This window comes from Pseudomonas sp. AC463 (genome assembly GCF_979253585.1).
In genome coordinates, this window is record NZ_CEEDDZ010000003.1 from 168,523 (window position 1) to 224,259 (window position 55,737).

At 62.4% G+C, this 55,737-nt stretch carries 57 protein-coding genes and 1 tRNA gene (2 of these 58 cut by a window edge); 31 read left to right on the top strand and 27 right to left on the bottom strand.

Translation table 11 applies throughout. From position 1 onward, the window contains the following. The 4 genes in view from AC0IYH_RS04815 to AC0IYH_RS04830 are tightly spaced (at most 10 nt apart) and all read right to left on the bottom strand, a layout consistent with a single transcriptional unit that may run on beyond the window. Nucleotides 1–245, bottom strand: partial view of a carbohydrate ABC transporter permease gene (locus AC0IYH_RS04815; protein ID WP_003174634.1) — the 5' portion only. The gene continues 556 nt to the left of window position 1, outside the view; the window shows 245 of its 801 coding nt (coding positions 1–245); its start codon is at nt 243–245; its stop codon lies off the left edge, out of view. Nucleotides 246–255: 10 nt separating this feature from the next. After that, nucleotides 256–1,122, bottom strand: a complete 867-nt coding sequence (locus AC0IYH_RS04820) for a carbohydrate ABC transporter permease (RefSeq protein ID WP_116629718.1) — start codon at nt 1,120–1,122, stop codon at nt 256–258. After that, nucleotides 1,119–2,216, bottom strand: a complete 1,098-nt coding sequence (locus AC0IYH_RS04825; RefSeq protein WP_116629719.1) for an ABC transporter ATP-binding protein — start codon at nt 2,214–2,216, stop codon at nt 1,119–1,121. The genes AC0IYH_RS04820 and AC0IYH_RS04825 overlap by 4 nt, the downstream gene beginning before the upstream one ends. Further along, nucleotides 2,216–3,310, bottom strand: coding sequence for an ABC transporter ATP-binding protein (locus tag AC0IYH_RS04830; protein ID WP_116629720.1), 1,095 nt, complete (start codon nt 3,308–3,310; stop codon nt 2,216–2,218). The genes AC0IYH_RS04825 and AC0IYH_RS04830 overlap by 1 nt, the downstream gene beginning before the upstream one ends. A 362-nt stretch (nt 3,311–3,672) precedes the next feature. Between AC0IYH_RS04830 and AC0IYH_RS04835 the strand changes: the two genes are divergently transcribed. After that, nucleotides 3,673–5,490: a sigma-54-dependent Fis family transcriptional regulator gene (locus AC0IYH_RS04835; protein WP_471833106.1), complete on the top strand. Its 1,818-nt coding sequence runs from the start codon at nt 3,673–3,675 to the stop codon at nt 5,488–5,490. On the opposite strand, the gene AC0IYH_RS04840 is transcribed toward AC0IYH_RS04835, so the two are convergent. The 3 genes from AC0IYH_RS04840 to AC0IYH_RS04850 form a co-directional block, all read right to left on the bottom strand. Next, nucleotides 5,487–6,419 (bottom strand): FecR family protein, encoded by a 933-nt coding sequence (locus AC0IYH_RS04840; RefSeq protein ID WP_471833107.1) that lies wholly within the window; start codon nt 6,417–6,419, stop codon nt 5,487–5,489. The two genes, AC0IYH_RS04835 and AC0IYH_RS04840, sit on opposite strands and share 4 nt — an antisense overlap. Then, nucleotides 6,416–6,958 carry a sigma-70 family RNA polymerase sigma factor gene (locus tag AC0IYH_RS04845; RefSeq protein WP_116629723.1) on the bottom strand — a complete coding sequence of 181 codons (543 nt, stop codon included), beginning with the start codon at nt 6,956–6,958 and terminating at the stop codon, nt 6,416–6,418. The genes AC0IYH_RS04840 and AC0IYH_RS04845 overlap by 4 nt, the downstream gene beginning before the upstream one ends. Nucleotides 6,959–7,081: 123 nt before the next feature. Continuing rightward, on the bottom strand, nt 7,082–9,199 hold the full coding sequence (locus AC0IYH_RS04850; RefSeq protein ID WP_471833108.1) for a TonB-dependent receptor family protein: 2,118 nt from the start codon (nt 9,197–9,199) through the stop codon (nt 7,082–7,084). 239 nt (nt 9,200–9,438) lie between these two features. On the opposite strand from AC0IYH_RS04850, the gene AC0IYH_RS04855 reads away from it, so the two are divergent. Beyond that, entirely contained in the window at nt 9,439–9,597 is a 159-nt protein-coding gene (locus tag AC0IYH_RS04855) for a hypothetical protein (protein ID WP_163821231.1), read from the top strand. A gap of 5 nt (nt 9,598–9,602) precedes the next feature. Continuing rightward, on the top strand, nt 9,603–10,229 hold the full coding sequence (locus AC0IYH_RS04860) for a helix-turn-helix domain-containing protein (protein WP_099601318.1): 627 nt from the start codon (nt 9,603–9,605) through the stop codon (nt 10,227–10,229). 57 nt (nt 10,230–10,286) lie between these two features. Here the strand turns inward: AC0IYH_RS04860 and AC0IYH_RS04865 are convergent, their stop codons facing one another. The 4 genes from AC0IYH_RS04865 to AC0IYH_RS04880 form a co-directional block, all read right to left on the bottom strand. Then, nucleotides 10,287–10,766 carry a hypothetical protein gene (locus AC0IYH_RS04865; RefSeq protein ID WP_471833109.1) on the bottom strand — a complete coding sequence of 160 codons (480 nt, stop codon included), beginning with the start codon at nt 10,764–10,766 and terminating at the stop codon, nt 10,287–10,289. Nucleotides 10,767–11,119: 353 nt separating this feature from the next. Continuing rightward, nucleotides 11,120–11,416 carry a hypothetical protein gene (locus AC0IYH_RS04870; protein WP_471833110.1) on the bottom strand — a complete coding sequence of 99 codons (297 nt, stop codon included), beginning with the start codon at nt 11,414–11,416 and terminating at the stop codon, nt 11,120–11,122. Nucleotides 11,417–11,494: 78 nt separating this feature from the next. After that, entirely contained in the window at nt 11,495–11,752 is a 258-nt protein-coding gene (locus AC0IYH_RS04875) for a hypothetical protein (protein ID WP_471833111.1), read from the bottom strand. Between the two features lie 135 nt (nt 11,753–11,887). Further along, complete coding sequence (locus AC0IYH_RS04880) at nt 11,888–12,625, bottom strand: hypothetical protein (RefSeq protein WP_116629727.1); 738 nt, start codon at nt 12,623–12,625, stop codon at nt 11,888–11,890. Between the two features lie 554 nt (nt 12,626–13,179). On the opposite strand from AC0IYH_RS04880, the gene AC0IYH_RS04885 reads away from it, so the two are divergent. From AC0IYH_RS04885 to AC0IYH_RS04935, 11 genes are all read left to right on the top strand, one after another. Then, entirely contained in the window at nt 13,180–15,924 is a 2,745-nt protein-coding gene (locus tag AC0IYH_RS04885; RefSeq protein ID WP_471833112.1) for a winged helix-turn-helix domain-containing protein, read from the top strand. A gap of 169 nt (nt 15,925–16,093) precedes the next feature. After that, a complete protein-coding gene (locus AC0IYH_RS04890) occupies nt 16,094–18,187 on the top strand; it encodes a hydantoinase/oxoprolinase family protein (protein WP_471833113.1) in 2,094 nt (697 codons plus the stop codon). After that, a complete protein-coding gene (locus AC0IYH_RS04895; RefSeq protein WP_471833114.1) occupies nt 18,184–19,842 on the top strand; it encodes a hydantoinase B/oxoprolinase family protein in 1,659 nt (552 codons plus the stop codon). Before AC0IYH_RS04890 ends, AC0IYH_RS04895 begins: the two co-directional genes overlap by 4 nt. 28 nt (nt 19,843–19,870) lie before the next feature. Beyond that, nucleotides 19,871–21,256, top strand: a complete 1,386-nt coding sequence (locus AC0IYH_RS04900; RefSeq protein ID WP_471833115.1) for an aminopeptidase P family protein — start codon at nt 19,871–19,873, stop codon at nt 21,254–21,256. Between the two features lie 33 nt (nt 21,257–21,289). Next, nucleotides 21,290–22,180 carry a hypothetical protein gene (locus tag AC0IYH_RS04905; RefSeq protein WP_116629732.1) on the top strand — a complete coding sequence of 297 codons (891 nt, stop codon included), beginning with the start codon at nt 21,290–21,292 and terminating at the stop codon, nt 22,178–22,180. Between the two features lie 23 nt (nt 22,181–22,203). Next, nucleotides 22,204–23,025, top strand: a complete 822-nt coding sequence (locus AC0IYH_RS04910) for an aspartate/glutamate racemase family protein (protein ID WP_471833116.1) — start codon at nt 22,204–22,206, stop codon at nt 23,023–23,025. A gap of 25 nt (nt 23,026–23,050) precedes the next feature. Beyond that, entirely contained in the window at nt 23,051–24,394 is a 1,344-nt protein-coding gene (locus AC0IYH_RS04915; protein WP_471833117.1) for an MFS transporter, read from the top strand. A gap of 129 nt (nt 24,395–24,523) precedes the next feature. Beyond that, entirely contained in the window at nt 24,524–26,455 is a 1,932-nt protein-coding gene (locus AC0IYH_RS04920) for an avidin/streptavidin family protein (RefSeq protein ID WP_471833118.1), read from the top strand. A 66-nt stretch (nt 26,456–26,521) separates the two neighbouring features. Continuing rightward, nucleotides 26,522–27,628, top strand: coding sequence for a catalase family peroxidase (locus tag AC0IYH_RS04925; protein WP_471833119.1), 1,107 nt, complete (start codon nt 26,522–26,524; stop codon nt 27,626–27,628). After that, the gene (locus AC0IYH_RS04930; RefSeq protein ID WP_471833120.1) at nt 27,625–28,194 is read left to right on the top strand and encodes a cytochrome b; all 570 of its coding nucleotides are present in this window, start codon (nt 27,625–27,627) and stop codon (nt 28,192–28,194) included. The genes AC0IYH_RS04925 and AC0IYH_RS04930 overlap by 4 nt, the downstream gene beginning before the upstream one ends. A 225-nt stretch (nt 28,195–28,419) precedes the next feature. After that, complete coding sequence (locus AC0IYH_RS04935) at nt 28,420–29,019, top strand: glycosyltransferase family 25 protein (protein WP_471833121.1); 600 nt, start codon at nt 28,420–28,422, stop codon at nt 29,017–29,019. A gap of 208 nt (nt 29,020–29,227) precedes the next feature. On the opposite strand, the gene AC0IYH_RS04940 is transcribed toward AC0IYH_RS04935, so the two are convergent. Beyond that, nucleotides 29,228–29,318 (bottom strand) — tRNA-Ser (locus tag AC0IYH_RS04940). A gap of 152 nt (nt 29,319–29,470) precedes the next feature. Here AC0IYH_RS04940 and AC0IYH_RS04945 point away from each other — a divergent pair. Beyond that, nucleotides 29,471–30,142, top strand: coding sequence for a Bax inhibitor-1/YccA family protein (locus AC0IYH_RS04945; RefSeq protein WP_003174664.1), 672 nt, complete (start codon nt 29,471–29,473; stop codon nt 30,140–30,142). 62 nt (nt 30,143–30,204) lie between these two features. On the opposite strand, the gene murB is transcribed toward AC0IYH_RS04945, so the two are convergent. From murB to AC0IYH_RS04985, 8 genes are all read right to left on the bottom strand, one after another. Continuing rightward, nucleotides 30,205–31,224: a UDP-N-acetylmuramate dehydrogenase gene (gene murB, locus AC0IYH_RS04950; RefSeq protein WP_471833122.1), complete on the bottom strand. Its 1,020-nt coding sequence runs from the start codon at nt 31,222–31,224 to the stop codon at nt 30,205–30,207. Next, nucleotides 31,221–31,685: a low molecular weight protein-tyrosine-phosphatase gene (locus AC0IYH_RS04955; protein ID WP_471833123.1), complete on the bottom strand. Its 465-nt coding sequence runs from the start codon at nt 31,683–31,685 to the stop codon at nt 31,221–31,223. Before AC0IYH_RS04955 ends, murB begins: the two co-directional genes overlap by 4 nt. Next, nucleotides 31,685–32,449 carry a 3-deoxy-manno-octulosonate cytidylyltransferase gene (gene kdsB, locus AC0IYH_RS04960; protein ID WP_122771706.1) on the bottom strand — a complete coding sequence of 255 codons (765 nt, stop codon included), beginning with the start codon at nt 32,447–32,449 and terminating at the stop codon, nt 31,685–31,687. Before kdsB ends, AC0IYH_RS04955 begins: the two co-directional genes overlap by 1 nt. Beyond that, nucleotides 32,446–32,631, bottom strand: coding sequence for a Trm112 family protein (locus tag AC0IYH_RS04965; protein ID WP_003174668.1), 186 nt, complete (start codon nt 32,629–32,631; stop codon nt 32,446–32,448). Before AC0IYH_RS04965 ends, kdsB begins: the two co-directional genes overlap by 4 nt. Before the next feature lie 23 nt (nt 32,632–32,654). Next, a complete protein-coding gene (lpxK, locus tag AC0IYH_RS04970; RefSeq protein ID WP_471833124.1) occupies nt 32,655–33,665 on the bottom strand; it encodes a tetraacyldisaccharide 4'-kinase in 1,011 nt (336 codons plus the stop codon). After that, nucleotides 33,665–34,093 (bottom strand): ExbD/TolR family protein, encoded by a 429-nt coding sequence (locus AC0IYH_RS04975; RefSeq protein WP_116629742.1) that lies wholly within the window; start codon nt 34,091–34,093, stop codon nt 33,665–33,667. The genes lpxK and AC0IYH_RS04975 overlap by 1 nt, the downstream gene beginning before the upstream one ends. Beyond that, nucleotides 34,090–34,725 carry a MotA/TolQ/ExbB proton channel family protein gene (locus AC0IYH_RS04980; RefSeq protein ID WP_116629743.1) on the bottom strand — a complete coding sequence of 212 codons (636 nt, stop codon included), beginning with the start codon at nt 34,723–34,725 and terminating at the stop codon, nt 34,090–34,092. Before AC0IYH_RS04980 ends, AC0IYH_RS04975 begins: the two co-directional genes overlap by 4 nt. 76 nt (nt 34,726–34,801) lie before the next feature. Continuing rightward, nucleotides 34,802–37,027, bottom strand: coding sequence for a DNA internalization-related competence protein ComEC/Rec2 (locus AC0IYH_RS04985; RefSeq protein ID WP_471833125.1), 2,226 nt, complete (start codon nt 37,025–37,027; stop codon nt 34,802–34,804). A 135-nt stretch (nt 37,028–37,162) separates the two neighbouring features. On the opposite strand from AC0IYH_RS04985, the gene AC0IYH_RS04990 reads away from it, so the two are divergent. After that, nucleotides 37,163–37,678, top strand: a complete 516-nt coding sequence (locus AC0IYH_RS04990; protein WP_116629745.1) for a DUF2062 domain-containing protein — start codon at nt 37,163–37,165, stop codon at nt 37,676–37,678. 3 nt (nt 37,679–37,681) lie between these two features. Here AC0IYH_RS04990 and AC0IYH_RS04995 read toward each other — a convergent pair whose 3' ends face one another. Next, nucleotides 37,682–39,052 (bottom strand): sensor histidine kinase, encoded by a 1,371-nt coding sequence (locus AC0IYH_RS04995; RefSeq protein ID WP_116629746.1) that lies wholly within the window; start codon nt 39,050–39,052, stop codon nt 37,682–37,684. Continuing rightward, nucleotides 39,039–39,767, bottom strand: coding sequence for a response regulator transcription factor (locus AC0IYH_RS05000; protein ID WP_116629747.1), 729 nt, complete (start codon nt 39,765–39,767; stop codon nt 39,039–39,041). Before AC0IYH_RS05000 ends, AC0IYH_RS04995 begins: the two co-directional genes overlap by 14 nt. Nucleotides 39,768–39,973: 206 nt before the next feature. Between AC0IYH_RS05000 and AC0IYH_RS05005 the strand changes: the two genes are divergently transcribed. From AC0IYH_RS05005 to AC0IYH_RS05020, 4 genes are all read left to right on the top strand, one after another. Next, the gene (locus tag AC0IYH_RS05005; RefSeq protein WP_471833126.1) at nt 39,974–42,727 is read left to right on the top strand and encodes a response regulator; all 2,754 of its coding nucleotides are present in this window, start codon (nt 39,974–39,976) and stop codon (nt 42,725–42,727) included. Nucleotides 42,728–42,833: 106 nt separating this feature from the next. Continuing rightward, nucleotides 42,834–43,823: a 2-hydroxyacid dehydrogenase gene (locus tag AC0IYH_RS05010; protein WP_471833127.1), complete on the top strand. Its 990-nt coding sequence runs from the start codon at nt 42,834–42,836 to the stop codon at nt 43,821–43,823. 71 nt (nt 43,824–43,894) lie between these two features. Next, nucleotides 43,895–44,335 carry a hypothetical protein gene (locus AC0IYH_RS05015; RefSeq protein ID WP_471833128.1) on the top strand — a complete coding sequence of 147 codons (441 nt, stop codon included), beginning with the start codon at nt 43,895–43,897 and terminating at the stop codon, nt 44,333–44,335. Next, a complete protein-coding gene (locus AC0IYH_RS05020; RefSeq protein WP_471833129.1) occupies nt 44,332–44,736 on the top strand; it encodes an META domain-containing protein in 405 nt (134 codons plus the stop codon). Before AC0IYH_RS05015 ends, AC0IYH_RS05020 begins: the two co-directional genes overlap by 4 nt. 130 nt (nt 44,737–44,866) lie before the next feature. Here AC0IYH_RS05020 and AC0IYH_RS05025 read toward each other — a convergent pair whose 3' ends face one another. Continuing rightward, nucleotides 44,867–45,328, bottom strand: coding sequence for a TlpA disulfide reductase family protein (locus tag AC0IYH_RS05025; protein WP_116629752.1), 462 nt, complete (start codon nt 45,326–45,328; stop codon nt 44,867–44,869). A gap of 115 nt (nt 45,329–45,443) precedes the next feature. On the opposite strand from AC0IYH_RS05025, the gene arsC reads away from it, so the two are divergent. The 3 genes from arsC to AC0IYH_RS05040 are packed head-to-tail and all read left to right on the top strand — an operon-like array spanning nt 45,444 to nt 46,796. After that, the gene (gene arsC, locus AC0IYH_RS05030; RefSeq protein ID WP_471833130.1) at nt 45,444–45,797 is read left to right on the top strand and encodes an arsenate reductase (glutaredoxin); all 354 of its coding nucleotides are present in this window, start codon (nt 45,444–45,446) and stop codon (nt 45,795–45,797) included. After that, nucleotides 45,794–46,408 carry an NAD(P)H:quinone oxidoreductase gene (wrbA, locus tag AC0IYH_RS05035; RefSeq protein ID WP_116629754.1) on the top strand — a complete coding sequence of 205 codons (615 nt, stop codon included), beginning with the start codon at nt 45,794–45,796 and terminating at the stop codon, nt 46,406–46,408. Before arsC ends, wrbA begins: the two co-directional genes overlap by 4 nt. Next, nucleotides 46,392–46,796, top strand: coding sequence for a DUF2069 domain-containing protein (locus tag AC0IYH_RS05040; protein WP_116629755.1), 405 nt, complete (start codon nt 46,392–46,394; stop codon nt 46,794–46,796). Before wrbA ends, AC0IYH_RS05040 begins: the two co-directional genes overlap by 17 nt. A gap of 78 nt (nt 46,797–46,874) precedes the next feature. Here the strand turns inward: AC0IYH_RS05040 and AC0IYH_RS05045 are convergent, their stop codons facing one another. Next, nucleotides 46,875–47,546 (bottom strand): DNA-3-methyladenine glycosylase I, encoded by a 672-nt coding sequence (locus AC0IYH_RS05045; protein WP_471833131.1) that lies wholly within the window; start codon nt 47,544–47,546, stop codon nt 46,875–46,877. Between the two features lie 67 nt (nt 47,547–47,613). Continuing rightward, a complete protein-coding gene (gene ttcA, locus AC0IYH_RS05050) occupies nt 47,614–48,438 on the bottom strand; it encodes a tRNA 2-thiocytidine(32) synthetase TtcA (protein ID WP_471833132.1) in 825 nt (274 codons plus the stop codon). A gap of 280 nt (nt 48,439–48,718) precedes the next feature. Here ttcA and AC0IYH_RS05055 point away from each other — a divergent pair, with 280 nt between their 5' ends. Further along, entirely contained in the window at nt 48,719–49,321 is a 603-nt protein-coding gene (locus AC0IYH_RS05055; protein ID WP_116629758.1) for a Yip1 family protein, read from the top strand. Between the two features lie 127 nt (nt 49,322–49,448). Continuing rightward, a complete protein-coding gene (locus AC0IYH_RS05060; RefSeq protein ID WP_122772276.1) occupies nt 49,449–49,943 on the top strand; it encodes a SprT family zinc-dependent metalloprotease in 495 nt (164 codons plus the stop codon). A 94-nt stretch (nt 49,944–50,037) separates the two neighbouring features. Here AC0IYH_RS05060 and AC0IYH_RS05065 read toward each other — a convergent pair whose 3' ends face one another. Beyond that, nucleotides 50,038–51,201 carry a CaiB/BaiF CoA transferase family protein gene (locus AC0IYH_RS05065; RefSeq protein ID WP_471833133.1) on the bottom strand — a complete coding sequence of 388 codons (1,164 nt, stop codon included), beginning with the start codon at nt 51,199–51,201 and terminating at the stop codon, nt 50,038–50,040. Nucleotides 51,202–51,358: 157 nt separating this feature from the next. On the opposite strand from AC0IYH_RS05065, the gene tusD reads away from it, so the two are divergent. From tusD to AC0IYH_RS05095, 6 genes are all read left to right on the top strand, one after another. Beyond that, nucleotides 51,359–51,751, top strand: a complete 393-nt coding sequence (gene tusD, locus AC0IYH_RS05070; protein WP_116629760.1) for a sulfurtransferase complex subunit TusD — start codon at nt 51,359–51,361, stop codon at nt 51,749–51,751. A gap of 1 nt (nt 51,752) precedes the next feature. Continuing rightward, nucleotides 51,753–52,103: a sulfurtransferase complex subunit TusC gene (gene tusC, locus AC0IYH_RS05075; RefSeq protein ID WP_122771684.1), complete on the top strand. Its 351-nt coding sequence runs from the start codon at nt 51,753–51,755 to the stop codon at nt 52,101–52,103. Continuing rightward, nucleotides 52,103–52,381, top strand: a complete 279-nt coding sequence (gene tusB, locus AC0IYH_RS05080; protein ID WP_116629762.1) for a sulfurtransferase complex subunit TusB — start codon at nt 52,103–52,105, stop codon at nt 52,379–52,381. The genes tusC and tusB overlap by 1 nt, the downstream gene beginning before the upstream one ends. Beyond that, nucleotides 52,378–52,713, top strand: coding sequence for a TusE/DsrC/DsvC family sulfur relay protein (locus tag AC0IYH_RS05085; protein ID WP_116629763.1), 336 nt, complete (start codon nt 52,378–52,380; stop codon nt 52,711–52,713). The genes tusB and AC0IYH_RS05085 overlap by 4 nt, the downstream gene beginning before the upstream one ends. Then, entirely contained in the window at nt 52,710–53,711 is a 1,002-nt protein-coding gene (locus AC0IYH_RS05090; protein WP_471833134.1) for a glycosyl transferase family protein, read from the top strand. The genes AC0IYH_RS05085 and AC0IYH_RS05090 overlap by 4 nt, the downstream gene beginning before the upstream one ends. An 88-nt stretch (nt 53,712–53,799) precedes the next feature. After that, on the top strand, nt 53,800–54,795 hold the full coding sequence (locus AC0IYH_RS05095; protein WP_471833135.1) for a glutathione S-transferase family protein: 996 nt from the start codon (nt 53,800–53,802) through the stop codon (nt 54,793–54,795). A 115-nt stretch (nt 54,796–54,910) separates the two neighbouring features. On the opposite strand, the gene cysG is transcribed toward AC0IYH_RS05095, so the two are convergent. Then, nucleotides 54,911–55,737, bottom strand: partial view of a siroheme synthase CysG gene (gene cysG, locus AC0IYH_RS05100; RefSeq protein WP_116629766.1) — the 3' portion only. It continues 568 nt past the right edge of the window; the window shows 827 of its 1,395 coding nt (coding positions 569–1,395); its start codon lies off the right edge, out of view; it ends in the stop codon at nt 54,911–54,913.

Below are 55,737 nucleotides of genomic sequence, written 5' to 3' on the forward strand. Positions count from 1 at the left end.
AACGCCACGCTCAGGGAGATCACCGTGTTCAGGCTCACGTAGTACAGCGAGTTGAGGTAACCGGTGTACCAGCTCGGGTCGGTGAAGATCACCTTGTAGTTGGCCAGGGTGAAATCCTGCGGAAACAGCGTCAGCCCGCCGAGGATTTCGGTGTTGCTCTTGAAGGACATGTTCAGCAGCCAGTAGATCGGCACCAGCAGGAACAGAATGTAGATCAGCAGCGGAATAACCTTGCGCTTGCTCATGTTGGCGGCCTCAGCGGTTGGCGTCGGAGTGGGTCATGGCGGTGTAGAACAGCCAGGACACCAACAGGATGATCAGGAAGTACACCAGCGAGAACGCCGCTGCCGGGCCCAGGTCGAATTGGCCTACGGCCATCTGGGTAAGGGTCTGACTGAGGAAGGTGGTGGCGTTACCCGGCCCGCCGCCGGTCAGTACGAAGGGCTCGGTGTAAATCATGAAGCTGTCCATGAAGCGCAGCATCACCGCGATCAGCAGCACGCTCTTCATCTTGGGCAACTGGATATGTCGGAACACCGCCCAGGCCGATGCGCGATCAATCCGCGCAGCCTGGTAGTACACATCCGGAATCGCCCGTAGGCCCGAATAGCACAGCAGCGCTACCAGGGAGGTCCAGTGCCATACATCCATGATCAACACGGTGACCCAGGCGTCTGCGGTATTGGCCGCGTAGTTGTAGCTGATGCCCAGCGCGTTGAGGCTGTAACCGAGCAAACCGATGTCGGCGCGGCCAAAGATCTGCCAGATGGTGCCCACCACGTTCCACGGAATCAGCAGCGGAATCGCCAGCACGATCAGCACCAGCGACGACCAGCGGCCTTTGGTCGGCATGGTCAGGGCGATGGCGATACCCAGCGGGATTTCGATCAGCAGCACACACGCCGAGTAGATGAACTGGCGCAGCAACGAGTCGTGCAGGCGTGGGTCGAGCAGCACCTGCTTGTACCAGTCAGCGCCGACAAAGTAGCGGCTGGACTGGTCGAAAATGTCCTGCACCGAGTAGTTAACGACGGTCATCATCGGGATCACCGCACTGAACGCCACCAGCAGGAACACCGGCAACACCAGCCACCAGGCCTTGTTGTTCTGCACCTTGTTCATGGCTGCACCTCCAGCAGGTAGTCGTCGGCGTAGACCATCAGCCATTGTGCGGGGAAGCTGATGCAGGCCTTGCCCTCGGGCACCGGCTTGTCTTCGGCCAGGCGCACTTTAAGAGTGGCGCCGTCCAGGTTCAGGGTCATGATCTTGTAGGTGCCAAGGTCTTCCAGATGCGTGACATCGGCTTGCAGCGCGTCAGGGTTGTACTCGTCCCACACGTGGATAAATTCCGGGCGGATGCCCACCTGCAATTTCTTGTACTCGGTGTTGGCAATGCGCTGCTGCAACGCCTCCGACAACGGCAGATGGGTGTCGGCAAACCGCACGCCACCGGCCTCGGCCTGCACCTCGATCAAATTCATCCCGGGGCTGCCGATGAAATAGCCGACAAAGGTATGGCTCGGCCGCTCGAACAGGTCGCGCGGTGTGCCGAACTGCACGATCTGCCCGCCGTACATCACCGCGATCTTGTCGGCGAAGGTGGAGGCTTCCAGTTGGTCGTGGGTGACGTAGACCATGGTGATATTGAATTGCTCATGGATCTGCTTGAGCTTGCGCCGCAGCTTCCACTTCAGGTGCGGGTCGATCACCGTCAGCGGCTCGTCGAAGAGGATCGCCGACACGTCATCGCGCACCAGGCCACGGCCCATGGAGACTTTCTGTTTTTCATCGGCGGTGAGGTTGCGCGCCTTTTTGCTCAGCAGGTTTTGCAGGTCAAGCACCTCGGCAATTTCCTGCACCTTGCTGTGAATTTTCGCCTCGGCCATGCCCTGGTTTCGCAGGGGGAAAGCCAGGTTGTCGAACACCGTCATGGTGTCGTACACCACCGGGAACTGGAACACCTGGGCGATGTTGCGTTTTTCCGGGGTGAGGTCGTTGACCACCTTGCTGTCGAACAGCACCTGGCCCTCGGACGGGCTGAGCAGGCCGGAGATGATGTTGAGCAAGGTCGACTTGCCGCAGCCCGACGGCCCGAGCAAGGCGTAGGCACCGCCCTGCTCCCACACGTGGTTCATTTCCCGAATCGCGTAGTCCTCAGGACCACTCGGCGTAGGGCTGTAGCTGTGCGCCAGGTTCTGCAAATGGATCTCGGCCATCAGGCAACCCTCGCGACACGGCGCCCGGGGGCCTGGACCAAACGGCCCTGGCCATCGAACACAAACAGTTTATGGGTGGGGATATACACGCGGATCGGCGCGTCGACGTCGTATTCGTGTACCCCCGGCAAATGCAGCACCAACAGGAAATGTTCGCTGCGCACATGCAGGAAGGTTTCCGAGCCGCTGATTTCGGCAACTTCCACGGTCACCGCCAGTTCCAGGTCGTCGTCGTTGCTGGGCACCAGGCTGATATGGCTGGGGCGCACGCCGAAACGGAACTCGCCTTCGCCGATCGGGCGCAGGTCGACGTTCAGCGGGAAGTGCACGAAGTTGGCAAAACTCACTTCATTGCCGCTGATTCGCCCCGGCATCAGGTTGATCGGCGGTTCGGAAAACAGCTCGGCAGCCAGCACCGTCTGCGGCTGGTGATAGACCTCGGCGGCCTTGCCGCTCTGGATCACCCGGCCTTCGTGGAGGATGGTGGTGGTGCCGCCCAGGGCCAACGCCTCGTTGGGCTCAGTGGTGGCGTAGATGGCGATGGTATGGCGCGCCTTGAACAGCTCGCGCATTTCCTGACGCAGTTCTTCGCGCAGTTTGTAGTCCAGGTTCACCAAAGGCTCGTCGAACAGGATCAACTCCGCATCCTTGACCAGCGCGCGGGCCATGGCCGTGCGTTGCTGCTGGCCACCGGACAGCTCCAGCGGGTGGCGCTGCAGGAACTTCTCGATGCGCAGCATCCTCGCGGTTTCCAGCACCTTGCTCTGGATCACCTCGTTGGACACACCGGCCTGGCGCAACGGCGAGGCGATGTTTTCGAACACGGTCATGGTCGGGTAGTTGATGAACTGCTGATACACCATCGACACGTTGCGCAGCCGCACCGGTTTGTGGGTGACATCCACGCCGTTCATCAGGATGCGCCCGCTGTCGGGCTTGTCCAGGCCGGCCATCAGGCGCATCAGACTGGTCTTGCCGGAGAGGGTGCGGCCGAGCAGCACGTTGAAGGAACCGGCTTCGAATCGCAGGGTGGCATCGTCGATCCAGGTTTGGCCTTCGACGACGCGGGAGACATTTTCCAGGGTCAATGACATGACACGACCTTTTTATTATTGGAATGAATCTGGCCAGTCGACAGAGCGAGTTTCGTGCCAAAAGCGGCAGGTGCTTGATCCACAAGGAAATGGACTACATGCGATGTTCAGGAGTGAACACAAATGAACAAGCCAGGCTGAACAACTGAACACTCAGGGGGTTGACAATGAACAGTGCTGAACAACACTTTATGGTCAATGGAGATCAAATGTGGGAGGGGGCTTGCCCCCGATGGCAGTGGTTCAGGTAATAAATTTGTATCTGACCCACCGCTATCGGGGGCAAGCCCCCTCCCACATTGGAATGATTTCCAGCAGCTAAATAAGCAATACCCAATAACAATAAAAACGCAGGTCACCCCATGGCCGAACCACTGGCTCACGACACCCTTATCCAGGAATCCTGGCGCCGTTGCCGCGCCTTTGGCCTGGACCACCAGAGCACGCCCAGCTTCGACCAACTGCCGGCCGAGGGCATCAGCCAGTTGTTGGAAAGCCAGCATTCGCTGGTGCAGACCACCCATCAGGAAGTGCTGCCCTACTACGAAAACATCCTGAGCAATTCCAACTGCCTGATCATGCTGGCCGACAACCAGGGCCAGGTGCTGACCAGTTGGGGCACCCAGCGTTTTATCGAGCCCAAGCTGGCCCGGGGGTTCAGTGCCGGCGCCAGCTGGATGGAGCGCGCCAGCGGCACCAATGCCATCGGCACCGCGCTGGCCTGCGCCCAGGCGGTGCATATCGAACACGACGAACATTTCCTCAAGGCCAACCGTTTCATGACCGGCTCGGCGGCGCCGATCTTCGATGCCCAGCGCGAGATCATTGCGGTGCTGGATGTGTCCAGCGACAGCTACCTGCCGCCCTCCCACACCCTGGGCATGGTCAAGATGATGAGCCAGACCGTGGAAAACCGGCTGATCCTCAACCTGTTTCGCGGTGAACACTTCCAGCTGACCTTCAACACCGGCCTGAGCAACCTCGACAGCCAGTGGGCCGGCCTGCTGATTTTTGACGACAGCGGCCAAGTGCTCTCGGCCAACCGTCGCGCCGACAACCTGCTGGGCATCAGTTTGTCGCGGGTGATGATCGACAGTCTGTTCAAGGTCTCGCTGTTGGAGTTGCTCAACCAGCCGGAGGGGCTGCCCTTCTCCCTGCAAGCGGCGGGTCGCAACCGGTTCCAGTGCCTGCTCAAACGGCCGAAGCAGATGCCGGTGCAGGCGCGGGTGTTCAGCGAACCAGTCGCGCCGAAGCCGATGGCGATTGGCCTGAAGACCTTGCACTTTGGCGATGTACGCGTGGAAAAAGCCGTGCGCCAGGCCGAGCGCCTGCTGGAGAAGGACATTCCGCTGCTGATCCATGGCGAAACCGGGGTGGGCAAGGAGGTGTTCGTCAAAGCCCTGCACCAGGCCAGTTCGCGCAGCCAGCAGGCGTTTATCGCGGTCAACTGTGCGGCGATTCCTGCGGAGCTGGTGGAATCGGAACTGTTCGGCTACGAAAAAGGTGCGTTCACCGGGGCCAATCAAAAAGGCAGCATCGGCCTGATCCGCAAGGCCGACAAAGGCACGCTGTTTCTCGATGAAATCGGCGATATGCCGCTGCCGACCCAGGCGCGTCTGTTACGCGTATTGCAGGAGCGTTGTGTGCAGCCAGTGGGCAGCAGCGAGTTGTTCGCGGTGGACTTGCGCATCATCTCGGCCACCAACCGTGCGCTGCGCGAGCTGGTGCAGTCCGGGCGTTTTCGCGAGGATCTGTATTACCGCATCGGCGGCCTGACCCTCGAGCTGCCGCCGCTGCGCGAGCGCACCGACAAGCAGGCGCTGTTCCAGCAACTCTGGCAGCAGCACCGCGAGCCGACCCAATGGGCCGGGCTCAGCGCCGAGGTGCTGGCGCTGTTCGAGCAGCACCCGTGGCCGGGCAATTTGCGTCAGGTCAGCAGCGTGTTGCAGGTGGCGCTGGCGATGGCCGAGGAGCAGCCGATCCGCCCGGAGCATCTGCCGGATGATTTTTTTGTGGACTTGAATGTGGCGCCGCCGCTGCCCGCCAGTGACTTCCTGGATGACAGCATTGACTTGAACCAGCGCCTGAAAGCGGCGGGCGGGAATATTTCCCACCTGGCGCGGGAGCTGGGGGTGAGCCGCAATACCCTGTACAAACGCCTGCGCCAGAACGAACCCTAGCGCGGCTTGACCACCACCAGCAGGTCGGTGAAGTACTCCACCTGGATCGGCAGGTTATCCGCCAGGGCCGCGAGCGCCGCCGCCGTGTCATCGAGCTTGAACACACCAGACACTCGCAGGTTCTGCAGGGCCTGGGGGTCGAAACGCACCAGGCCGTGGCGGTAGCTGGCCAGGGTTTGCAGCACCTCGCTCAGGGGTTGGTCGTCGACCTTGAGCAGGCCGCGCGTCCACGCGTCCGGGTCCAAATTGCCCGTGGCCTGCGCCGGGGTGGCGTGGCCGTGATCGAGAATGGAACGCTGGCCGGCCGCGACCTTGACCCCCGCCTCCGCGTCGCCTTTGACGGCCACGCTGGACTCGATCACCGTCACCACGGTGGTGCCGTCGGCCGCACGCTTGACCATATAGCGCGTGCCCAACGCGGTTGCGGTGCCCTGGTCGGTGCGCACCACGAACGGCCGTTGCGCATCCTTGGCCACCTCCACCCACAGCTCGCCCTGCAGCAACTCGATCACACGCTGGTGGCCGTCGAATTTCACGTCCACCGCCGAGTTGCTGTTGAGCTGCAACTGGCTGCCGTCTTCGAGGGCGACTTGGCGGCGTTCGCCGACGCCGGTGCGTTGGTCGGCCATCCATATGGGCAGGTGCTCAAGGCCCAGCCAACCGCACAGCAACACACCGAGCAAGCCCACCACCGGCGCAGTGCGCGAGCGTTGCGGGGCAAAGGCGCGGTTGAGGGCGATGCGGGCCGGTTGTGCGGGCAAGGTATCGAGGCTGCCCCACAGCGAACGCATGCGCTCGATGGCCACGGCGTGGCGCGGGTCGGCCTGGCACCAGGTGTCGAAGGCGCGGCGCTCGGCGTCGCTGACGTCTTCGTCGTGCAGGCGTGTCAGCCAATTCGCAGCTTGCTGGATGATCTGTTCGGAGTTCATGCCAGCGGGTCTGCCGCGTGCAGGCTGTGGTAGCAATGCACCAATGCGCTGGAAATATAGTTTTTGACGCTGCTGGGAGACACGCCCAGGCGCGTGGCGATTTCGCTGTAGGTGAGCCCGTCGAGGCGGCTGAGCAGGAAGGCTTCGCGCGCCTTGGCCGGCAGGCCGGCGAGCATTTCGGCGATGCGCTCCAGGGCTTGCAGGGCCACATGGATCGCGGCCGGGTCGGGCATGCCGGCGTCTTCGCACTGGATCACCAGGGCTTCCATATAGGCTTTTTCAATCCGGCGACGGCGAGCGCCATCGATCAACAAGCGCCCCGCCGTGGTCGCCAGAAATGCCCGGGGCTCCTTGATTTGTTGCGGTTCGGCCAGCATCAACACGCGGATAAACGCGTCGTGGGCCAGGTCGGCGGCATGCTGGGAACACCCGAGTTTTTTGCGCAGCCAGTTGTGCAACCAGCCGTGGTGCTCGCTGTACATCGCCGTAAGGGTCTGCTGACGCACTGAATCGCCCAGCGCGGCCGGAATGTCATGCATGCGCAAAAGTATCTCAAATGGGAAATATTACCAATTGCGCGAACAATGCCAGTAAAACGACGCAGGAGCAAGGGGGTACATGCCCTCTGAAAGTGCCGAGGATCAAATGTGGTGTTTGTACTCTCAGCGCCAGCTCCATGACACGCCGGTGTAGATGCCGCGCCCATCCGCCGGCGTGGAGCGCGCCACGTCCAGGCCTTTATCGTCGTAGCCTGGGGTGACGGTGTTGGCGTAGCGCCGGTTGGTGAGGTTGCGCAAATCGACCCAGGCCTGCCAATCCTGCTTGGGCGCGTCGTAGCCGAAGGTGGCGCCAAGGGTGGTGTAGGACGCGGCGTAGTAGGAGTTGGCGTAATCCACCGCCACCCGCGAGGAATGCTCGGTGTTAAGGCTGGTGTAGAGGCCCGTCGGGTGGCTGTAGCGCAACTGCGCCTGGTAGTAGTGCTTGGGGATGCCTGGCAAGGTGTTGTCGCCGAAACGGTCGTCGTCGCGGTAATGGAAGTCGCTGAAGGTGTAGGCCTGGCGCAGGGCGAGCGCGCCGTTGCGGCCGCCGTCCCACAGCGGGCTGAGCAGGCTCAGTTCCACGCCCTGGTGCACGGTGGGGCTGGCGTTGGACTCGGCGACGATGGCATTGCTGGTCGAGGTCTGCGCCTGGGTTTCCACGGTGAGCAGTTCGTGGCGCACTTCGGAACGGTACAAGGCCAGGTCCCACTGGCCGAGCCAGGCCTCGCCGCGGCCGCCAATTTCCAGGGTGGTGGCGGTCTGGTTTTTCAGGCTCACGCCTTCGCGCTGCAAGCCAGTGGCCGCGCCGCTGCCAGGCCCGAAATACTTTTTGGAACCCCAGATCATCGACCACGCATGCGGGGGCTCGACCGAGCGGCTCAGGTTGCCGTATACCTGCAACTGCGGGTTGAACTCATAACGCAAGCCAACGCGCGGCGCGTAGTCCCAATCGTGCTGGCTGAGCGGCGCCTGGCCTTCGGGGTAGGTGACCTGGGTTTCGCGGCGGGTGTAGATCGCGGCCAGGCCGGTGGTCAGCCACAAGTCCGGCAGCAGTTCCAGGTCGTTGCCGATATGCAGCACGGTGTCCGAACCCAGGTAGCTGTAGTCACGGGTCTTGGTGCCCGGCGCGTAGGTGGCGGTGTTGCCGGCTGGCGTGCGCACGTATTCCGAGGCGCCATTGTTGGGCATCGCCTGGGTGGTGCGCAGGCCAATCGTGGTTTTGCTGTCGTGGCCGAACAGTGTGTCCTGGCGGATGTAATTCAAGGTACTGCTGATGTCGGTGTAGGCCACCTTGAGGCGGTTAGTGCCTTCGCGCAGGTCCATCGGGTAATCGTGATAGGCCAGGCCAACCTCCAGGCGCGAACTGTCGTCCAGCTGCAAGGTGGTCTTGTTGGCGAGCCAGGTGGAACCCGGTTGCAGGCGTTTGGAGTCGCGCGCGGCATTGAGGCTGTTGGCCGCGCGCGGGTCGTGGCTGATTTGCGCGCGGGTGAGTTTGCCGGGGGTGTCGTTGGTGGTCTCGCGGTAACGGAAGTAAAAGCGGGTTTCCAGGTCCGGGTTGAAACGGTAGCCGAAATTGGCCGCGACGCCTTTGCCGGTCGCGGCGCTCTGGCGCTGGTAACCGTCAGACTCCGAGTCGGTGAGGCTGATGTAGTAGTCGGCAGCCCCCAACACCTGGCCCGAACTGATCTCGCGCTGGGCATAACCGCGGCTGCCCGCCTCGTAGCGCAGTTGCAGCTTGGGCGCGTCGTAGCCGGTGTGGGTCACGTAGTTGACCGAACCGCCCAAAGCCAGCGCGCCCTGGTCAAAACCGTTGGCGCCGCGCTGCACTTCAACACGGCTCAGCCACAACGGGTCCTTGAGTTCGTAGGGTGTGCCGCCGGGGCCGGTGAGCGGTAGGCCATCGAACATTTCATACAGTCCCGAGCCATGGGAGCCCGGGCTGCGGTTCAGGCCCGAGCCACGAATCGAGAGTTTCACCCCTTCGTTATTCGCCGCCTTGGCGTACACCCCGGCCTGGTACTTGAACACGTCTTCGTTGCTGCTCACCCGCCCCTGTTGCACGCTGCTCATGTCGATGTAATTGGTGGCGCCGGGCACGCTCTCGAGCTGCGCCTGGGCCACTTCACCAGCGCTGGCCTGGCTGCTGGTGACTTGGACCGGGGCCAACTCCAGCGCCTCGGCGTGTACCAGCGGGCTTAAGGTCAGGGCAGCAAACAGGAATGGAGGGTGTCGCAGCAGCATGGGGTGGGTCCTTCGAATTCGGGGGCGTGCCAGGCCGGCCTGGCACGCGAACAGTGATGGGAAGACAGGCACGGCCGCCGGGTCACTCCTTATTAACGGACCAGACCCTTCCCACGACAGCATCGGACCGAATTCATTTGCTAAGTCCAAAATCGCATGACCACATGCAAACTCAGTATTTAACGAAATAACCAGCACGCATTACTGTGGAGCCACTGAACACCCACGAGAACACCGCCATGCACACATCCGCTACCGTCATCGACTTCACCCTCCACCGCAAACGCCGCCAGGCACGTGCAGCGGCCGAGTTGATGTGGGCGATGTACGCAGCGCGTGCCGGGCTTGCGGTGTTTACCGCCCAAGCCGCGCCGTCCAGCGATACTCGCCGGGCTTAACGCCGATGAATTTCCTGCACGTACTCCCCGAGCCACCCGCGCCGCTGCCCAAACCGACGACCGACGACGACGTGATCAGCTTATGCGTCGCGCACAACCTGCAGCGTCTGCGCAGCAAGCGGCACCTGTCCCTTGACGGCCTGGCGCGCGCCTGCGGCGTGAGCCGGGCGATGCTCGCGCAGATCGAATCCGGGCGCAGCGTGCCGTCGATCAAGGTGCTGTGCAAGATTGCCAAGGGCTTGAAGGTGTCAGTGGCGGCGTTCCTTGAGGATCGCGCGTTTGAAGGCGTGGAGGTGCTGCCGGCGCAGCAGAGCAAACGCCTGGTGAGTGCCGACGGTGCGTTTATCAGCCGTGCATTGTTCCCCTACGACACGGCGCGCCAATCGGAATTCTACGAGATCCGCCTGCGTGCACTCGGCGAGGAAGTCTCGGCAGGCCACGGCCCCGGCATCCAGGAAAACCTGGTGGTGGCCCAAGGCGTGCTGGAAGTCAGCGTCAATGAGGAGCGCTACCTGCTCTCCACCGGAGATTCGATTCTGTTCTACGCCGACCAGCCCCACCGCTATCGCAACCCGGCGGACAGCGAGGCGGTGGCCTTCCTGGTGATCACCTACCCCGAGCGACTGGATTAACCGCGCAAACAAAAACGCCCCGAATCATCGGGGCGTTTTTTATTTGCGCGGGACCTGTCAGCAGGTGCAGCACATCATCGGCATGCCATTGCAGCTCATCATCATGGGCATGGCACAGTCGTTCATCAATTTGTTCATGAGCGTGCAGCAGTTGCCCATCATGGTCATGCTCATGCCTGGCATCGGCATCATTTTGCACACCATGCCGTCAGCCTGCATTGTGCATTCCATCACGCACGCCATCATCGGCATCGGCATGTTCATCTTGGTCATCATGGCCATGGCGTCAGCCGACATGCACATCATCGACATATTGGCGCACTGCATCATCATCGGCATGCCGCAGTTCATCATCATCGCCATCGTTTCGGCGTTAGTCTTGAACTGAGCCATGTCCATGCCAGCTGCAGGCTTCATGGTGCACATCATGGCGTCGCCGGCCATGCTGCATTGCATGGTCGCCATCATCATCGGCATGCCCATCATCGGCATCATGGGCATGGAGGCGTTCATCGGCATCTGCATTGCATTCATCATGTTCGAAACTCCGTAATCGACAGGAAATGGCTAAGTTCTGGCGCCGATTCTAAAGACGCCCAGCGGCGGCGCAAGACGGGGGCAGAGCAGCAGGTTTGGACGTTCGAAGGAAAGCTTAGCCGCTCAAGACAGCGACATTGGATGCGATGATGATGATTTCGGCGCTAGTGCATTATTTCGCGCTGTTTATTTGCGGTAACCGACGCGATGGATATTCGATGCAGGAATGTCGACCAACCGTAAGGAAATAAACGATCTAACGCAGGCGCGGGCAACGCGAATTTTCGTGCTGTACAGCGACCTGGGAAGACAAATACCTCAGTCTTCCCGACAACGTCAGTTGAACTCGGCGCTTAATTGCACTGCACACTGAGGCCCGTTGTGCGGAATTGTGACCAACCGCCTCGGGTCGAGTGAATCACTTGGTTCTGTATCCCAGGATGTGCGACCGCCTGGACGTTCACGTTTTGCCCTTGCGGGCTGTTCTCAGTAAAAAATTTGTAACTGATATGGCAGGTGTGTGGCCGATCATCCGTGTTGGTCGCAAATACATCCAAACCGGATTGGTCTTCGCGAACCTGCCTCGAAAAGTCCGCCAGCGCCATGGTGGAAAACAGTACTGCGAGTGCACCTATCAGTAATTTCTTCATTGGAAACGTCTCCGTTCATTGATCGAAATACTGTGAAAGCCAAACTGCAGCACAGCACACACAACTGTAGCTGGCGGTTTACTCCAGCGCCTGCATGAGTTCTTCCGCCTCTGACCCCGGAGGGAACCTGAATCCGTACATTTCATCGGTGGCCAGAATTTCACGCACCGCCGCAAGCAATTGCGCCTCTGTCGGCGAGTCACGAAGCAGCTTATGGGCGGGCAGCAACAGCTCGGAGGGAACGCCCTGCACGCTCGCAGCATCGATCACTGCGAAGAGGATAAAGCGCAGGCGTATTTCGCGGTCTGTCGGCCACACCGTTTTTCGCTTACCCAAGGTCGGGCCTCATTATTTGCGGAAAAGTCCGAGGCTATTGCGCGCAGGAAGGGTGTTCAAGCGGCGAAACGCATTATCGGCCGTTTCCTACATATGAAAAAGAAACAGCGCACCGACCGCCCGGCAGCGTTACCGCTACTGCACCGGCAGGAAATTCATCAGCAACAAACTTTGCGCGTAATTGAGCCCAATGCGCCGGTAGCGCTCATCCAGCATCTGGGTCAACAGGTCGAGGCGTGCGACGATTTTGCCGAACTCGACGGCAAAACTCAGGTTGCTGCCCTCCTCCGAAATCTCGTTGGAAAACAGCAGCAGCACGCCATTCGCGTCCTGGCGTTTACCGAGCAACCAGGTAGCCTTCTCGATATTGCGCGCGGCATTGCTGACGAATTGCGGGTCGATCGAGTCGGTCATGTAGAACTCGGTACGCCCGCCGTGCGCCGTCACCAGCATGCTGCCGATGGCATAGATAAACGCGCCGACCCGGTCGCCCTTGAACTCCGGGCTCAACGAATAACTCAGGGCGGCCAGGTCGCGACGCTCGCCCAGGGCCGGCAAGGTTCGGCGCTGCTCAATGGCTTGGCGGATCTCGCGCGCAGCCGTCACCGCATCCGGGTAACCCGACTGTCGCCATTGGTTGGGGTTGCGCAGGTAGAGCTTGTTCATCAACAGATACAGGCTTTGCAGGTTGTCGCGCATGCCCAGGGTGGCCATGCGATCGACACTGGTCTGGAAGAATTCATCGGGTTTGCCATTGCTGAACTGCTTGGCGATATCGCGCCCTTGCTGCTGCGTGCAGCCGTTGGCACAGAGCAACAACACGGCGGCCAGCAGCGTACGGCGAAGGTTGAGTAACAGTGACGTGCGATCCATCGGCACCCGGTCTGGTTCTGTTGCCCACGCGGGGAATCGGCGGGGCTGCGACAGAGATAGATTGGAGAAATGAAAAAAAGTGCGATGGGCCAGGCAGATAGTTGTAAGCAACGCCCGCCGGCCAGCGCAAACCGGCCAACCGTCAAGAATCCGTTTCCCGACCTATACTCAACTCAACAGTTGCATGTGTTATTGGCGATCCAGGCCGAATCTACACCCGTAGAACGCTCTGGCTCGGGCCTTTACCCATGACACTACCAGCAGCTGTACAGGAGGTTGGCGGCGATGAAACATCCCATTCGAGCGCAAATGTTGGTGCAAGTGATTTGCCTGCTTTCGGTGGCTCAGCTTTTTTGCTGAGTGGTCAGTGACGGCCTTTGAAGTCAGCTGCGATCGCGGCTCTGGAAGCTTTTGCGCGTCATAAAAAGTCACTGACGTACAGTTTCGGAAAACTCCTGCAAAGGGTGTAGGAAAAGAGCCATAAGCTGCGCTGCATATGGGTGATGAGACTGTGGCGAGCGCCGCAGCGACCTGCTGACAGACACCGCGCCGCCATGGATAAAACATTCCGTTACGCAACCACCCAACGCGCTACGGCGATTGCTGATAAAGCCTCTGAATCCTCAGCCTCGACACACGCCGCCGTGACCCACGACCCTACGTATCACTCACCCCATGCCTGGCGCTGGGTCGGCAAATTGACGCCGCCGCAGACACTGGTGATGTCCCTGCCGCGTCAACGTCTGTTGGCGTCATTGAAAACCCGCATCAAGGGCCCCTTGATGCTGGTGGTCGCACCGCCCGGCTACGGCAAAACCACCCTGCTGATGCAGTGGCGCGAAGAACTGCTGCGCCCCGACCCTGCGGCCATCGTGGCCTGGCTATCGCTGGATGAAGCCGATGCCGAACCCAATCGCTTCCTTGCCTACCTGATCCTGGCGCTTGACCACGCCGGCCTGGACCTTGGCCCGTTACGGCAACTGGCCGAGACCCAGTCGCTGGACCCAGCCCCCCAGCGCACCCTCACCGCCCTGATGAACGCCCTGGCCACGGAAAACCGCCCCATCACCTTGTTGCTGGATGATTTTTGCAGTGCGCCCAACGAGCCACTCGACCAACTGGTGCAAGCGCTTTTGGAACAGGCCGCGCCCTGGCTGCAGTGGGTCGTGGCCAGCCGCACGCGCCCGCGCTGGCCGCTGGCACGCTGGAAGACCATGGGGTGGGTGCATGAAGTGTCGGCGCAGGACCTGACCCTGTGCGTGGACGAAACGCGCGGCATACTCGGCGCTGACCTCTCGGACGACGACCTGCAGCACCTGCATGCAACCACCGAAGGCTGGGTGGTTGCCGTACAGCTGGCGCGGCTGTGGCGAGGCAGCGGCAACGGGTCGCTGCACGACCTTAAGGAGTTCTCTGGTCGCGTCACCGATATGGCCGCGTATCTGACGGAACAAGTGGTGGAGCGGCTACCGGCGGACTGCCAGGCGTTTCTGCTCGATACCGCCTTGCTGGAGCGCTTCGACGCAAGCTTCGCCGACGCGGTGCGAGGGCGCGGGGACACCGCGCAACTGCTGGCCAAACTGGACCACCTGGACGCCCTGTTGGTGCCGCTGGACAGTGGGCGTAAATGGTTTCGTCACCACCGCCTGCTGCGCGACTTTCTGCGGGCACGGATCGACACACAAGACGCCCAGCGCATCCATCGCGCAGCCGCGCAGTGGCTCGCCCAGGAGAAAGATTGGGCACAGGCCGTCAGCCATGCCCTGCGTGCCGGCGACACGCGCCTGGCCACCCGCCTGGTGGTGCGCGCAGGGGGCTGGGAAACCGTGCTCAACCACGGCATCCGCTATTCACAGAGCCTGCTGCGACAATTCGACGAGCCGACCCGGCGCAGTGAGCCGGACCTGTTACTGATGCAAGCGTACCTGCACGCCAAACTCGGCGACCATGCAATGGCTGCCCACATGTTGCAGCTGGCCCAGGGCCTCATCCAGGCCGACAAGCGCCAGGCCCGTGACTTCCATGTCATCCAGACGCTGGCGAACGCCTATGTGGACTGCTTTGACGCGGGCGAGGTGGCGGCCTTCGACCCGGAGCAGCTGCATGGCGACGAGGTGATGGCCTTGGCCACGTTGGAGGCCGTGCAGGCGGTGAAGGCGATATCCCTCGGCGAACCGGCCCAGGCGCTGAACACTATCCGTAGGGCCCTGATCAAAATGCGCTCGATCGACACCCCGCGCGGCGAACATTATTGCCGCGTACATGAGGCGCAAGCGCTGGCCATGAGCGGCAGCATCGAACAAGCGAGCCGAACGGTGGAGGAGTCCCTGGCGATTACCACCCGGCAATTTGGCCGTGAAAGCTCCGCCAAGGCGCTGGTCGGCTGCCTCAAGGCCCAGCATCTGTATTGGCAAGGCGCCTGGGCCGAAACCACGCCTTGGGTGCGCGACGGCTGGGCCTCTATCGAGCAGACCGATGGCTGGCTGGATATCGCCGCGGTCCCCGCCGAGGTGGCCTGGCGCACCGCCCTGCGCAACCAGGGTTTGCAAGCTGCGCTGCGCGAATTGGACCAGGTGGACGGGTTGGCGACCGCACGCAACTGGCCACGCATGAACCAACTGGTCAAAGCCTGGCGCGTGGATCTGCTGCTGCAATGCGGATGGTCGGCTCAAGCACGCCAGGAAGCGGTGCACGCCGACCTTGAACGCGTTGCCGGCAACCACGCCGATTGGCGCAATTACGAGGCAGCAACCCTCGCACTGGCGCGGCTGGAGCTGACCACGGGCAGCTCGGGCGCCGCCTTGAACCGCCTGCAACAGGCCGTCATGGTGCTGGGGGGCAAGGGCTTGAAGCTGTGCACCTGGCGCCTGCAATTGCTTTCGCTGGCGGCGTACAGCAAAGGCCAGCCCGGGTTGGAGCCTCAGGCCATCACCGCGATCCTCACCCAGGTGTCACCCCAGGCCTTGCCCGGCCTGCTGCTGGAAGTGGGCCCAAGCCTGCTGCCCGCCCTTGAGGCTTGCCCGGAGACCTTTCCCGGCCAGGCCGCGCTGCTCACCCGCCTGCGCGGCTGGCGCGCGCATCCAGTGCGGGCGCGTTTGCCGTTCAGCGCCAAGGAAACCCAGATCCTTGCCCTGCTCGCCAACGGCCAGCCGAACAAGACGATCGCCCAGGCGCTGGACATCTCCGAGAACACCGTCAAATTCCATCTCAAGCATGTATTCGCCAAACTGTCGGTGGACAACCGCACCGCCGCCATCAGCGCTGCATTACGCCTTGGCGTGCTTGACCCGCCTGCGTGACCCACCGCGCTACCCATCCGGGTAGCCCTCGCTGCAAAAGCCCACCCACCTACCCTCGCCGCCCGTGGCCCGCCGGGCTCTTCCCCGCCTAGCATCGACCCTACCAGCGAGAGCCCCAGGCTCTCCTGTCTCCCATCACATCATTCGCCTGAGGAGATGCCCCGTGGGTATGGACGGCAAAACTGTACGTGTAGCAACCGATGTCGGCGGCACCTTTACCGATCTGGTCTATTTCGAAAGCAACCCGGCGACCGGCGAGCAGATCATTCGTACCGCCAAGGTGGATACCACCCCGCCCAACTTCGCCCAAGGCGTGCTCAATGTGTTGCGCAAAGCCGAAGTGGACCTCAACGCCGTCGACTTTCTGGCCCACGGCACCACGGTGGTGATCAATGCCCTCACCGAACGGCGCGGCGTAAAGACGGCGCTGATCACCACTCAGGGGTTTCGCGACGTGCTGGAAATTGCCCGCGCCAACCGCCCGGATTACTTCAACCTCAAATGGGTCAAACCCACGCCGTTCGTGCCGCGTTACCTGCGCGGCGAAATCGCCGGGCGCCTGCACACCGATGGCAGCGAGCGCGAGCCGCTGGACCTTGCCTGCCTGCCCGACATGCTCGGCGCCTTTCGCACCGATGGCGTAGAGGCCATCGCCATCTGCCTGCTGCACGCCTATGCCAACCCGGCCCACGAACAGGCCGTGCTCAACGAAGTACGACGGCTGTGGCCCGGGATCTCGGTGGTGGCCTCCCACCAGATCACCCGCGAATGGCGCGAATACGAGCGCTCGAGTACCACCGTGCTGTCGGCGTATGTGCAACCCATCGCGGCGCGTTACCTCGACAACCTCGAAACCGGCCTGCGCGAGGGCGGCTATCAGGCGCCGCTGTACATCATGCAATCCAACTGCGGCGTCGACAGTGTGCGCCATGCCCGCGACACCCCCATCACCATGGTCGAGTCCGGCCCGGCCAGCGGTTTCTGGGCCGCCGCCGAGCTGGGCCGCTTGCTCGACGAACCGAACCTGCTGGCGCTGGACATCGGCGGCACCACCGCCAAGTGCTCGCTGGTGCGTAACGGCCAGGTGTCGATCAAGACCGATTACTGGATTGAACGCGACCGCCTTAACGCCGGCTACCCGATCATGGTGCCGGTGGTGGACCTGGTGGAAATCGGCAACGGCGGCGGCTCGATTGCCTGGGTCGATGAGTTCGACAAGCTGCATGTCGGCCCGCAATCCGCCGGTGCCGTGCCTGGCCCTGCAGCCTATGGCAACGGCGGCAGTCAAATCACCACCACCGACGCCAACCTGGCCCTGGGCCGGATCAACCCACACTACTTCTGCGGCGGTGAGCTGGAGGCGGATATGTCCGCCGTGCACCAGGCCTTTGTCCAGTTGAGCAAACGCTTGAAGCTGCCCATCAACGAGATCGCCCGGGGCATCGTGCGCATCGCCAACGACAATATGGTCAACGCGCTCAAGCTGGTGTCGTTGAGCCGTGGCCACGACCCGCGGGAGCTGACCCTGGTGGCGTTTGGCGGCGGCGGCGCGATGCACGCCGTGGCGCTGGCCCAGGAACTGGGGGTCAAGAAGGTCATCGTGCCGCGTGGCGCCTCGGTGTTTTCCGCCTGGGGCATGACCATGTCCGACCTGCGCCGTGACCTGTTTATCAATCGCTTCGTTGAAACCCAGCGCGACGGCGCAGTGGCGCAGACCCAGGTGTTTGTGCAGGAACTGATGCACAACGCCCGCGCGCAATTTATCGACGACGGGATTACCCCGGAACAGGTCGAGTTGCAGGTGTATTGCAAGCTGCGCTACCAGAACCAGGAACATGCCGTTGAGGTGCCACTGAGCAAAGGCGAATCACTGACCGCGCATTGGCCCGCCATCACCCAGCGCTTTCATGGCCTCTATGAACAGCAATACACCTACCGCCTGCAGGCGCCGCTGGAAATCATCGGCTTCCACCTGGTGGCGGTTGCCCAGATCGGCAAATTGAACCTGCAAGCCCTGCCTGTCACCGGCCGCTTGCTGGCCGACGCACACAAAGGCCAGCGCCCGGTGGACTTCGCCCTGGAAGGCATCCACGACACCGCGATCTACGACTACGCCCGCCTGGAGCCGCACATGCGCTTGCATGGCCCGGCGGTGATCGAGGACGCGGGCTCCACCGTGCTGGTGCATCCCGGCAACCAGGTGCTGGTCGACCGACTCGGCAACCTGCATATCACCCTCGTTGACGAAGGAGCAGGCGCATGAGCCAGCTTGATGTGTTCACCCTGGACATCATCCAGAACTCGTTGCAGGCCATCGCCGATGAAATGTTCACGGCCATGCGCAAAGCCGCCATGAGCCCGATCATTTATGAAGTGCTGGACATGGGCACCGGCATCACCGATGCCCAAGGTGAAATCGCGAGTTCCGGGGCCGGTATTCCGGCGTTCGTCGGTGTGCTCGACAAGGCGGTCAAGCAGGTCCTGATCCAGCACCCGGTGCCCGGCGAGATCGAGGACGGTGATGTGTTTATCACCAACGACCCCCACAGCGGCGGCGTCACGCACCTGAACGATGTGGTGCTGGCCATGCCGGTGTTCGCCGGGGGCCGCCTGGTGGCCTGGACCGCCAACATCGCGCACTGGAACGATGTGAGCGGCAGGGTGCCGGGGTCGTTGTCGACCGAGGCCACGGATATTTTCCAGGAGGGCCTGCGCCTGGCCTCGGTGAAGCTGATCAGCCGCGGGCAGCCGATCCGTTCGGTACTGCAGATTCTGCGCTGCAATACGCGCATGCCGGATTTCATGGAGGGTGACCTGTGGGCCGGCATCGCCGCCGTGCGCGGTGGCGCCACGCGCCTGCAAGCGCTGAGTGCGAAGTATGGTGTGGAAGTGTTTCTCGCGGCCATGCAAGCGTTCATGGACCTGGGCGAAAAAATCTCCTTGAGTGCGCTGCGCAGCTTGCCGCCCGGGGCGCTGCAAAAGGAGGAGCTGCAGGACGACGGCAGTGTGTTCAAAGTCGCCATCCAGATCTCCGCGCGTGAGCTGATCATCGATCTGCGCGACAACCCCGACCAATGCGGCGGCCCTACCAACCTGAGCCGGGACGGCGCGGTGGTCGCGGCGCAAATGGCCTTCAAGGCGTTGACCGCGCCCCAGGGCGTGACCAACGGCGGCACCTTCCGCCCGCTGCGGGTACTGACCCGCCCCGGCTCGTTGTTCGACGCCCAGCCACCCGCCGCCCAAGGCTTCTACTTCGAGAATTTGATCCGCGTACATGACCTGATCCTGCGCTGCCTGGCCGAGCGCTTCCCGTACCGCCTGCCCGCCGGCAACTTCGCCTCGGTGTGCGCCACCATCATCGGCGGCGTGCACCCCGATACCGGGCGCCTGTTCACCCTGGTGGAACCGGAGATCGGCGGCTGGGGCGCCGAGGCCGGGCGCGATGGCAACAACGCGGTGTACTCGGGCCTGCATGGCGAAACCTTCAACTGCCCGGTGGAAGTGTGTGAGGCCCGCTATGGCCTGTATGTCGAACGCCTGGCACTCAACGACGCCCCCGGTGGGCATGGCCAGTTCCGGGGTGGCCGAGGCATCTGCATCGACTATCGCATCCGCGCCGATGGCAGCTTCCTGACCTGCGGCTACACCCGCGCCGTGGCACCGCCCTGGGGCCTGGAGCAAGGCTTCGAAGGCTCACCCAATTACATCGAAGTGGTGCGTGATGACGGCACGCAAGAACGCTACGCGATGGCCAGCAGCATCGCCCTCAACGCGGGCGACCTGGTGCGCGTGCGCACGGGGGCCGGCGGTGGCTTCGGCCCGCCTGCCGATCGCGATCCACAGGCGGTGCTGGACGACCTCAGAAACGGCTATGTCGACGCTCACAGTGCCCGCACGGTCTACGGCCTCACGCTTTGACCCAGGAACCTTCGCAGAGGTAATACCCATGTTCGCACCTACGGTTTACATCCAGCGCCGCCAAGCCCTGCGCGAGCGCTTGAACCACGGCATCGTGTTGCTGATCGGCCATGGCGAAGCGCCGATCAACTTTGCCCTCAACCCCTACCCGTTTCGCCAGGACGCCAGCTTCAGCTACTTCTTTGGCATCAACCGGCCAGGCCTGATCGGCATCATCGACCTGGAAGAAAAGCTCGATACGCTGTTCGTCGAAGACAGCCTTGAAAGCGACGTCATCTGGCTCGGCGAACCCCTGGCAACGGCCGAGTTGGCCAGCGCGTGCGGCTGCCAGCAAGTGCGCTCGATGAGCCGCGTGCAGTCCTTCGTCAATCGCGCCATGCGCTACGGGCGCAGCGTGCACTTCCTGCCGCCCTGCCGCGGCGAAACGGCGCTGACCCTGGCGCAGTTGACGCAACTGCCCTCCGGCAGCCTGGCGGGCAAGGCCTCACGTGCCCTGATCCGCGCAGTGGTGGCCCTGCGCGAAGTCAAGGACGAGCAGGAACTGGCGCAGATCGAAAGCGCCCTGCGGGTGACCGAACAGATGCATCGCCTGGCCATGCGCACCACCCGCCCCGGCGTGGTCGAGCGTGAAGTGGTGGCGCATATGCGCCATGTGCTGGGCCGCGAGGGCGTGCAGGAGGCCTACTGCCCGATCTTCACCCGCCGTGGCGACATCCTGCACCTGTTCGAGCACCACAACCGCCTGGCCGACGGTGACCTGGTGATCAACGATGCCGCCGCCTGCAGCCCCCTGGGCTACGCCAGCGATGTAACCCGCACGCTGCCGGTGGGCGGGCGTTTTCTGCCGCATCAGCGCGAGCTGTATGACGTGCTGCTCGGCGCGCAAGTGCATGGCATACAGCAGAGTCGTACAGGGGTGACCTTTATGGAGGTGCACCAACAGGCCGCGCTGAAACTCGCCGAAGGCATGCAGGCGCTGGGGTTCTTCAACGGCTCGGCGGCCGACATCGTTGAGTCCGGCGCCTACGCACTGGCCTTTCCACACGGCCTCGGCCACCAGTTGGGGCTGGATGTGCATGACATGGATTCCCTCGGCGAAGACCACGTGGGCTATGACGCCAAGGTTTCGCGCAGCCAGCAGTTCGGCCTGTGCCACTTGCGCCTGGGCAAAGCCCTGAAGCGCGGCATGGTGCTCACAGTGGAACCGGGGATCTATTTCATCCCCGCGCTTATCCAGCGCTGGCAAGCGGAAAACCGCCACGCCGGGCTGATCAACTATTCGCGTTTTCGCAACTACGAACACTTTGGCGGCATGCGCATCGAGGATGTCGTCGTGGTGCAAGACCGTGCCGGCAAGGTGTTGGGGCCGGCAATCCCCAAGCAACCCGAGGCGATCGAAAACGCCATGGCGTGATTGCTTATCGCATAACAATAAGAGAGACCCATCATGAAAACACGTCACCTGCTGCGCTTGAGCGCAGGGCTTTGCTTCGCCTGGGCGGTGGCCGCCGCCAGCACCGCACAGGCCGAACAGTTCATTGGTTTCGGCCAGCCGGGCCTGCCGGGCAAGTGGGCGCTGGAGTCGTTTCCGGTGTACAACCGCAATGCCGACGGCAATGTACGGGCCGGCGGCAACACGGTGCTGGCGTACTTCTCCGAAACCGGCTTTACCGACACCACCCGCGACCAGTTGCAGTTCTGGGTCGGTGCAATTCCCGGCTACGCCAGCACCAACGGCGCCAAGGACACAAGCCCCTGGGGCATCGCCTCGCCCAACCTGGGTTTCGCCTATTACTACAACGTGGTCGAGCCCACGACCGACTTCGGCGCGGACGACTTCACCACTTTCTGGGTCAACCCGACGCTGATGGTCGAGTTCCCCAACGGCAATAACGATATCGCCGGCTACGGCGCCTTCGCCAACCGTTATGCGGTGAGTTTCAGCGTCGCCAACTACCTGCGTGTGGGGCGCTTCGCCGCCACCTTCACACCCGCCGGCATTCACTACGCCGCGCGCAACCGCAAGCCTCTCGACCTGGGCACTGAAGACCCGCAGCGCCTGCGCGGCGGCGTCAGCCTGTGGCTGGCCAACGTGGCCGCCGGCTACCTGGCCACCGAAGACCTGTGGCTGGGCGTGCATCACGTCTACCACATCAACAACACCGCTGCGTCGGACTTCGCTGAATCGCGGGTTGGAAAGGTCGGTCCGTCCATGACCTACACCGGGTTTGCCGCACAGGGCCTGTACCTGTCTGCCAACGTGAATTTCGACTACTACCGCAGCGCCAATGTGAAGCGCTCCAACGAGCTGACCATGGCGCTGGTGAAGTTTTTCTAAGCCCATTCTTCGAGGGCGTACCCATGCACACCCACAACCTTGCCGAACTACCCCACGACGTACCGGTCACCGTGCGCTGGCTGAACCCTATCGGCCAGCCGACCTTCGACGCGCCGATAGCCGACTTGCTGCACGGCATCAAGCTGCCGTCGACCCAGATTGAAGTGGTGTCCTTCGACATGAACCCCAGCCCCACCCACCTCGAGTATCGCGCGTACGAAGCCCTCACCTACGAGCGCACCATTCGCATCGCCCGTGACTGCGGGCAACAGGACATCGATGCGCTGGTGATCGGCTGTTTCTACGACCCGGCGCTGGAAGATGCGCGGGAAATTTCCGGCGACACCCTGGTGGTCGCGCCGTGCCAGGCCAGCTTGCAAGTGGTCGCGCAGTTGGCCAACCGCTTCTCGATCATCGTCGGCCGCAGCAAATGGATGGAGCAGATGCACGAGCGCGTGCGCGGCTATGGCGCCGAGCATCGGCTGGCGTCGATGCGCCAGCTGGGCATGGGCGTGGATGAGTTCCAGAAGGACCCGGCCCTCACCCGCCGACGGATCATCGAAGAAGCCATGCGGGCGGTCGAGGAAGACGGCGCCGAGGCCATCGTGCTCGGTTGCACCATCGAATTCGGCTTCTTTGAACAGGTGCAGTGCGAGGTCGGTGTACCGGTGATCGATCCGGTGGTGGCGGCCTTCAAGATGGCGGAGGCCCTGGCGGGCATGAAGCGCCGCTTTGGCTGGGCGCCCAGCCGGGTGGGCAGTTGCGAGCCGCCTCCGGAAGCCGAGATCAAGGCCTTCGGGCTGTTTCAAGGGCCGGTGCCAATCGGCAATCGGGTCAAGGCCTGACCCTAACGCACAGGGATAAACCAGCATGAATGACGCCACCTCGACGCCCGAACCGGGCAGCAATGCGACCACCCTGCCGGTGGGCGATGTGTTCCGCGATGTGCCCTTGACCCGTGAGCATCTGAAAGCCTGCCTCGCGCTGTTTTTTGTGTTTGCCATCGAGGCGTGGGAGATGATGATCATCGTCTACACCGCGCCGCTGATCGCCGAAGACTTGGCCCTGGATGCGCTGGCCATCGGCAACCTGATCAGCGCCATGTTCATCGGCATGCTGCTGGGCTCGCTGGCCTGGGGCAAGATCGCCGAGCGTATCGGCCGTAAAAACGCCATCCTCTGGAGCCTGGGGCTGTATGGGCTGGTGTCGCTGGCCAGCGCGTTTGCCCCCGACTACCTCACCCTGTACGCGCTGCGGCTGGTCTCGGGCGTGGCGGCGGTGGGCATGATGGTGGTGACTTTTGCCCATTACCAGGAGCTGTTGCCGATCCGCCATCGCGGTGCGCTGACGGTGTACCTGGCCTCGGGCTGGCCCATCGGCATGTTGCTCGCGCTGGGGGCCACGGTGTGGCTGCTGCCCCAGGGCTGGCGCGCGATTATCGTGCTCAGTTCACTGGGCAGCCTGTGGGCGCTGGTGGTCGCGCGCTGGGTGCCGGAGTCGCCTTACTGGCTGGCCGGCGTGGGGCGCCAAGCCCAGGCGAAGGCGGTGATCGCGCGCTTGAGTCGAGGTGCGGTCCAGGTGCCGCAAGGCTGTGAGCTGACGGTCGACCAGACCACCCAGGGCCGGCATCGCGACCTGTTTACCGCCAGCCTGATGAAGGTCAGCGCGCTGCAGATCGTCGTCAACTTCACCTTTTCGTGGGGCTACTGGGGCTTGCAGACCTGGCTGCCGACCTTGCTGCAACAACGTGGTTTAAGCCTGCCGCAAAGCTACGGTTTTATCGCGCTGTCGGCGCTGTGCATGATCCCCGGCTACATCACCGCGTCGTACCTGACCCAACGCCTGGGCCGCAAGAAAGTCATCATCGGTTTTATCAGCGCCGCCGTGCTGGCCGGCTACGGGTTTGCCAACGCCCAATCCCTGGAGATGCTGTACCTGAGCAACTTTGCCCTGGCGTTTTTCAACCTCGGTGCCTGGGGCGTATGGGGCGCCTGGATCGGCGAGCTGTACCCCACGCGCTTGCGCACGCTGGGCTATGGCTGGGCGATCTTCGCCCAGCGCGTGGCCAATGTGCTGGCGCCGTCGGTAATCGGCGTGCTGATCGCGTACGGCTCGTCGTTCAACATGACCACCACACTGATCAACGCGTTCATGTTGATTACCGTGTTGCTGGTGGTGTTTATCCCGGAGACCGAGGGCGAGGCGTTGCGTTGATCGACGCCCGGTTGGCGCCGTTTCCGTGCGGCCAGCGGGTAGTCAGCCGACAGCGTTTTTATCCGCGCACCGTTTGAATAAGGCTCCCCGGGCAACCTGGGAGTTCTCACTACAGAAACGGAAGTCATCATGAACACTCCCTCCACAGCCCACGGGCTGGTATTGCCCATGCAGCGCGGGCCCTTTCAGAACAATGGTGCGACGCCATGGTATTCGACCCTCGAACTGGGCACGCCCGCGCAGCCGCTGAAATTTGCCCTCGATACCGGCACCACTATCACCTGGGTCACCTCGACGCTGTGCCCGCCCGCGCAGTGCACTCACTTTGGTAGCGGCCGGTTCGACTACCGGACCTCCAGCAGCTTTGCCTTCACCGATTGCCTGCAACGCCCGTACAGCTTCGGCCCCTGGGGCAGCATGCAGGTGGAAACCGCTGCGGACCTGCTGACCCTCCCCGGCGGCAGCGCGCTGACGATGAAACTGTTTCTGGCGGCCCAGTATGGCGGCGAGCAGTTCAAACAGTTGGACTGGGATGGCGGTTTCGGCCTGCCATGCAGCAGCGCTTATGTCGAAGGCCGCAGCGCGTGCCTGTTCCAGGAACTGATCCGCAGCGGCCAGCTTGACCCGGCCCAGCCTTACGTAGCGTTTGACTGGGACGCCGCCGAGCACCAAGGTACCTGCCAAATGGGCGCCGTCGACGCCACTAAAACCCGTGGCGCCCACGTGTTCCTGCCCTGGTCGCTCTACAGCACAGTGCCTGGGGTGGAATACATCTGGTCAACCCAGCTCAGGTCCTATTCGGTGGGCGGTGAAACCCTGGCCACCGACCTCAGGTTCGCCCTGGACTCCGGCTCGTCACAGTTCAAGGGCGATGATGCGCTCATGCAGCAAACCCTTGCGCGCATTGCACAGGGGGGGAGTCCTGACGTGGTGCTGGGCTTTGCCGACGGTGAAATCACCCTCGGCGCGGACCTCTATAACGTGCTGATCGAAGGCGGCCCGCAACAGGGCCAGACCCTCGCGCAGTTTGCACCGTTGGGCCTCACGGACCTGGTGCTGGTGGGTTCGCTGGTGATGGAGCACTGCTACAGCGTGTTTGAGTATCAGGTGGTGCACTGTGGGCCGGGGGTCTACTCACTGGCGCCGGTGGGAGTCTGGTTGTTCAACCGCCCGGAGGGGCCGCAGATCATCACGCGTGCCTCGTCACGCCGGTTCATGCCCGGCCCGCGTGAAGTGGCCACTTGCAAGGTCACCCTGCCCGCGCGTGCACCGTCGATGTCCGTGGCAGGCACCTGGAAAAACCACTACGGCTCGGTGATGACACTCAACGTCAACGGCAACCGGGTCACCGGCACCTATCAATCGTCAACCGGATCAACCGGGCGCTACGAGGTGGTGGGCTATCAACTGAAGTCTGCTGAAACACCCAACCAGGGGCTGCCCGTGGCGCTTGCCATCGAATGGCATTCGATCGGCAAGGACCCCGCGGACCCGAGTTGGAACTGGTCGTCCGGCCTGTGTGGTCAGGTCACCCTAAGCGGCACCGAAGACATACTCGAACTCTCCCACTTGCTGGTGGCGAGCAGTGACTTTCCGGGCTTGGCGCAACGTGGCACGTACATCGACAAACTGTGCTACCGGCGCACCGGCGCCGTCGCGGCCGAGCGACTGGCCAGCACCCCGTCGACTGAAACCGACAACCCATTGAACGGCACGTGGCTGGCAGCCGATGGCACGGTGCTGGCAGTGACGGTACACGCCGAGTGGGAGGGCCGCTTCGGTCGCGTCACCGGCTACCTGTCGGGCCCCTCGGGGGCTACCGCGGTTGCCGGGTTTACCGATATCAGTGCCGCGGCGGGCGGGCTGCCATTGCAGTCCGTAGCTATTACGGCAGCAGAGCAAACCGCCGCGCTGTCGCTGAGCGGCTCACTGAACCTGCACAGCGATGTGCTGGAGCTGGCGGTGCTGAGCACTGTGTCGACGGTGCCGGCCAACGCGTATGTGCAGACAGGGTTGGCGTCGCTGGTATTGAAGCGCCAACCGGATGGCGTCGAAGGCTAGCCGGGGCCGGCGGGTTTGGAACCATTCCACGTGGTGTGCCACTACTCTCCCGTCGCGGATGGCCGCATGTTTCAGTGTATTTCCGGAGGTTCAGCTTTGTCCCGCTCCCTTTCAATGCTTGGCTCGCACGGGTGCTCGGTCTTGCGCATCGGTTTCATTATTGTGGGTTTGGCTGGCACATTTGCCTGGCTGGCGGGATGGATAGGCCAGGACCGACTCACCGCCGATAAAGTGCTGGCGGCGCTGGTCAAGGATGCACCGCAGCCGTTCCCTGCGGGTTTTCGGCGCGCGCATGGCAAAGGCGTGTGCTTTAGCGGGCAGTTCTTCCCCACGCGGCAAGCAGCCGAGTTGTCGTCTGCAATCGTCTTCCGCGAACCTTCAACACCCGTGGTGGGCCGCTTCTCCCTGGGTGCTGGCGACCCGCACGCCGCCGATAATGCCGGCCGGTCCCTCAGCATCGCCCTGCAACTCAAGGATCACGACGGCGGCGAGTGGCGTATGGCAATGGTCAACGAGCCGTTCTTCCCGACGGCAACCGTTGCGGGGCTGATCGCCATGGGCGAGGCGTTCGAGCCCGACGCCAGAACCGGGCTTTCGGTGCCCGAGCGTGTTGAGGCGTTTTACGCCGCCCACCCGCAGGCCAAAAAATATGTCGAGTGGTCCGACAAGGCGCCCTGGGCCAATAGTTTTGCCGTCACTCGATTCAACAGCGTCAACACCTTCGTGTTCATCTCCGAGCGCCGACAGGAACAGTTCGTGCGCTGGTCTTTGCAGCCACGCCTGCCCTTCAAGGCCTGGCCGGTGGGCACTCGCGAAAAAGCCGAGGCGCATGTTCTGTTCGACGACCTTGTTCAAAAGCTCGCAGCCAAGCAACTGGTCTGGGACCTGGTGATCACGGTTGCCGAGCCGACCGACCCGGTGCTGGACCCCTCACAGCCATGGCCGGATAACCGCCGGCACGTCAATGCCGGCAGCTTGATCGTCACCGCCTTGAGCGAGCAAGCCACCGGCGCCTGTCGCGACATCAACTTCGACCCAACCCTTGTGCCGGACGGCATTGAGATTTCGGACGACCCAATCCTGCACGCCCGATCTGGAACCTATGCAAAATCGTTCAACCTGCGCCAGCGTGAAAACGGCGACAAATCCGCTGGCAAAAAGGTGACGCCATGAAGCCTTCCAGCACTGCGCCCAAGCGCTATAACCTCACCGCAAGGCTGCTTCACTGGTCAATGGCCGTGCTGCTGTTGGCTACGTTGTTCATCGGCGTGGCGATGAACAGCGCATTGCAATGGCGGCCACAGTTGCTGAACCTGCACCTGGTGTTCGGCGTAAGCATTTTCATACTGGCCGTCGTCCGCATCTGCAATCGCCTGCTCTCTGCGCCGCCTGCACTGCCCGAAGGGCTGACCCATGGACACAGGTTTGGTCTGGCGGCGGTGCACCTTGGTTTTTATGTGCTGATGACCCTTCTTCCCCTCATCGGCTGGGCCATGCTGTCGGCCGGCGGTTACCCCACGCCCAACGTCTTTGGCGAGCGGCTTGCGCCCCTGGTACGGCCGGACCCGGGGCTGTACACACGGCTGCACGATCGCCATGCCCTGCTGGCTTATGGTTTTTTTGCACTCATCCTGCTGCACCTGGCGGCGGCACTGTTTCACCGGTGGGTGAAGCGTGATGGTGTGTTCAACCGGATGGTAATGGGAGCGCACAAGGAATATGACAGCGACAAGTACTGAAACCACACATTTCTAAAAGCCACGCAACACAAAAGCTACGCAACACTAAGATTGTTCCCACAAAAAGACCAGCAGAGTTCTATGGACTGTAATGTGCGCTCGCTTAGTATTCGCCCTTCCAACCACAGAAGGGCGTGTCCAGTGAGAGCAACCAAGAACTTAAGCAATCTCCAGATAGATGGAGCGCTTTGTATAAGTTTGAAAAACCGGCAGGACCGCAGGGATTTGATTAAACAGGAATTTGCACATTCCGGTCTGGACATCGAATTCGTCATCGTCGATGCCGACGTGGAGAACCCGGAACGCGGTTGCTTTGACTCCCACATCAAATGTGCGACGTTAGCAGTGGAGCGCCAGTATAAAACCGTATTGATTCTGGAAGATGATGCAACGCTGTCAAGCTTCTCGCCCCAGCAAATTCTGCGCATCAATCGGTTCATTGCGCGGCGCGCGCCCAAGCTTCTCTACCTCGGCGCAACCTTGGGCAAGCTATGGCTGACCTGGGACCGAGGAATCGCGAGACTCAGAGCCAAAGGGACGTTTGCCTACATCATGTCAAACGAAGGTTGTCGCGAACTTATCAAGTTATCGCACTACTCGGGCACGCCCATCGACAACCTGTTTTCAAAGTCTTTCAAGGCTTACTGCTCACTCCCGCTTATCTGCAACCATCAACCCGAATGCGTGGCAAAGAGTGATATCTCAACATGTCGTATAGCAGACGGCACCACAGCAGACGAAGAGTTCTGGCAACAAAACTGGCGACGCCAATACACACAAGCCTTTAAAAACTTCGGAAAGACGATTATCCGCAGGGATATTTAAGCCAGCGGCAATCAGTAGTTGATCGACCGTCACAGCAGTGCACTTCTTTGACCGTATTAACGGTAGAGTTATTCTCATCGGCTGATTTCGCGAATGCCGCAAGCAATGTCACGCCAACGAACTGCGGTTACTGCCCCATATCATCGGCCAAATATCGGCACAAAAAATCCCGCGGAGCCAACGGCTCGCGGGATTTCTTTTTGATGTTTGGCGGGAAACCAGGGATTCGAACCCTGGGAACGCTATTAACGTTCGCCGGTTTTCAAGACCGGTGCATTCAACCACTCTGCCAATTTCCCTTATGCATCACAGGATTATAGTAGCCCATCCTGTCTCAGCGGGCGCCATAATACCCGAATGAAACACACTGTCAAACTCTCGCCATCGCTTGTTACAGAGCGTCTGTTATGATCCTTGCGACTGAATGTTTCAAAACTGAAGGAGTGTCGCCATGCGCGAACAGAATTACGCAGTGAATGGCAACGCGCAGGCTGAGCAGCTTGAAGTCAGCCGCGTGTTGCGCAACACCTATGGCTTGCTCGCCCTGACCCTCGCATTCAGCGGTGTGATGGCGTTCGTGGCCCAGCAGATGCGGGTCGGCTACCCGAATATCTTTGTCGTGCTGATCGGTTTCTATGGTCTGTTCTTCCTGACCAACAAGCTGCGTGATTCGGCCTGGGGCCTGGTGTCGGCGTTTGCCTTGACCGGTTTCATGGGCTTTATCCTCGGCCCGATCCTCAACCGTTACCTCGGCATGGCCGGCGGCGCGGAAGTGGTCAGCTCGGCGTTTGCCATGACCGCACTGGTGTTTGGTGGTCTGTCGGCCTACGTGCTGATCACCCGCAAGGACATGAGCTTCCTGGGCGGCTTCATCACCGCAGGCTTCTTCGTGTTGCTGGCGGCTGTGGTCGCAGGCATGTTCTTCCAGATCAGCGGCCTGCAACTGGCGATCAGCGCTGGCTTCGTGCTGTTCTCCTCGGTGTGCATCCTGTTCCAGACCAGTGCAATCATCCACGGCGGTGAGCGCAACTACATCATGGCGACCGTCAGCCTGTATGTGTCGATCTACAACCTGTTTATCAGCCTGTTGCAGATCTTCGGCATCATGAGCCGCGACGACTGATTCACAGCTGCATAAAAAATGCCCCGTATCGAAAGATACGGGGCATTTTTGTTTTCAGGGCGTCAGTACTGGTTGGGTTCCCTTTCCAGCTCGACCTTGAAGCGCTTGGCGATATCCTGCTGGATACGCAGCGCCAGGTTCGCAATGTCGTGCCCCGTGGCACCGCCATAGTTGACCAGCACCAACGCCTGCAGCGCATGCACCCCGGCATCACCGTCACGAAAACCCTTCCAGCCGGCCTTGTCGATCAGCCAACCGGCAGCGAGCTTCATCTGCCCGTCTGCCTGGGGATAGGCCACCAGGTCCGGGTACAGCGCCTGCAGCTCAGTCGCAAGTGCTTGGGATACCAATGGGTTCTTGAAGAAACTGCCGGCATTGCCCAGCTCGGCTGGGTCCGGCAGTTTTTCGCGACGAATGCTGCAGATGGCCCGGCTCACATCACTCGGCGTCGCCTCGGTGATGCCCTGCCCGGCCAGGCGCTGTTGCACTGGGCCGTAGTCGAGTTTGAGATGGCTGGCGCGGCTCAGTGCAAAGCGTACCCGCAGGATCAGCCAGCGCCCGGTTTCGTGCTTGAACAGGCTGTCACGGTAAGCGAAGTTGCATTCCGCCAGGCTGAAATCGCGCAGCTCGCCGGTGTGGCGATCCAGGGCTGTGAGCCCGGCGAATACATCCTTGATTTCCACACCATAGGCGCCAATGTTTTGCATGGGCGCGGCGCCGACGGTGCCGGGGATCAGGCTGAGGTTTTCCAGGCCGCAAAAACCCTGTTCCAGGGTCCACAGCACAAACGGATGCCAGGCCTCGCCCGCTTCGGCTTCAACCACCACCTGCACGCCATCATCGTGCAACACCCGGATGCCCTGGCTGGCCATGCGCAGGACCAGCGCGGGAATATCCTGGGTCAGCAACAGGTTGCTGCCACCGCCGATCACCAGCAACGGCACGTCTTCAACGGCCGCGTAGGCCAGGGCCGCACGCACATCGTCATCATTGTGGGCTTCGGCAAACAGCTGGGCACGCACGTCAATGCCAAAACTGTTGAATGGCTTGAGCGACACCTGCGCCAGCACCTGCAAGGTCATAACCGCCCCTTCAATTCGATCACCAATAAATCACAGGCCCGCTCGATCAGGTCCAGGACCCGCTCGAAACCTTGCTCGCCTTCGTAGTAAGGGTCCGGCACTTCGTCGACTTCACCGTCATAACGACGCAGGAACAGGTCCAGCTCCGCCTTGCCCTGCCCCGGCTGCATGGCCTTGAGATTACGCAAGTTGCTGTGGTCCATCGCCAGGATCAGGTCATAACGCGCAAAGTCGGCGCGGCTGACCTGCTGGGCCCGCTGGGCTGACAGGTCGTAGCCACGCACTAATGCCGCACGCTGGCTACGCTGGTCCGGCGGGTTGCCGACATGCCATTCACCGGTGCCGGCGGAAGCTACATCTACCTGCCCGGCCAAGCCGGCTTCGCGCAATTTATGGCGCAGTACGCCCTCGGCGGTTGGCGAGCGGCAGATATTGCCCAGGCAGACAAACAGAACTTCCATCACGCCCCCAGCAGGCGACGGACGCGCTCGAGGTCTTCCTGGGTGTCAACGCCGGCCGGCGGCGCTTCCAGGGCATCACCCACGTGGATGCGCACGCCGTGCCACAGGGCGCGCAGTTGCTCCAGGGATTCGGTGTTTTCCAGCCAGCACGGGCCCCAGCTGACGAAGTCATGCAGGAAGCCGGCGCGGTAGGCGTAGATGCCGATATGGCGACGATACGGTACGCCTTCCGGCAACACGTCGCGGCTCTTGGCGAAGGCATCGCGCGCCCAGGGCAAGGTCGAACGGCTGAAGGTCAGCGCCAGGCCATTAATGTCGCTGACCACCTTGACCACGTTGGGGTTGAACAGGGTGTCGATGTCTTCGATCGGCTCGGCCAGCGTGGCCATGCGCGCCTCGCCATGGGCCGCGAGGTTGGCGGCCACCTGGTCGATCACGCTTGGCGGGATCAACGGCTCGTCACCCTGCACGTTGACCACGATGGCGTCGGGCGCCAGGCCAAGCTGCGTCGCCACTTCGGCCAGGCGATCGGTGCCGGAGTTATGGTCTTCGCGGGTCAATACCGCTTCAGCGCCGAAGCCTTTGCAGGCCTCGATGATGCGCGGATCATCGGTGGCTACCACCACGCGCTGGGCGCTGCTCTTGCAAGCCTGTTCCCACACCAGCTGAATCATCGGCTTGTTGCCGATCAGTTGCAGCGGCTTGCCCGGCAGACGCGTCGAGGCGTAGCGGGACGGAATGACAACGGTAAAGGCTGTAGTCATTTATCCAGACGCTCATCAGTGGTCAGGGTGCGGGCTTCGCTTTCCAGCATCACCGGGATGCCATCACGGATCGGGTACGCCAGGCCGGCGCCTTTGCTGATCAGCTCGGTTTTATCGGCGCTGAGCTTGAGCGGGCCTTTGCAGATCGGGCAAGCGAGGATGTCGAGCAATTTGGTGTCCATGAGTGTTTCCTGGATAGCAGCGTTTAAGGCAAGAGACGGGCGGGCAGCAGGCGCATCAACTGGGTGTCGAACCAGGCGACGAACGCCGGCGACGGCACGGCGTCCACCGCAAGGTACCACCAGTCGTGCTGGGCAAAGGCGCGGCACTTCACCGCGTCCTTCTCGGTCATGACCAGCGGCAACGACGGCGTAAAGTTCAAGACCTCGGCGCTGTAAGGCGCGTGGTCGGCAAAAGCATGGTGTATGGGCTGCCAGTGTAGCGTTTCAAGGGTCTTGAAGAAACGTTGCGGGTTGCCGATGCCGGCAACCGCATGCACCTGCTGGCCAGGCGGAAAATGATCCACCGGCTGGCGCTCGCCAGTCAGCAGATTGACCAGCGCGGCAGGCTGCAAGCGAAAGGCAAAACCGTCTTCACGATCCGCCGCAGCGCCGTTATACAGCAGCGCATCCACGCTTTGCAGGCGCTCCACCGGCTCGCGCAGCGGCCCGGCCGGCAGGCAGCGGCGATTGCCCAGGCCGCGTGCGGCGTCGATCAGCACCAGCTCCAGGTCACGGGCCAGCCTGTAATGCTGTAGGCCGTCGTCGGAGAGGATCAGGTCCAGCGGCTCACTGGCCAGCAGCGCCTTGACCGCGCGGCTGCGGTCGGGGTCGATCATCAGCGGCACGCCACAACGCTGCACGATCAACAAGGGTTCATCACCGGCTACCTCGGCGCTGTGATCGGCCGCGACTCGCCACGGCAACTGCGGTGGCTTGGCGCCATACCCCCGGCTGACCACACCCACACGCAAACCGCTGCGCCGACAGTGCTCGATCAACCACAGGATCAACGGCGTCTTGCCGGTGCCACCGACAGTGATATTACCGACCACCACCACCGGCACCGGCGCCTGATAAATGTCGCCCTCGCCCGCCAGGAAACGCGCACGCTTGCCCTGCACCACCCGGCGATACAACGACTCCAGCGGCCGCAACAGCGCGAGCGCCGGATGGCCCTCGTACCAGGCCTTGAGCAAACGATCGGACATGGCCATCAGGGTTGGCTCGCTGCCTCGACGGTGGTCATGCGCAGATGGCTGAAACCGAGCTTGCCGGCAGCGTCCATCGCGGTGATCACAGCTTGATGCTGGGTCTTGCCATCGGCACTGATCGACAGCGGCATTTTGGTATCACCGCCGGACTCTTTCTGCAGGGCGTCCATCAGGCTGTTGAGGTCGTTTTTCTCCAGCAACTGGTTATTCACCGAAAACACCCCCTCGGCGCTGATGGCGATATCCAGTTGCTTGACTTGCTGGTCTTCGGCCGGGGAACCGCTGACGGCTTCCGGCAGGTCGACACGCAGCTCGGTCTGGCGGGTAAAGGTGGTGGTAACGACAAAAAACAGCAGCAGGATAAACACCACATCGATCAGCGACGCGAGGTTGATATCGACATTTTCCCGTTGCTTGCGGCGAAATTTCACGCTCTGCCCTCGACCAGGTCCACATCGCGGTCGCCCTGCACCACTTCCACCAGCTTGATGGCCTCCTGCTCCATGCCGACCACCAGTTCATCGATGCGCCGTTGCAGGAAACGGTGGAAGAATACCGAGGGAATACCCACCATCAAGCCCGCAGCCGTGGTGATCAGCGCTTTGGAAATACCACCGGCGAGCACGGCCGCGTTGGTGGTCATGCCCGAGCCCATGAACGAGCTGAAAATATCGATCATGCCCAGCACCGTGCCCAGCAGGCCCAGCAACGGCGCCATAGCGGCGATGGTGCCCAGCGCATTGATGTAGCGCTCCAGCTCGTGGATAACCCGGGCAGCAGCCTCTTCGATGCACTCTTTCATGATCTCGCGACCATGCTTGGAGTTGGCCAGGCCGGCGGCGAGGATTTCACCCAGCGGCGAGTTGGCGCGCAGCTCCTTGAGCTTTTGTTTGTCCAACTGTTTGTTCTTGATCCAGCCCCAGACCTGCCCCAGCAGATGCTCAGGGGTGACGCGACTGGCGCGCAGGGTCCACAGGCGTTCGGCAACGATGCCGAGTGCGGCGATGGAACTCATGATGATCGGCAACATCATCCAGCCGCCGGATTTGACCAATTCCCACACAGTGAATGTCCCCTCGAAAAAGTGCGCCACTTTACCATATAGGTTCGCCGACGGGGCTCGTCGGCCATCCCGGTGGCTAGGGTAAGCGTTCACGCCAGAACCTGCGTTGACCGCGCGCAACGACCGGGGGTGCAAACAGGCCCAGTTGCACACGTACGGCGCCTTGCTCGGCGCTGTCGTAGACCTGGCTGGCCAATGCCTGATAGCGCGCCAACACCTGCGGATGGGGATGGCCGAAAGCGTTGCCGCGCCCCCGGGATATAAACACCGACTTGGGTGCCAGGCGCTGCAGAAACGGCGCTGAAGAAGAACTGCGACTGCCATGATGCGGGGCTTGCAGCCAATCGGTCGGCACTGCCAGCGGCGAGGCAAGCAGGGCCAGCTCGGCCTCGCGGTCAATGTCGCCGGTCAGCAACAGGCGCTCGCCATTGGCTTGCACCTGCAAGACGCAGGACTGTGCATTGCCGTTCGTAGCCCCAGGCCATTGCCATAGCTCGAATGACACACCGTCCCACACCCATCGCTCACCACTGACGCAGGCTTGCGTGTCGAGAAACCCTGGCAGGCCCTCGGTCTCCCCGCCCACCACGCGCTTGACCGGCAACCCTTTGGCTATGGCCGCGGCACCGCCGGCGTGATCGGCATCGGCATGGCTGAGCAACATCATGTCCAACGCCCCCACCCCAAGTTTTCGCAAAGACGGCAGCACCACCCGCGCGCCGAGGTCGAACGCCCCCGAGCGCGGGCCGGCGTCGTACAGCAGGGTGTGATGGCGCGTGCGCAGGATCACCGCTTGCCCCTGCCCGACATCCAACTGCACCACGTCCACTTGCCCGTGGGGCACCAACGTGCGCGGGGGAAACACTGCCAGCAGCAGCATAGGCAAGCCCAGCCAGCGAAACGGCACGCCTTTGGGCAGCAATAGCAGCACCGCCCCAAGCAGGCTCAACGCCCAATACCCCAAAGCCACTTCGGCCGGAACCCAGGCGGGGACATGCCCGGCCAGCCACGCCAGGCCCTTGAACAGGCCATCCAGCGCGCCCCCGGCCAGCCATAACAAACCCGTTCCGACCAAAGGCACCGCAATCGTAACGGTGCCCAGCAACGCCAGCGGCAACACCACAAGGCTGATCCAGGGTACCGCCACCAGATTGGCCAGCGGCGCAGTCACGCTGATAGGCAACCCCAGGGCCAGCAACACCGGAAACAGCCCGATGGCGATCAGCCATTGCGGCCGCGTCCAGGCCTGCCAGGCGCTCCACGGCCCCAGCCGCCCACCGAACGCCAGGATCAACACCGCCACCGCCGCGAACGACAGCCAGAAGCCCGGCTGCAAACTGGCCAAGGGCTCCAGGGCCAGCACCCCGTTGAGTGCCAGCAACAGTGGCCACCAAACGCCCACGTGGCGAAAGCGCAAACGCCACAACAACACCAGGCCGACCATCACACAGGCCCGTTGCACCGGCACGCCGAACCCCGCCAGCAAGCCGTAACCCACCGCAGCGGCAAACGCCAGGCCACACGCCCATGGCAGCCACGGCCAGGCCCGCGGCCAGCAACCGTAACGCGCCAGCCCCGCCACCAGCGCGTAGATCAGCCCTGCCAACAGGCCGATGTGCTGGCCGGAAATCACCAGCAGATGCACGGTGCCGGTGTCCTGCAAGACCTGCCAATCTTCGGCGGCCAGCCCTGAGCCATCCCCGAGTACCAGGGCAGCCAGGCCAGCTTCCCGGCCTTGCGCATCCACGCCCATCAGGCGCTGACGAACAGCATCGCGCCAGGCATTGCGCGCGGGCGCCAAGCGCTGGCCGTCCTTGACCGAGCCGGTGGCACCGATGCGCTGGGCCAGCAGCCAGACCTCCTGATCAAACCCATGAAAATTCAACAGGCCGGATGGCCGCTTGAGGGTGATTGCCAAGCGCCAGCGTTCGCCGCTGCGCACGTCCGGCCCGCCACGCCAGAACACGCGGATGCGCTTGGGTAACAGCGCCCTGCGCGACCGGCTGTCGGCCAGTTCAAAACGCACCCCGTCGCCGGTACGTTGCGGCAAGCCGGTTACCCGCCCTTCCACCCAACGTGTCTGGCCGTCCAGAGCCGGGCGCAGGCGATCATCCAACGCCGACTGTGCGCTGAAGCATGCCCAGCTCAATCCCAGCAGGAAAAAAGCCAGCGGGTAGGTGCGAAACGGCAACAGCATCAGCGCCACCACCAGCAGCACCAGCAACCACCCGACAGGCGGCAATGCCGGTAACCAACGCAACGTGAGCAGCCCCAGCGCGAGCGCGAACATCCCTGTTCTCATGAATCATCCTTTTCAAGTGATCCACTCAGTCATAGCCGGGTGTGAGGCGCGGCCTATGATGTTTTGTCACAAAGTCTGAATTTTCTGTTTATAGAATGCGGGCATACTTGCCTCTCGAACTGACCTGGACCCCTTATGCCCCGGCGCTTATTCAAACGGTACATGCCCGATCCGAGCAGCATCCGGGAACACAAGTCATTACAGTTTCTCGGCACATTGCTGCATGACCCGAACCTCTGGCACCTGAACCGGCACTCGGTGGCGCGGGCCATGGCCGTGGGCCTGTTCGCGGCATTTATCCCGATTCCCTTGCAGATGCTGTTGGCGGCGGTGCTGGCGATCGGCGTGCGCGGCAATATGCCCATCGCGGTCAGCCTGGTGTGGCTGACCAACCCGATCACCATGCCGGTGGTGTTTATCTGCACCTACATGACCGGCGCCTGGTTGATGAATGTGCCGCCCCGCAGCCTGCCCGATGACCTGACCTGGGAATGGATCAGCGGCCAACTGAGCACCTTGTGGCAGCCTTTCCTGCTGGGCTCGGTGGTATTGGGGCTGGTGCTAGGCGCACTGGCCTATTGCCTGACCATGCTTTACTGGCGCTGGTGGGTCGCACATCAGTGGAAGAAACGTAAACAGCGTCGCGGTTGACCCTCAACAGGCCCGCAGGCGCACATGCACGCGCAGGCCCGCGCCGACGTTCTGCGCCCACAGGCTGCCGTGCTGACGCCACACGGCGTTGCGGGCGATGCTCAAACCGAGGCCAAAGCCACCGTCGCCGGGCCGTGAACCATCCAGGCGAGTAAACGGCGCAAAGATCCGCTCCAGATCCTCCTCCGCAATCCCGCCGCCCTGGTCTTGCAGCCACAGGTGCCAGTAATCGCCATCCCGCCAGCCGTCCAGACACACAACGCCGTCCGGCGGTGAATGCCGTATCGCGTTGCGCAAAATGTTTTCCAAGGCCTGGGCCAGGGTGTTGAGGTTGCCGCGCACCCAACATTCAGGCCCCAGCAGGCACGGCAGGCGCGACGCCGGCCAACCGCTTTCAAAGCAGGCGTTTTCCCGCAGCATGTCCCACAAGGCCTGAAGCTGGATGTCTTCCTCGGGCAACGGCGCCCGCTCGGTGTCCAGCCAGGCCAGTTGCAAGCTGTCTTCCACCAGGCGCTGCATGGCCTCAATCTCCCGGCCCAGCCGCTCACGCAGTTGCGCCAGGTCTTGCTCACTGTCGCAGGCCACCTGCAAACGGCTCAACGGCGTACGCAGTTCATGGGACATATCGCGCAGCAATTGCTGCTGCAGCACCACGGTGCCTTGCAAGCGCTCGGACATATGGTCGAACGCGCGGCCCAACTCGCCCAGCTCATCCTGGCGGCTGGTGGCAGCAAGGGACAGCCGCGTATTCAACTGGTCGGCGCGCCAGGCATTGGCCTGCTCGCGCAGTTGATTGAGGGGCATGATCAGCAACCGATACAGCCCGATACACAGCAACAAAGTAAACAGGCCGGGGATCAGGCCATTGGTGACCACGCGCCACACCAGCTGATAGCGCCCGGGCAGAAAGCGCTGCGGCAACTCGATAACCAGCGAGCCGGCGCCAGGGTCCACGGGAAACGGGATTTTCAGCCACGGCAGGCCTTTGACATGCCGGCTCACCGGCCAGTCGAGGCCACGCAGGAAGGTCAGGCGCTGGCTTTCCTTGTCGGTCAGTGGCGTGCTGCTCAGGGATTGCAAATCGCTACCGATCACGCCGATCCAGGTCGGCTCGTGCCGCGTCATCAGTTGCAACCACGCGTCCACCCCCGCCCGGCCCTGAGTGGTCCAGGCCAGCTCGGCGCCGGCCGCGTAGCCTTTGAGCACCTCGCGGGACTCCTCTGCCAGGTAGGCGTTCTGCTCCTCCATATAGCGGCCCCAGGACCAACTGAGCCAGATCATCAGCAAACAGAAGGCGATCAGCAGGCAAGCGAGCTTCCAGAATAACGAGTGCTTGCCCGGCAGCCGTTTCAGCGCGCCCTTAAAGCCCGTCATCGTGACCGCTCAGCACGTAGCCCTTGCCCCACACCGTGCGCACTTCGCGCTCGCTGTAGCCGATGGCCTTGAGCTTGCGGCGGATCTGGCTGATATGCATATCCAGGCTGCGGTCATGCGGCGCGTAGCCGCGTTGCAGCACATGTTGGTAGAGGAAGGCTTTGCTGAGGACTTCTTCGCTGTTGCGGTGCAGGGTTTCCAGCAGGCGGTATTCGCTGCGGGTCAGGCCGGCCCAGTGCGCCTGATGGAAGACGTCGCACAGTTCATCGTCAAAACGCAGGGTGCGCGCGTCGTCGCGCATCGGCGCGAGGCTGGGCAAGGGGCGCCGGTCCAGGGCCACGCGGCGCAGGATGGCTTCGATGCGCACGCGCAGCTCGATCATGCTGAACGGCTTGGGCAGGTAGTCGTCGGCGCCCAGGCGAAACCCACTGATACGATCGGCCTCGGCGCCCAGCGCCGACATCAGGATCACCGGGATCGAATGGCTCTGGCGCAGATGCGTGAGGATCGACAGGCCATCCAGCCCCGGCAGCAGGATATCCATCAGCACCACGTCGAACGCCTGGTCGCGGGCCATCTGCAGGCCTTGCTGGCCGTTCTGGCACCAGGTGACCTGGAAACCACAGCGCCCCAGGTGCTCATGCACATAGGCGCCCAGCACGGGGTCATCTTCGATGGTCAGGATACTGGGTAGGCCAACGGCTGCGGGATTCATTAGCGTCTGCAAGTCATTCTCAATGCGCGATTATTCAAGATTACCCCGCCTCAGGCAATCGCCGCCCGACGGCAAATGGCCCGAAGATTGCCGCCTGTCACTAATTTTGCAAGATTCCATGCCGCGCAAATGGCTACACTGCGCAGGTGGTGCGGGCCGGATGCCCGCGTCAATTATCGATAACACTGTGGTAGCAGGAGAGTGGCGTGCTTAGAAGAATGGGGATAAAAGGCCGCGTACTGTTGCTGACCTTATTACCGACCAGCCTGATGGCCTGCTTGTTGGGGGGCTACTTCACCTGGATGCAGCTCTCGGAACTACAGACCCAACTGCTGCAACGCGGCGAAATGATTGCCGAGCAGTTGGCACCGCTGGTGGCCCCTGCGCTGAGCGCGCGCAACACCGAACTGCTGGAGCGCATCGCCACCCAATCCCTGGAGCAGCAGGACGTGCGCGCGGTGTCCTTCCTCAGCCCCGACCGCACGCCCCTGGCCCACGCGGGCCCGACCATGCTCAACCAGGCGCCCATCGGCAACAGCTCGCACCTGTTGCAGCGCACCGGCAATGACGCCACGCGCTACCTGCTGCCAGTCTTCGGCCGCCATCGCAACCTGGCCGGCGACCTGATCCCCGATGAAGCCGACCGCCTGCTCGGCTGGGTCGAGGTGGAGCTGTCCCACAACGGCATGTTGTTACGTGGCTACCGCAGCCTGTTCGCCAGCCTGCTGCTGATTGCCATCGGCCTGGTCTGCACCGCCGCCCTCGCCCTGCGCATCAGCCGCACCATCAACTCGCCGATTGGCCTGATCAAGCAAGCCGTGGCCCAGCTCAAGGATGGCAACCTGGAAACCCGCCTGCCCTCCCTCGGCAGCCAGGAATTGGACCAGCTCGCCTCCGGCATCAACCGCATGGCCGAAACCCTGCAGAACGCCCAGGAAGAACTGCAGCACAGCATCGAACAGGCCACCGAAGACGTGCGCCAGAACCTGGAAACCATCGAGATCCAGAACATCGAGCTGGACCTGGCGCGCAAGGAGGCCCTGGAGGCCAGCCGCATCAAGTCGGAGTTTTTGGCCAACATGAGCCATGAAATCCGCACGCCGCTCAACGGCATTCTCGGCTTCACGCACTTGTTGCAAAAAAGCGAGCTGACCCCGCGCCAGCTGGACTACCTGGGCACCATCGAAAAGTCCGCCGACAACCTGCTGGGCATCATCAACGAAATCCTCGACTTCTCGAAGATCGAGGCCGGCAAACTGGTACTCGACAGCATCCCCTTCAACCTGCGCGACCTGCTGCAGGACACCCTGACCATCCTCGCCCCCGCCGCCCATGCCAAGCAGCTCGAGCTGGTGAGCCTGGTCTACCGCGACACGCCGTTGGCGCTGGTGGGTGACCCGCTGCGCCTCAAGCAGATCCTGACCAACCTGATCAGCAACGCGATCAAGTTCACCCGCGAGGGCACCATCGTCGCCCGCGCGATGATCGAGGAGGAGCAGGAAGACAGCGTGCAACTGCGCATCAGCGTGCAGGACACCGGCATCGGCCTGTCCAGCCAGGATGTACGCGCGCTGTTCCAGGCGTTCAGCCAGGCCGACAACTCGCTGTCGCGCCAGCCCGGCGGCACCGGCCTGGGCCTGGTGATTTCCAAGCGTTTGATCGAACAGATGGGCGGCGAAATCGGCGTCGACAGCACCCCCGGCGAAGGCTCGGAATTCTGGATCAGCCTCAACCTGCCCAAGACCCGCGACGATGTCGAAGACCTGCCTTGCGCTCCGCTGCTGGGCCATCGCGTGGCGGTACTGGAAAACCACGAACTGGCGCGCCAGGCCTTGCAACATCAGTTGGAAGACTGCGGCCTGGAAGTCACCCCGTTCAACACTCTGGAGAGCCTGACCAACGGCATCACCAGCGCGCATCAGACCGACCTGGCCATTGACCTCGCGGTACTCGGCGTGACCGCCAACGACATTCCGCCCGAGCGCCTCAACCAGCACCTCTGGGACCTCGAACACCTGGGCTGCAAGGTGCTGGTGCTGTGCCCTACCACCGAACAGATGCTGTTCAACCAGTCGGTGCCCAACCCCAACAGCCAGCTGCAGGCCAAGCCCGCTTGTACGCGCAAACTGCGCCGCGCGCTCTCTGACCTGATCAGCCCGCGCCCCTCGCGCTCAGAACCCGGCGAGCCACTGTCCAGCCGCGCACCGCGCGTGCTGTGTGTGGATGACAACCCGGCGAACCTGCTGCTGGTGCAGACCCTGCTCGAAGACATGGGCGCGCGGGTGCGCGCTGTGGAAAGCGGTTACGCGGCGGTCGACGCGGTGAAGCAAGACACCTTCGACCTGGTGCTCATGGACGTGCAAATGCCCGGCATGGACGGCCGCCAGAGCACCGAGGCGATCCGCCAGTGGGAGAGCGAGCGCCACGGTACGCCATTGCCGGTGGTCGCCCTCACCGCACACGCCATGGCCAATGAAAAACGCGCCTTGCTGCAAAGCGGCATGGACGATTACCTGACCAAACCCATCAGCGAGCGGCAACTGGCCCAGGTGGTGTTGAAATGGACCGGCCTGGCCCTGCGCAACCAGGGCCCGGAACGCAGTACCGAAGGCACCGGGCCTGGCGTGCAGTTGCCGGTGCTGGACCATGAGGAAGGCCTGCGCCTGGCCGCCGGCAAGGCCGACCTCGCCGCAGACATGCTCGCCATGCTCCTGGCGTCCCTGGACGCCGACCGCCTGGCCATCAACCTTGCCCGTGACGCCCGCGACAACAATGCACTGATCGAACGCGTGCACCGCCTGCACGGCGCCACCCGCTACTGTGGCGTGCCGCAGCTGCGCGCCGCCTGCCATCGCGCCGAAACCCTGCTCAAACAGGACGACGCCAAGGCCACCGGCGCGCTGGATGAACTGGATATGGCGATCGCGCGGTTGGCCAGTGAGGCGCGGATCAGCGTGTAACGATTCAACGAGGACCGCTGTATGTGGGAGGGGCGGTGCGACGATTCGACTTGCCCCTCCCACATTGGTCCGCGTTACCTATTTGTGAATTGCAGGGAGCTTTTTCATGCGCGTGATTCTTTTCAGCAGCCAAACCTACGACCGCGACAGCTTTCTCGGCGAGCCCCTGCCGCCCGGCCTGGAGCTGCAGTTCCAACCCGCCCGCCTGAACCTCGACACCGTGGCCCTGGCCGAACACCATGAAGTGGTCTGCGCCTTTATCAACGACGACCTCAGCGCCCCGATGCTGGAGCAGCTGGCCCACGGCGGCACGCGCCTGATCGCCCTGCGCTCGGCCGGCTACAACCATGTCGACCTGGCCGCCGCCAAGCGTCTGGGCCTGACCATCGTGCGCGTGCCGGCGTATTCGCCCCACGCCGTGGCCGAACATGCGGTGGCGCTGATCCTCGCCCTCAACCGCCGCCTGCACCGCGCCTACAACCGCACCCGCGACGGCGATTTCAGCCTGCATGGCCTCACCGGTTTCGACCTGGTGGGCAAGACCGTCGGCGTGGTCGGCACCGGGCAGATCGGCGCCACCTTTGCCAAGATCATGGCGGGTTTCGGCTGCGAGTTGCTGGCCTACGATCCCTTCCCCAACCCGCAGGTCCAGGCCCTCGGCGCACGCTACGTAAGCTTGCCGGAGCTGCTCGCCCAAGCGCAGATCATCAGCCTGCACTGCCCGCTGACCGTCGACAGCAAACACCTGATCAACACCGGCTCCCTCGCCCACATGCAGCCCGGTGCGATGCTGATCAATACCGGCCGTGGCGGCCTGGTCGACACCCCGGCGCTGATCGACGCGCTCAAGGACGGCCAGCTCGGCTACCTGGGGCTGGATGTGTATGAGGAAGAAGCCCAGCTGTTTTTCGAGGACCGTTCCGACCTGCCCTTGCAGGATGATGTGCTTGCGCGCCTGCTGACCTTTCCCAACGTGATCATCACCGCGCACCAGGCCTTCCTCACCCGCGAGGCACTGGCGGCGATTGCCGGCACTACCCTGGCCAACATTGCCGCATGGGCCGAGGGCCGCGCGCAGAACCTGGTCGACGGATGATCAGCGGTCACATACCAGGCTCATGATGAGGCGGCACCCGTGATAGGATGCCGCGCCTATTTGGAGGATCCATGGCCGAACACGATTTCCGCTTCAGCTTGCTGAGCCCGCAACACACCCTGATCGAATGCCGCGCCCTGGTGCCCGGCCGTTACCAGGTCACCGGCAACGGTGGTTCGATCAAGCACGGCGACGTGCTGGTCGTAACCCTGCGTGGCAGTAAAACCCTGTCGATGCGCCTCACCGTCGAAGGTGACGCACGCTACTCCATCCGCCCGGCGGGCCAGTGGGTCGCCATGGCCCAGGGGCCGAAATTCGGCGAGTTGGAGATTCACACCTGGAAGGTCAACTGCGACAGCTGCGAGAGCGTGCTGGAGTTTGAATTCGCGGTGGAAACCAAGCTGAGCAAAGAGCCGCTGCAACCGGCCGCCAACGCGCGCATCAAGGAACTCGGCTGGGCCAGCGAAGGCGACAAACACCACTGCCCGAAATGCCAGCAGGCCGCGCAATGAAACGCCTGCTTCTGCTCGCCGTCGTCGCTGCGGCCCTGACGGGTTGCGCCGGCGATGCCGTCAAGCTCAAGCAGGATCACAGCTACGTGGTGGAGTGGATCGGTGAGCGGCCGCTGATGGATTACGCGCACCTGACCGTCACCCTCGGCGCCGATGGTCGCGCCTATGGCAATGGCGGTTGCAACCATTGGTTTGCGCCGTACACGCTGGACGGCAACACCCTCACCTTCGGCAAGGTCGGCAGCACCCGCAAGCTCTGCGCCGAGGCCTTGATGGAGCAGGAACACCGCTTCTTCCAGGCCTTGCAGGGCGTGCAACGCTGGGATATCTCGCCGACCGAGCAGACGCGTTTCTGGCCGGCTGAAGGCAAGCCGATCCGTTTGTGGCTGGAAGAAGGCTGATTCCAGCAGACTGGTGAAATCTAAATGTGGGAGGGGCGGTGCGACGATTCGACTTGCCCCCGATGGCAGTGGGTCAGCTACAGATGTATCAACTGACACTCCCTCATCGAGGGCAAGCCCCCTCTCACATTTAACCGCGCAGGGCCTTGAGTTTGGCCAACACACCTTCCGCCGTCTGCTCACCCATCAACTGCTCCCGCACCTTGCCCTTGTCATCAATGATGTAGGTGACCGGCAACGCCTCGCTGCGCGGAATATCGAAAATCCCCTCCGGGTCCTGCGCCAGCACCGTGAACTTGATCCCCAACTTGTCGCTGGCGGCCTTGAGTTCCTCGCCCTGCACATTGTCGAAGTTGACCCCGAACACACCGACGTTCTGCCCCTTCAACTGTTCAGCCAAGGCGTTGAGCTCCGGAATTTCCGTGCGGCACGGGCCACACCACTCGGCCCAGTAGTTGACCACCACCCATTGCTTGTCCAGACGCTCGGCCGGCACTTTCTGGCCGTACTGGTCTACGCCGTAGTCATTCCCGCAGCCGCTGAGCAGCAGGGTTGTGATGATCGCCAATGCACCGATCAGTCGCCTAGTCATGGGGTAATCCTTCGCAAAAATGAACGTTGGCTGCGACCTGACGCCTCTAACGGTTTAAGGACGGTGCGCAGCGCGGGTAGAATACCCGCCACCTTACGCAAGATGCGACCCGCACATGACCGATCTGACGCTTTATCACAACCCGCGCTGCTCGAAATCCCGCGGTGCGCTCGAACTGCTGGAAGCCCGCGGTCTCACCCCTACCGTGGTGCGTTACCTGGAAACCCCGCTGAACGCCGCGCAAATCAAGGCCTTGCTGGCCAAGCTGGGCATTAGCGCACGCCAACTGCTGCGCACCGGCGAAGACGAATACAAAAGCCTCAACCTGGCCGACGCGACTTTGAGCGAAGCGCAACTGATCGCCGCCATCGCCGCACATCCCAAACTGATGGAACGCCCGATCCTGGAAACCGCCGATAAAGCCGTCATCGGCCGCCCGCCGGAAAACGTGCTGGAGATTCTGCCGTGACCACCCCCTACGTGCTGGTGTTGTATTACAGCCGCAATGGCTCGGTGAGCGAAATGGCCCGGCAGATTGCCCGGGGCATCGAGCAAGGTGGCATGGAAGCGCGTTTGCGCACCGTGCCGGCGATCTCCACCGAGTGTGAAGCCGTGGCGCCGAGCATTCCGGAGGAAGGCGCGCTGTACGCCAGCCTCGACGACTTGAAACACTGCTCGGGCCTGGCCCTGGGCAGCCCGACGCGCTTCGGCAACATGGCCGCGCCGCTCAAGTATTTCCTGGATGGCACCAGCAACCTGTGGCTGACCGGCGCTCTCGTCGGCAAGCCGGCGGGCGTGTTCACCTCCACCGCCAGCCTGCACGGCGGCCAGGAAACCACCCTGATGTCGATGCTGCTGCCACTGCTGCACCACGGCATGCTGATCACCGGCCTGCCCTACAGCGAACAGGCACTGCTCGACACCCAGGGCGGCGGCACGCCCTACGGCGCCAGCCACCACGCCGGGCCGGACGGCAAGCGCCTGCTCGATCAACATGAAATCGCCCTGTGCCGCGCCTTGGGCCTGCGCCTGGCCACCACCGCCACGCTGCTGGAGAACGGCCGTGGCCAAAAAGCCTAAAGTCCTGCCGCCCCAAGCGTGGCTGGAACCTCGGGTAAAGCTTGCACGGGTGCTGAGCCTGCTGGCGTTTTTCGCCTTGGTAGGCTTGCTGTGCGGCTACTACCTGTTCGTCGCCGACCTGCACGGCGCACGCCCGTGGGTGATCCTGCTGATCGAACTGGTGCCCTTGCTGGTGCTCGCGCCGGGGATGCTGCTGGGCAGCGCGCGCGGGCATTCGTGGATGTGCTTTGTGGTGAACCTGTATTTCATCAAGGGTGCGTTGGCGGCGTACGACCCGAATCGCCAGTGGTTCGGGGTGCTGGAGATGCTGGCGAGTCTGGCGGTGTTCTGTACGGCGCTGTTGTATGTGCGCTGGCGGCATCAGCTCAATCGGCGGCTGGCTGAATAATCGAAGTCTCTATGTTGAGAGAGCTTATGTGGCGAGCGAGCTCGCTCGCCACAACAGCCCTCCAGCCACACACGCTTATCAGTGGTTGACGGTGTACGCCAGCATCATCGACAGCTGGCACATCGGCCGCCCGCTCTCGGTATGCCACTGGTTGAACGCGCCTTGCACTGCTGCCAGGTCGCGCAGGCTGGTCGGCGCCTTGTCGACGATCTTCTGCGCGTTCAACGCCGCGACCACGTCATAACTCGGCACAAAAGTGTCCTTGCCGACCATGCGCAAAAAGCGCGGAGCCGACAGCCCGCCGAGCTGATGGCCGTGTTTGCTCAGGTATTTCCACAACCCGACGATATCGGTCAACGGCCAATCGGCGATAAACGCGCCGAAGCTGCCCTTCTCCTGCTCGATATCCAAGATCATCTGCGCATTGCGCGGCACGCTCTTGAGCTTGCCCAGGTGGCGGATGATGCGCGTGTCCTGCATCAGCCGCTCCAGGTGCTCGGCGCCCATCAGCACGACTTTTTCCGGGTCGAAACCAAAAAATACCTGCTCGAATGCAGGCCACTTGGCATCCACCACGCTGTGCTTCAAGCCCGCGCGAAATACCCGCAGGGCCAGGGTCGACAGGTAGCGATCATCACTGATCTTGCGCAATTGCGCCGGGGTCTTGGGTACCGGCAGATGGGCTTCCAGCTCGGCTGCCGAACCGAAGCGGTTCAGACAATATTCGTGCAGCCACTTGTAATCGCGCATGCCCTCTCCTGGCAATTGAATTGAAAACGGCGCCCGCAAGCGCCGTGTGTCAGAGCATCGAATGGGCTCAGAGGTTCACAACATTGACGAAGCGCGAAGCGGCGGTCTCGTCGATTTTGAGGCTGGTGAAGTCGAACAGGTTACGGTCGGCCAGCTGCGACGGCTGCACATTCTGCAGGCTGCGGAAGATGCTTTCGGTGCGGCCCGGGGTCTTGCGCTCCCAGTCCACCAGCATCTCCTTGACCACCTGGCGCTGCAGGTTTTCCTGGGAGCCGCAGAGGTTGCACGGGATGATCGGGAACTGCTTGAAGTCGGAGTAGGCCTGGATGTCCTTCTCGTTGCAATACGCCAGCGGGCGGATCACCACGTTGCGCCCGTCATCCGCCCGCAGCTTGGGCGGCATGGCCTTGAGCGAACCGTTGAAGAACATATTGAGGAAAAAGGTTTCAACGATATCGTCGCGGTGATGCCCCAAGGCCATCTTGGTTGCGCCGATCTCATCCGCAAACGTATAGAGCGTGCCACGGCGCAGGCGTGAACACAGCGAGCAGGTGGTCTTGCCTTCCGGGATCAGCTCCTTGACCACCGAGTAGGTGTCTTTCTCGACGATGTGGTACTCAACGCCCAGCGCCTTGAGGTAGGCCGGCAGCACGTGCTCGGGGAAGCCCGGCTGCTTCTGGTCCATGTTGACGGCGACGATCTCGAATGTGATCGGCGCGACCTTTTGCAGGTGCAACAGCACGTCGAGCAGGGTGTAGCTGTCTTTGCCGCCGGAGAGGCAGACCATGACCTTGTCGCCGTCCTCGATCATGTTGAAATCGGCGACCGCTTCACCGGCCAGGCGACGCAGGCGTTTTTGCAGTTTGTTCTGGTTGACCGTAAGAGTGCCCATGGCGCTTGGATCCGCTGGAGGTGTGTGACGAAAAGCCGGGTATTTTAGCGATGTCGAGTCACTACATTCAATGTGGGAGGGGCGTACTCGGCCTGACAGACCTCAGCGCGATTAAGCCCAATGTTTACAGTGCGATTCGCTCTAAAGCCCTACAGTTTTTCCGGTCATCCCTTCCTATACTGCGACTTGAGGTCGCACATATTTATCCAGACCTTTGCGGCCATTTGGCCCGTGGGCGCTCCGATGGGGGGCGATGGTAATAACGACAGGAGTGACTGGCATGATCCATCACGTCGTGGGGCTTTTTACCCATCCCGACCAGGAATGGCGGGAAATTCGTGGCGATAAAGAAGAAAGCATCAGCCACATGTACCTCACTCATACCTTGATTCTCGCGGCGATCCCCGCCGTCTCTGCATTCATCGGCACCACCCAGGTCGGCTGGGTCATCGGCAACCGTGCGCCGGTGATGCTCACCCAGGAAAGCGCCTTGTGGATGACCATCATGTCCTACGCAGCCATGCTCGGCGGCGTGGCGGTGATGGGCGCGTTCATTCACTGGATGGCCCGCACCTACGACGCCAACCCCAGCATGGCGCGCTGCGTGGCCTTTGCCACCTACACGGCGACACCGCTGTTTATCGGCGGGCTGGCGGCGCTCTACCCGCATATGTGGCTGGGCATGGTGGTGGGCACGGCAGCGATTTGCTACACGGTGTACCTGCTGTACGTGGGGCTGCCGACCTTCATGAACATCGACCCGGACGAGGGCTTCCTGTTTTCCAGTTCGGTATTGGCCGTGGGCCTGGTGGTGCTGGTGGCGATCATGGCTTTTACCGTAATCGTCTGGGGCCTGGGCGTAGGCCCGATGTACACAAACTGAGTCAATAACCCCCGGGCAAGGCCACCGCAAGGTGGCTTTGTGCGTTATGCATGACCATTCGGCGCCTGACAGATTCGGAAACACCCAGCTTTGCGGCATACTGGGCGCCTCTGGAGATATGTACAGCATGCCCGAGCAACTCAATACCCGCGTCGAAGATTGTTTCCTGCAAGCCGAATCCTTTTTCAAACGAAGCTTCAAACGCCCCCAGGTCAGCCTCAAGCTGCGGGGCCAGAAGGCCGGTGTCGCGCATTTGCACGAGAACCTGCTGCGCTTCAACCCACAGCTTTACCGTGAAAACAGCCAGCATTTCCTCAAACAGACCGTGGCCCATGAAGTGGCGCACCTGATTGCCCACCAATTGTTTGGCGAGCGCATCCAGCCCCATGGCGAGGAATGGCAGCTGATCATGCGCGGGGTGTATGAACTGCCGCCAGACCGTTGCCATACCTATGAGGTCAAGCGCCGGCAGGTCAAGCGTTATATCTACCGCTGCCCGTGTGCCGATAGCGACTTTCCGTTTTCGTCACAGCGCCATGGCATGGTGGCTCAGGGGCGGCGGTATTTGTGTCGGCGGTGTCGGCAGACCTTGGTGTTCACTGGGGAAACTCGGGTGGAATGAGGGCCCCATCGGGGGCAAGCCCCCTCCCACATTTTGAATTGCGAACCCTTTCAAAACTGTGGGAGGGGGCTTGCCCCCGATAGCGCCAGTCCAGTCAACCAACAACTTTGCCCTGCCTCAGCTCTGTAATTCGCTGAGCACTCAACCCCAGCTCCACAAGCACCTCATCACTGTGAGCCCCCACCGCCACCCCGATATGCCGAGGCTCGGGCAACCCCTCTGAAAACTTCAACGGGCACGCCATCTGCGCCTGGGCCGAACCATCGCCCCTGGGCACCTGGCTCACCAGCTCCCGCGCCTTCAACTGCGGATGCTCCAGCGCCTCACTGAAGCTCAACACTGGCTCAACACACGCATCCACTGTGGCGAACAACTCACACAACTCATCAAAGCTGCGCTTTTCAAACTCGACCTGCAGCGCCTGCTTGAGCGCTGGATCAAGGCCCAGTGCCGCCAACTCCGGCCGCCCCAACGCCGCACACAACTGCTGCATGAACGCCGGTTCCAGGCTGCCCACCGACATCCAGCGCCCATCCCGCGAGCGGAAGTAATCGTAAAAACTACCGCCGTTCAGTACATGGTTTTCCCATTCCGGCTCCACCCCGCAGGCCAGGTAACCCGCTCCCGCCATGGCATTCAGGCTGAACGAACAGTCGGTCATGCTCACATCCAGGTACTGCCCCACCCCGCTGTGCTGTCGGGCGATGACCGCCGCGAGCAAGCCCACCACGGCGTGCAAAGAACCACCGCCCACATCGGCCAACTGCACACCCAGCGGCAACGGCCCCGTGTCGCGGCGCCCGGTGTAGCTGGCCACCCCGGCCAGCGCCAGATAGTTGATGTCGTGCCCGGCGCGGTCCTTGTAGGGCCCGGTCTGGCCGTAACCGGTGATCGACACATAAACCAGCCGCGGATTGATCGCCTTCAATGCCTCATACCCCAGCCCCAGGCGCTCCATCACTCCGGGGCGAAACTGCTCCAGCAGGATGTCGTAGTCCTTGACCAGCGCGCGCACAATCTCCAGCGCCTCGGCCTGCTTGAGGTCCAGCGCCAAACTGCGTTTATTGCGATTGAGGTAGGCATGGCTCGCCGACGTGCCATGATCGTGCGGCGGCAGCACCCGCAGCAGGTCCATGCGCGTCGGCGATTCGATGCGCAGTACCTCGGCGCCCATGTCGGCCAGCATCAAGGAGGCAAAGGGGCCGGGCAGCAAGGTGGAAAAATCCAGCACTTTAAGAGATGCCAAGGGACCTGACATGGAGACTCCATTTCGGATTTGAATACCCACAGACTAGGCAGCCTGGCGCCGACCGGCAATCGCCGGAACAATCAACAACAGTGACCGTTTTGATCACGGCGGGCTTTTTCGCGCAGGCGGCTTTATCATTGGCCCACGTTTGCTTGCAGAGTGTTCCATGAAGTTTGCAATTGCTGTTTTTTCCGCCGCCCACGCGCCCTCCTCGCGCCGCGCCCTGCTGTTCGCCCAGGCAGCGTTGGCCGGCGGGCATGAGATTGTGCGGCTGTTTTTCTATCAGGACGGCGTCTACAGCGCGTCCAACAACATCGTTGCGCCCCAGGACGAGCAGGACACCGCCCGCCAATGGCGCGAGTTGGTCAGCCAGCACCAGCTCGACGGCGTGGTGTGCATCGCCGCCGCCTTGCGCCGTGGCGTGCTCAACACCGAGGAAGCCACGCGCTATCAACGCAGCGCGGTCAACCTCGATGCGCCGTGGGCGCTGTCGGGCCTCGGGCAATTGCACGACGCGGCCCAGGCCGCCGACCGCCTGATCTGTTTTGGAGGGCCGTGACATGTCCAAATCCCTATTGGTGATCAGCCGCCAGGCCCCGTGGTCCGGGCCCAGCGCACGCGAAGCGCTGGATATCGTGCTGGCCGGGGGCGCATTCGACCTGCCGATCGGCTTGCTGTTTATGGATGACGGCGTGTTCCAACTGGCGCCGCACCAGAACGCCAAGGCCGTGCAGCAAAAAGACCTCAGCGCCAACCTGCAGGCATTGGGGTTGTTCGGCGTCGACGATGTGTTCGCGTGCCGCCACAGCATGGCCGCCCGAGGCTTGACGCCGCCCACCGATGCGCAACCCTTGAGCAACGACGAAATCTCCCAGCTGATTGACCGTTACGACCAGGTGATTACCCTCTGATGTCGACTTTACATGTGGTGTCTCACTCCCCGTTTACCGATGGCCGACTCGACAGCTGCCTGCGCGTCTGCGCCAGCAAAGACGCGATCCTGCTGTGCGGCGACGGCGCCTACGGCCTGCACACGCCCGACCTGCAAATCAAAGGCGTGAAGGTGTTTGTACTGGCCGAAGACATGCAGGCGCGCAACCTGCCCCTGCCGGACTGGGCCGACAGCGTTGACTACCCGGGCTTCGTGCAACTGTCGCTCGACTACGACAAGGTCAACACCTGGCTATGAACACCCTGACCGTAGGCGCACGTAGCCTCGAACTGGACAAGGACGGTTACCTGGTCGACCTGAACGACTGGTCCGCCGACGTGGCCAACGCCCTGGCCGCCGCCGAATCCCTGGAGCTGACCCCGGCGCATTGGGAAATCCTCGAATTGCTGCGCGGTTTTTATGCCGAATTCCAGCTGTCCCCCGCCACGCGCCCGCTGATCAAGTACACCGCCTTGAAGCTCGGCGCAGAAAAGGGCAACAGCCTGCACCTCAACCAATTGTTCAACGGCACTCCCGCCAAACTCGCCGCCAAGCTGGCGGGCCTGCCCAGGCCGACGAATTGCTTATGACCGACTTTGCCCCGCTGACCCTTGAAACCCCTGCCGAGCACCCGTTTGCGCAGTTCGTGCGCATCCTGGGCAAAGGCAAGCGCGGCGCGCGCAACCTCACCCGCGAGGAAGCCCGCGAAGCCATGGGCATGCTGCTCGACGAAAAAGTCGAAGACACCCAGCTCGGCGCCTTCCTGATGCTGCTGCGCCACAAGGAAGAAAGCCCGGAAGAGCTCGCCGGCTTCACCGAAGCCGTACGCGAACGCCTGAACGCCCCGGCACTCAACGTGGACATCGACTGGCCAACCTACGCCGGCAAGAAACGCCACCTGCCGTGGTACCTGCTGGCAGCCAAATGCCTGGCGCAGAACGGCGTGCGCATCCTCATGCACGGCGGCGGCGCACACACGGCTGGCCGCTTGTACACCGAGCAGTTGCTGGAAGGTTTGCAGATTCCGCTGTGCCGAAACTGGCAGCAGGTCGAGGCCGCGTTTGAGCAAGGCAACCTGGCGTTTATCCCGCTGGGCGACTGGGCGCCGCAACTGCAGCGCATGATCGACCTGCGCAACACCCTCGGTCTGCGCTCGCCGATCCACTCCCTGGCGCGCCTGCTCAACCCGCTGAACGCGCGTTGTGGTCTGCAAAGCATTTTCCACCCCGGTTACCAGGGTGTGCACCGCGATGCCAGCGGCTTGCTCGGCGATAACGTGATTGTGGTCAAGGGCGACGGCGGCGAAGTTGAAATCAACCCCGATACCATCAGCCATTTGTATGGCACCACCGGCGGCGCCAGCTGGGACGAAGAGTGGCCCGCCCTCTCCGCCCAGCGCCACGTCAAGCCGGCAAGCCTGGAACCTGAGCACTTGAAGGCCGTGTGGCGTGGCGATGTACAAGACAGCTACCCGCAACTGGCGCTGATCGCCACCATGGCGTTGGCCCTGCGCGGCCTCGGCCATCCACGTGAACACGCCTTCGAACTGGCCCAGCAATACTGGGACGCGCGGGACAAATCGATTTAATCGATCATTCACCCTCGGACTTTGCGCTTTTAGTTCGAACTCATCCCTTTAGACTGGGCTCCAACGCTTATTAGCCAAGGAGCCAGTCATGGGTTTGCTGATCGAAGGACACTGGAAAGACCAGTGGTACGAAAGTAGCGCAGATGGCGCTTTCCAACGGGAACAGGCACAACGTCGCCACTGGGTGACCGCCGATGGCCAACCCGGCCCGAGTGGCGAAGGCGGCTTCAAGGCCGAGGCCGGTCGCTATCACCTGTATGTGTCCCTCGCCTGCCCATGGGCCCATCGCACCCTGATCCTGCGCAAGCTCAAGGGCCTGGAAAGCCTGATCGACGTGTCCGTGGTCAGCTGGTTGATGCTGGAAAACGGCTGGACCTTCGACAAGGCCCACGGCTCAACCGGCGATAAGCTCGACGGCTTCGCGTTCATGCACCAGCGCTACACCGCCGATACCGCCGATTACACCGGCCGCGTGACCGTGCCGGTGCTGTGGGACAAGAAACTGAACCGCATCGTCAGCAATGAATCGGCGGAAATCATCCGCATGTTCAACAGCGCATTCAACGAACTGACCGGCAACACCCTGGACTTCTACCCCGAAGCACTGCGCTCGACCATCGACGCGCTGAACGAACGCATCTACCCGGCCGTCAACAACGGCGTGTACCGCGCAGGCTTCGCCACGTCGCAGGGTGCCTACGAAAGCGCATTCGATGATGTGTTTGCCGAGCTGGACCACCTGGAACAGCACCTGAGCGACCATCGCTACCTGGCCGGTGAATACCTGACTGAAGCCGATGTGCGCCTGTTCACCACGCTGATTCGCTTTGATGCGGTGTATTACAGCCACTTCAAATGCAACCTGCGCCGGATTGCGGATTATCCGAATCTGTCGAATTGGTTAAGGGAGATGTATCAGTGGCCGGGCGTGGCCGAGACGGTGGATTTTGAGCATATCAAGGGGCATTACTATGCCAGCCATCGGACGATCAATCCGACGGGGGTTGTGCCGAAGGGGCCGTTGCAGAGGTTTGATGGTGAGCATGATCGGGGGCGGTTGACGGGCAAAGCTGTGTGGTGCTGATCCAGATACTGTGCAGTGTTTGAGGGCCTCATCGGGGGGCAAGCCCCCCTCCCACATTTTGACGGTGTTCACAGTTCAAAGGTGGGAGGGGGCTTGCCCCCGATGCTTTTAAGGCTCACACCTGGGACTGAGCACCCTCGAACCACTTCAGCTTCTCACGCAACACCACCACCTCACCGACAATCACCAATGTCGGCGCATGCACTTCATGCTCCGCCACCATGCGCGGCAAGTCGGCCAGGGTGCCGGTAAATACGCGCTGGTTGGACGTGGTGCCCTGCTGAATCAACGCCGCCGGAGTATCCGCCGCACGCCCGTGCTTGATCAGCTGTTCACAGATGATCGGCAAGCCAATCAAACCCATGTAGAACACCAGCGTCTGCGAAGGCCCCACCAAGTCCTGCCAGGGCAGGTCCGAGGTGCCGTCCTTCAAGTGCCCGGTGATAAAACGCACCGACTGCGCATAGTCACGATGGGTCAGTGGAATCCCGGCATACGCCGCGCAACCGCTGGCCGCGGTGATCCCCGGCACCACCTGGAACGGGATGCCATGGGCCGCCAGTTCCTCGATTTCTTCGCCACCGCGGCCAAAGATGAACGGATCGCCACCCTTGAGGCGCAGCACGCGTTTGCCCTGCTTGGCCAGGTCAACCAATTGCTGGTTGATCTGGTCTTGCGGCACGGCATGCTCGGCGCGACGCTTGCCGACATACACACGCTCGGCGTCGCGGCGGCACAGTTCCAGGATCGCCGGCGCCACCAGGCGGTCATACAGCACCACGTCAGCTTGCTGCATCAGGCGCAAGGCGCGGAAGGTCAGCAGGTCCGGGTCACCCGGGCCGGCGCCCACCAGGTAAACCTCACCCGGCGCATACGGCGGCGCGCCGTTGACCTTTTCGATCAGCAGGCGCTCGGCTTCATCGCCCTGCCCGGCCAGCTGGC

Coding starts and splice junctions, on each gene's coding strand:
- AC0IYH_RS04820 (WP_116629718.1), bottom strand. CDS start 1,122: ATGAACAAGGTGCAGAACAACAAGGCCTGGTGGCTGGTGTTGCCGGTG.
- AC0IYH_RS04825 (WP_116629719.1), bottom strand. CDS start 2,216: ATGGCCGAGATCCATTTGCAGAACCTGGCGCACAGCTACAGCCCTACG.
- AC0IYH_RS04830 (WP_116629720.1), bottom strand. CDS start 3,310: ATGTCATTGACCCTGGAAAATGTCTCCCGCGTCGTCGAAGGCCAAACC.
- AC0IYH_RS04835 (WP_471833106.1), top strand. CDS start 3,673: ATGGCCGAACCACTGGCTCACGACACCCTTATCCAGGAATCCTGGCGC.
- AC0IYH_RS04840 (WP_471833107.1), bottom strand. CDS start 6,419: ATGAACTCCGAACAGATCATCCAGCAAGCTGCGAATTGGCTGACACGC.
- AC0IYH_RS04845 (WP_116629723.1), bottom strand. CDS start 6,958: ATGCATGACATTCCGGCCGCGCTGGGCGATTCAGTGCGTCAGCAGACC.
- AC0IYH_RS04850 (WP_471833108.1), bottom strand. CDS start 9,199: ATGCTGCTGCGACACCCTCCATTCCTGTTTGCTGCCCTGACCTTAAGC.
- AC0IYH_RS04855 (WP_163821231.1), top strand. CDS start 9,439: ATGCACACATCCGCTACCGTCATCGACTTCACCCTCCACCGCAAACGC.
- AC0IYH_RS04860 (WP_099601318.1), top strand. CDS start 9,603: ATGAATTTCCTGCACGTACTCCCCGAGCCACCCGCGCCGCTGCCCAAA.
- AC0IYH_RS04865 (WP_471833109.1), bottom strand. CDS start 10,766: ATGATGAATGCAATGCAGATGCCGATGAACGCCTCCATGCCCATGATG.
- AC0IYH_RS04870 (WP_471833110.1), bottom strand. CDS start 11,416: ATGAAGAAATTACTGATAGGTGCACTCGCAGTACTGTTTTCCACCATG.
- AC0IYH_RS04880 (WP_116629727.1), bottom strand. CDS start 12,625: ATGGATCGCACGTCACTGTTACTCAACCTTCGCCGTACGCTGCTGGCC.
- AC0IYH_RS04885 (WP_471833112.1), top strand. CDS start 13,180: ATGGATAAAACATTCCGTTACGCAACCACCCAACGCGCTACGGCGATT.
- AC0IYH_RS04890 (WP_471833113.1), top strand. CDS start 16,094: ATGGACGGCAAAACTGTACGTGTAGCAACCGATGTCGGCGGCACCTTT.
- AC0IYH_RS04895 (WP_471833114.1), top strand. CDS start 18,184: ATGAGCCAGCTTGATGTGTTCACCCTGGACATCATCCAGAACTCGTTG.
- AC0IYH_RS04900 (WP_471833115.1), top strand. CDS start 19,871: ATGTTCGCACCTACGGTTTACATCCAGCGCCGCCAAGCCCTGCGCGAG.
- AC0IYH_RS04905 (WP_116629732.1), top strand. CDS start 21,290: ATGAAAACACGTCACCTGCTGCGCTTGAGCGCAGGGCTTTGCTTCGCC.
- AC0IYH_RS04910 (WP_471833116.1), top strand. CDS start 22,204: ATGCACACCCACAACCTTGCCGAACTACCCCACGACGTACCGGTCACC.
- AC0IYH_RS04915 (WP_471833117.1), top strand. CDS start 23,051: ATGAATGACGCCACCTCGACGCCCGAACCGGGCAGCAATGCGACCACC.
- AC0IYH_RS04920 (WP_471833118.1), top strand. CDS start 24,524: ATGAACACTCCCTCCACAGCCCACGGGCTGGTATTGCCCATGCAGCGC.
- AC0IYH_RS04925 (WP_471833119.1), top strand. CDS start 26,522: ATGTTTCAGTGTATTTCCGGAGGTTCAGCTTTGTCCCGCTCCCTTTCA.
- AC0IYH_RS04930 (WP_471833120.1), top strand. CDS start 27,625: ATGAAGCCTTCCAGCACTGCGCCCAAGCGCTATAACCTCACCGCAAGG.
- AC0IYH_RS04945 (WP_003174664.1), top strand. CDS start 29,471: ATGCGCGAACAGAATTACGCAGTGAATGGCAACGCGCAGGCTGAGCAG.
- murB (WP_471833122.1), bottom strand. CDS start 31,224: ATGACCTTGCAGGTGCTGGCGCAGGTGTCGCTCAAGCCATTCAACAGT.
- AC0IYH_RS04955 (WP_471833123.1), bottom strand. CDS start 31,685: ATGGAAGTTCTGTTTGTCTGCCTGGGCAATATCTGCCGCTCGCCAACC.
- kdsB (WP_122771706.1), bottom strand. CDS start 32,449: ATGACTACAGCCTTTACCGTTGTCATTCCGTCCCGCTACGCCTCGACG.
- AC0IYH_RS04965 (WP_003174668.1), bottom strand. CDS start 32,631: ATGGACACCAAATTGCTCGACATCCTCGCTTGCCCGATCTGCAAAGGC.
- lpxK (WP_471833124.1), bottom strand. CDS start 33,665: ATGGCCATGTCCGATCGTTTGCTCAAGGCCTGGTACGAGGGCCATCCG.
- AC0IYH_RS04985 (WP_471833125.1), bottom strand. CDS start 37,027: ATGAGAACAGGGATGTTCGCGCTCGCGCTGGGGCTGCTCACGTTGCGT.
- AC0IYH_RS04990 (WP_116629745.1), top strand. CDS start 37,163: ATGCCCCGGCGCTTATTCAAACGGTACATGCCCGATCCGAGCAGCATC.
- AC0IYH_RS04995 (WP_116629746.1), bottom strand. CDS start 39,052: ATGACGGGCTTTAAGGGCGCGCTGAAACGGCTGCCGGGCAAGCACTCG.
- AC0IYH_RS05000 (WP_116629747.1), bottom strand. CDS start 39,767: ATGAATCCCGCAGCCGTTGGCCTACCCAGTATCCTGACCATCGAAGAT.
- AC0IYH_RS05010 (WP_471833127.1), top strand. CDS start 42,834: ATGCGCGTGATTCTTTTCAGCAGCCAAACCTACGACCGCGACAGCTTT.
- AC0IYH_RS05015 (WP_471833128.1), top strand. CDS start 43,895: ATGGCCGAACACGATTTCCGCTTCAGCTTGCTGAGCCCGCAACACACC.
- AC0IYH_RS05020 (WP_471833129.1), top strand. CDS start 44,332: ATGAAACGCCTGCTTCTGCTCGCCGTCGTCGCTGCGGCCCTGACGGGT.
- AC0IYH_RS05025 (WP_116629752.1), bottom strand. CDS start 45,328: ATGACTAGGCGACTGATCGGTGCATTGGCGATCATCACAACCCTGCTG.
- arsC (WP_471833130.1), top strand. CDS start 45,444: ATGACCGATCTGACGCTTTATCACAACCCGCGCTGCTCGAAATCCCGC.
- AC0IYH_RS05045 (WP_471833131.1), bottom strand. CDS start 47,546: ATGCGCGATTACAAGTGGCTGCACGAATATTGTCTGAACCGCTTCGGT.
- ttcA (WP_471833132.1), bottom strand. CDS start 48,438: ATGGGCACTCTTACGGTCAACCAGAACAAACTGCAAAAACGCCTGCGT.
- AC0IYH_RS05055 (WP_116629758.1), top strand. CDS start 48,719: ATGATCCATCACGTCGTGGGGCTTTTTACCCATCCCGACCAGGAATGG.
- AC0IYH_RS05060 (WP_122772276.1), top strand. CDS start 49,449: ATGCCCGAGCAACTCAATACCCGCGTCGAAGATTGTTTCCTGCAAGCC.
- AC0IYH_RS05065 (WP_471833133.1), bottom strand. CDS start 51,201: ATGTCAGGTCCCTTGGCATCTCTTAAAGTGCTGGATTTTTCCACCTTG.
- tusD (WP_116629760.1), top strand. CDS start 51,359: ATGAAGTTTGCAATTGCTGTTTTTTCCGCCGCCCACGCGCCCTCCTCG.
- tusC (WP_122771684.1), top strand. CDS start 51,753: ATGTCCAAATCCCTATTGGTGATCAGCCGCCAGGCCCCGTGGTCCGGG.
- tusB (WP_116629762.1), top strand. CDS start 52,103: ATGTCGACTTTACATGTGGTGTCTCACTCCCCGTTTACCGATGGCCGA.
- AC0IYH_RS05085 (WP_116629763.1), top strand. CDS start 52,378: ATGAACACCCTGACCGTAGGCGCACGTAGCCTCGAACTGGACAAGGAC.
- AC0IYH_RS05090 (WP_471833134.1), top strand. CDS start 52,710: ATGACCGACTTTGCCCCGCTGACCCTTGAAACCCCTGCCGAGCACCCG.
- AC0IYH_RS05095 (WP_471833135.1), top strand. CDS start 53,800: ATGGGTTTGCTGATCGAAGGACACTGGAAAGACCAGTGGTACGAAAGT.